General features: G+C 36.1%; 43 protein-coding genes, 1 tRNA gene, 2 pseudogenes and 1 riboswitch. Of the genes and pseudogenes, 17 read left to right on the top strand and 29 right to left on the bottom strand.

The genetic code is table 11. The annotated features are described in order from the left end of the window. Positions 1-274 precede the first annotated feature (274 nt). From SGJ10_02100 to SGJ10_02070, 7 genes are all read right to left on the bottom strand, one after another. Positions 275-808 carry a M23 family metallopeptidase gene (locus SGJ10_02100; GenBank protein ID MDZ4756916.1) on the bottom strand — a complete coding sequence of 178 codons (534 nt, stop codon included), beginning with the start codon at positions 806-808 and terminating at the stop codon, positions 275-277. Between the two features lie 33 nt (positions 809-841). Continuing rightward, positions 842-1,321: a hypothetical protein gene (locus SGJ10_02095; GenBank protein MDZ4756915.1), complete on the bottom strand. Its 480-nt coding sequence runs from the start codon at positions 1,319-1,321 to the stop codon at positions 842-844. Positions 1,322-1,444: 123 nt separating this feature from the next. Beyond that, positions 1,445-1,687 (bottom strand): hypothetical protein, encoded by a 243-nt coding sequence (locus SGJ10_02090; GenBank protein ID MDZ4756914.1) that lies wholly within the window; start codon positions 1,685-1,687, stop codon positions 1,445-1,447. 25 nt (positions 1,688-1,712) lie between these two features. Next, positions 1,713-2,954, bottom strand: a complete 1,242-nt coding sequence (locus SGJ10_02085) for a homoserine dehydrogenase (protein MDZ4756913.1) — start codon at positions 2,952-2,954, stop codon at positions 1,713-1,715. Between the two features lie 276 nt (positions 2,955-3,230). Beyond that, positions 3,231-4,403 (bottom strand): PLP-dependent aspartate aminotransferase family protein, encoded by a 1,173-nt coding sequence (locus SGJ10_02080; protein ID MDZ4756912.1) that lies wholly within the window; start codon positions 4,401-4,403, stop codon positions 3,231-3,233. 280 nt (positions 4,404-4,683) lie between these two features. Next, positions 4,684-4,797: riboswitch (SAM riboswitch) on the bottom strand. A gap of 5 nt (positions 4,798-4,802) precedes the next feature. Further along, entirely contained in the window at positions 4,803-5,510 is a 708-nt protein-coding gene (locus SGJ10_02075; protein ID MDZ4756911.1) for a copper homeostasis protein CutC, read from the bottom strand. Positions 5,511-5,594: 84 nt separating this feature from the next. After that, positions 5,595-6,569, bottom strand: coding sequence for a N(4)-(beta-N-acetylglucosaminyl)-L-asparaginase (locus SGJ10_02070; GenBank protein MDZ4756910.1), 975 nt, complete (start codon positions 6,567-6,569; stop codon positions 5,595-5,597). Positions 6,570-6,860: 291 nt separating this feature from the next. On the opposite strand from SGJ10_02070, the gene SGJ10_02065 reads away from it, so the two are divergent. Continuing rightward, positions 6,861-11,726, top strand: a complete 4,866-nt coding sequence (locus SGJ10_02065; GenBank protein MDZ4756909.1) for a PKD domain-containing protein — start codon at positions 6,861-6,863, stop codon at positions 11,724-11,726. 384 nt (positions 11,727-12,110) lie between these two features. Here SGJ10_02065 and SGJ10_02060 read toward each other — a convergent pair whose 3' ends face one another. Both SGJ10_02060 and SGJ10_02055 read right to left on the bottom strand, forming a co-directional pair. Beyond that, complete coding sequence (locus SGJ10_02060; protein ID MDZ4756908.1) at positions 12,111-12,542, bottom strand: hypothetical protein; 432 nt, start codon at positions 12,540-12,542, stop codon at positions 12,111-12,113. A 75-nt stretch (positions 12,543-12,617) separates the two neighbouring features. After that, on the bottom strand, positions 12,618-13,397 hold the full coding sequence (locus tag SGJ10_02055; protein ID MDZ4756907.1) for a DUF2520 domain-containing protein: 780 nt from the start codon (positions 13,395-13,397) through the stop codon (positions 12,618-12,620). Positions 13,398-13,459: 62 nt separating this feature from the next. On the opposite strand from SGJ10_02055, the gene SGJ10_02050 reads away from it, so the two are divergent. Beyond that, positions 13,460-14,827: a dipeptidase gene (locus SGJ10_02050; GenBank protein MDZ4756906.1), complete on the top strand. Its 1,368-nt coding sequence runs from the start codon at positions 13,460-13,462 to the stop codon at positions 14,825-14,827. Between the two features lie 258 nt (positions 14,828-15,085). On the opposite strand, the gene SGJ10_02045 is transcribed toward SGJ10_02050, so the two are convergent. Continuing rightward, positions 15,086-16,252: an ATP-binding protein gene (locus SGJ10_02045; GenBank protein MDZ4756905.1), complete on the bottom strand. Its 1,167-nt coding sequence runs from the start codon at positions 16,250-16,252 to the stop codon at positions 15,086-15,088. A gap of 279 nt (positions 16,253-16,531) precedes the next feature. On the opposite strand from SGJ10_02045, the gene SGJ10_02040 reads away from it, so the two are divergent. Beyond that, positions 16,532-17,311, top strand: coding sequence for a hypothetical protein (locus SGJ10_02040; GenBank protein ID MDZ4756904.1), 780 nt, complete (start codon positions 16,532-16,534; stop codon positions 17,309-17,311). Between the two features lie 396 nt (positions 17,312-17,707). Here SGJ10_02040 and SGJ10_02035 read toward each other — a convergent pair. From SGJ10_02035 to SGJ10_01985, 11 genes are all read right to left on the bottom strand, one after another. After that, positions 17,708-17,795: transfer RNA gene (locus tag SGJ10_02035), tRNA-Ser, on the bottom strand. A 69-nt stretch (positions 17,796-17,864) separates the two neighbouring features. Then, complete coding sequence (lipB, locus tag SGJ10_02030) at positions 17,865-18,575, bottom strand: lipoyl(octanoyl) transferase LipB (protein ID MDZ4756903.1); 711 nt, start codon at positions 18,573-18,575, stop codon at positions 17,865-17,867. Next, positions 18,559-19,737, bottom strand: coding sequence for a glycosyltransferase family 4 protein (locus SGJ10_02025; protein ID MDZ4756902.1), 1,179 nt, complete (start codon positions 19,735-19,737; stop codon positions 18,559-18,561). The genes lipB and SGJ10_02025 overlap by 17 nt, the downstream gene beginning before the upstream one ends. Beyond that, positions 19,734-20,921 (bottom strand): glycosyltransferase family 4 protein, encoded by a 1,188-nt coding sequence (locus tag SGJ10_02020; GenBank protein MDZ4756901.1) that lies wholly within the window; start codon positions 20,919-20,921, stop codon positions 19,734-19,736. Before SGJ10_02020 ends, SGJ10_02025 begins: the two co-directional genes overlap by 4 nt. Then, positions 20,918-22,117, bottom strand: coding sequence for a glycosyltransferase family 4 protein (locus SGJ10_02015; protein MDZ4756900.1), 1,200 nt, complete (start codon positions 22,115-22,117; stop codon positions 20,918-20,920). The genes SGJ10_02020 and SGJ10_02015 overlap by 4 nt, the downstream gene beginning before the upstream one ends. 6 nt (positions 22,118-22,123) lie before the next feature. Further along, on the bottom strand, positions 22,124-23,308 hold the full coding sequence (locus SGJ10_02010) for a glycosyltransferase family 4 protein (protein ID MDZ4756899.1): 1,185 nt from the start codon (positions 23,306-23,308) through the stop codon (positions 22,124-22,126). A gap of 2 nt (positions 23,309-23,310) precedes the next feature. After that, positions 23,311-24,708, bottom strand: a complete 1,398-nt coding sequence (locus tag SGJ10_02005) for an asparagine synthase-related protein (GenBank protein MDZ4756898.1) — start codon at positions 24,706-24,708, stop codon at positions 23,311-23,313. 4 nt (positions 24,709-24,712) lie between these two features. Then, positions 24,713-25,192, bottom strand: a complete 480-nt coding sequence (locus SGJ10_02000; protein ID MDZ4756897.1) for a DinB family protein — start codon at positions 25,190-25,192, stop codon at positions 24,713-24,715. 4 nt (positions 25,193-25,196) lie between these two features. Further along, positions 25,197-25,940, bottom strand: a complete 744-nt coding sequence (locus SGJ10_01995; GenBank protein ID MDZ4756896.1) for a methyltransferase — start codon at positions 25,938-25,940, stop codon at positions 25,197-25,199. Then, positions 25,918-26,391: a 23S rRNA (pseudouridine(1915)-N(3))-methyltransferase RlmH gene (locus tag SGJ10_01990; protein ID MDZ4756895.1), complete on the bottom strand. Its 474-nt coding sequence runs from the start codon at positions 26,389-26,391 to the stop codon at positions 25,918-25,920. Before SGJ10_01990 ends, SGJ10_01995 begins: the two co-directional genes overlap by 23 nt. 5 nt (positions 26,392-26,396) lie before the next feature. Continuing rightward, on the bottom strand, positions 26,397-28,931 hold the full coding sequence (locus SGJ10_01985) for an ATP-dependent Clp protease ATP-binding subunit (GenBank protein MDZ4756894.1): 2,535 nt from the start codon (positions 28,929-28,931) through the stop codon (positions 26,397-26,399). 405 nt (positions 28,932-29,336) lie between these two features. On the opposite strand from SGJ10_01985, the gene SGJ10_01980 reads away from it, so the two are divergent. The 4 genes from SGJ10_01980 (at position 29,337) to SGJ10_01965 (ending at position 35,966) form a co-directional block, all read left to right on the top strand. Further along, positions 29,337-29,516 carry a hypothetical protein gene (locus SGJ10_01980; protein MDZ4756893.1) on the top strand — a complete coding sequence of 60 codons (180 nt, stop codon included), beginning with the start codon at positions 29,337-29,339 and terminating at the stop codon, positions 29,514-29,516. Positions 29,517-29,531: 15 nt separating this feature from the next. Further along, a complete protein-coding gene (locus tag SGJ10_01975) occupies positions 29,532-30,683 on the top strand; it encodes a glycosyltransferase (GenBank protein ID MDZ4756892.1) in 1,152 nt (383 codons plus the stop codon). Positions 30,684-31,042: 359 nt separating this feature from the next. Continuing rightward, positions 31,043-35,407 carry a gliding motility-associated C-terminal domain-containing protein gene (locus tag SGJ10_01970; GenBank protein MDZ4756891.1) on the top strand — a complete coding sequence of 1,455 codons (4,365 nt, stop codon included), beginning with the start codon at positions 31,043-31,045 and terminating at the stop codon, positions 35,405-35,407. Positions 35,408-35,801: 394 nt separating this feature from the next. Then, positions 35,802-35,966: a hypothetical protein gene (locus tag SGJ10_01965; GenBank protein ID MDZ4756890.1), complete on the top strand. Its 165-nt coding sequence runs from the start codon at positions 35,802-35,804 to the stop codon at positions 35,964-35,966. Positions 35,967-36,162: 196 nt separating this feature from the next. On the opposite strand, the gene SGJ10_01960 is transcribed toward SGJ10_01965, so the two are convergent. Then, positions 36,163-39,030 carry a T9SS type A sorting domain-containing protein gene (locus tag SGJ10_01960; protein ID MDZ4756889.1) on the bottom strand — a complete coding sequence of 956 codons (2,868 nt, stop codon included), beginning with the start codon at positions 39,028-39,030 and terminating at the stop codon, positions 36,163-36,165. 309 nt (positions 39,031-39,339) lie between these two features. Between SGJ10_01960 and SGJ10_01955 the strand changes: the two are divergent. From SGJ10_01955 to SGJ10_01940, 4 genes and pseudogenes are all read left to right on the top strand, one after another. Next, positions 39,340-39,759, top strand: a pseudogene (locus tag SGJ10_01955) (GNAT family N-acetyltransferase). Between the two features lie 690 nt (positions 39,760-40,449). Further along, positions 40,450-42,099 (top strand): NADH-ubiquinone oxidoreductase-F iron-sulfur binding region domain-containing protein, encoded by a 1,650-nt coding sequence (locus SGJ10_01950; protein ID MDZ4756888.1) that lies wholly within the window; start codon positions 40,450-40,452, stop codon positions 42,097-42,099. Between the two features lie 163 nt (positions 42,100-42,262). Next, the gene (gene fdhF, locus SGJ10_01945) at positions 42,263-45,040 is read left to right on the top strand and encodes a formate dehydrogenase subunit alpha (protein MDZ4756887.1); all 2,778 of its coding nucleotides are present in this window, start codon (positions 42,263-42,265) and stop codon (positions 45,038-45,040) included. Positions 45,041-45,516: 476 nt separating this feature from the next. Beyond that, the gene (locus tag SGJ10_01940) at positions 45,517-45,705 is read left to right on the top strand and encodes a hypothetical protein (protein MDZ4756886.1); all 189 of its coding nucleotides are present in this window, start codon (positions 45,517-45,519) and stop codon (positions 45,703-45,705) included. A gap of 74 nt (positions 45,706-45,779) precedes the next feature. On the opposite strand, the gene SGJ10_01935 is transcribed toward SGJ10_01940, so the two are convergent. Then, entirely contained in the window at positions 45,780-46,826 is a 1,047-nt protein-coding gene (locus tag SGJ10_01935) for a T9SS type A sorting domain-containing protein (protein ID MDZ4756885.1), read from the bottom strand. Positions 46,827-47,291: 465 nt separating this feature from the next. Here SGJ10_01935 and SGJ10_01930 point away from each other — a divergent pair, with 465 nt between their 5' ends. Continuing rightward, positions 47,292-48,485: an O-antigen ligase family protein gene (locus SGJ10_01930; protein MDZ4756884.1), complete on the top strand. Its 1,194-nt coding sequence runs from the start codon at positions 47,292-47,294 to the stop codon at positions 48,483-48,485. Between the two features lie 31 nt (positions 48,486-48,516). Continuing rightward, a complete protein-coding gene (locus SGJ10_01925; protein ID MDZ4756883.1) occupies positions 48,517-49,014 on the top strand; it encodes a YdeI/OmpD-associated family protein in 498 nt (165 codons plus the stop codon). A gap of 74 nt (positions 49,015-49,088) precedes the next feature. Here SGJ10_01925 and SGJ10_01920 read toward each other — a convergent pair whose 3' ends face one another. The 6 genes and pseudogenes from SGJ10_01920 to SGJ10_01895 all read right to left on the bottom strand — a co-directional run bounded on the left by SGJ10_01920 (position 49,089) and on the right by SGJ10_01895 (position 54,597). After that, positions 49,089-49,508, bottom strand: coding sequence for a hypothetical protein (locus SGJ10_01920; GenBank protein ID MDZ4756882.1), 420 nt, complete (start codon positions 49,506-49,508; stop codon positions 49,089-49,091). Positions 49,509-49,737: 229 nt separating this feature from the next. Beyond that, complete coding sequence (locus tag SGJ10_01915) at positions 49,738-50,616, bottom strand: pirin family protein (protein MDZ4756881.1); 879 nt, start codon at positions 50,614-50,616, stop codon at positions 49,738-49,740. A gap of 359 nt (positions 50,617-50,975) precedes the next feature. Beyond that, complete coding sequence (locus SGJ10_01910) at positions 50,976-51,806, bottom strand: serine protease (protein MDZ4756880.1); 831 nt, start codon at positions 51,804-51,806, stop codon at positions 50,976-50,978. A 72-nt stretch (positions 51,807-51,878) separates the two neighbouring features. After that, positions 51,879-52,808: a leucine-rich repeat domain-containing protein gene (locus tag SGJ10_01905; GenBank protein ID MDZ4756879.1), complete on the bottom strand. Its 930-nt coding sequence runs from the start codon at positions 52,806-52,808 to the stop codon at positions 51,879-51,881. A gap of 12 nt (positions 52,809-52,820) precedes the next feature. Next, positions 52,821-54,005 carry an SAM-dependent methyltransferase gene (locus SGJ10_01900; protein MDZ4756878.1) on the bottom strand — a complete coding sequence of 395 codons (1,185 nt, stop codon included), beginning with the start codon at positions 54,003-54,005 and terminating at the stop codon, positions 52,821-52,823. 50 nt (positions 54,006-54,055) lie between these two features. Then, positions 54,056-54,597, bottom strand: a pseudogene (locus SGJ10_01895) (pyridoxamine 5'-phosphate oxidase family protein). A 333-nt stretch (positions 54,598-54,930) separates the two neighbouring features. Between SGJ10_01895 and SGJ10_01890 the strand changes: the two are divergent. The 4 genes from SGJ10_01890 to SGJ10_01875 all read left to right on the top strand — a co-directional run bounded on the left by SGJ10_01890 (position 54,931) and on the right by SGJ10_01875 (position 56,539). Continuing rightward, entirely contained in the window at positions 54,931-55,479 is a 549-nt protein-coding gene (locus SGJ10_01890) for an RNA polymerase sigma factor (protein ID MDZ4756877.1), read from the top strand. 12 nt (positions 55,480-55,491) lie between these two features. Beyond that, positions 55,492-55,800, top strand: a complete 309-nt coding sequence (locus tag SGJ10_01885) for a hypothetical protein (GenBank protein MDZ4756876.1) — start codon at positions 55,492-55,494, stop codon at positions 55,798-55,800. A gap of 128 nt (positions 55,801-55,928) precedes the next feature. Then, positions 55,929-56,141, top strand: coding sequence for a hypothetical protein (locus SGJ10_01880; protein ID MDZ4756875.1), 213 nt, complete (start codon positions 55,929-55,931; stop codon positions 56,139-56,141). 50 nt (positions 56,142-56,191) lie between these two features. Then, positions 56,192-56,539, top strand: a complete 348-nt coding sequence (locus tag SGJ10_01875; GenBank protein MDZ4756874.1) for an Imm5 family immunity protein — start codon at positions 56,192-56,194, stop codon at positions 56,537-56,539. The last annotated feature ends 183 nt before the right edge of the window (positions 56,540-56,722 follow it).

Below are 56,722 nucleotides of genomic sequence, written 5' to 3'. Positions count from 1 at the left end.
TATAATAGTCCAAAAGAAAGGGACTAATCCCGAATGCTTTCGGGATGTAGTTCGGCATTACCATTCTACAAACCAATCCGCCACAGGCGGAGAACTATTTTAGTTTAAGAATTGGTATTAAATCCCTAGCATCATCCGGCCAATCGCCGTTCCAGCCATGTATGCCAATACCTCCACCAAGCCCCGTATTTTGTGGTGGACAAGTTTTGTTCTTCCAAGCGTAAGCAATACGTGCAAATGTTTTGGCATCGATAATTTTATTACTTAAAGCTTTCTAACTTCCACTGCCATCGCCAATAGTTCCAATCAATTGACGTTTGTTTAGGAGATCATTTTCCTTCACCGATATCGTTGCCAAATGCATATACACAGAGTATATTGTATCCACCTTATTATTCTCAATAAAACGGTGCTCGATAACTATAATATTACCCCATGGTACACCAAAATCTTGAGCTGCTTTTACTAATCCTTTTCCTGTAGTACACACAACCTGCCCTAAATCGGTATTGCCACCGCCTTTGCCATTCCAGTCTTCGCCCGTATGCACACCTAATGCGTATACTTCAGTAGTTTTGGTAGCGATATACCAACCGCTGTGTTTTAATCCTGTCGCTTTGTCTATATAATCTCCGCCGCCATTTCCATCTCCAAAGGGATAATCAAATCCATCGGCCAAGGTCGAGTCCATATATAAATCATGTATTTTGGGAGTAGAGGCATTTGCTTTAGTAGGCTTCGGAATTGGCGAAGAGCCGCAATGCATCGGCACCAAACATGTACAAAAACTGAGGAGAATTTTACCCATATGAGATAAACGAAAAAAGTACCAATTTATTGTCTATTCTATAATCCACTTTTCATCTTCTTTTTTAGTAATATAATATTCATGATGATCTATATAATTTTCTATTGTTACAAACCATTCTAAAACCGCCTCATGTTTAAGCAACTTTGATTTAGCTTCTATAATAGTTTGATAAGAACTATAGGGATATTTTCTAAAATCATTCGCAATTCCGTGCAGTTGCGGATTACAATGAATATAAGCAATTATCCTAGTAAAATAGGATTCAGAATCAATCATCTTCCTTCTGAAAGGTTTCTGGAACAAACTTCCAACTCGATTCTCTTGGAGGTTGATACTTTTGGCGTAGGAATTAAAAAAATTACCAAATTTTTGGCTGACTATTCCTGCAGCAGCAGCCCCCGCAGACCCGAAAAATCTTTCAGACCTTTCGCGTCTGCGGCTTAACCTGTCGGCCTCCAAAACCTCACCCTCATCTTTAATTTTAACCAACATGTGGAAATGATTCGGCATCAAGGAATACGCGTATAAATCAATATAATCTCTGAGAAACCAGTCATACTTCGTCATGAAATATTTATAATTCTTATCCAAATAAAATAAATTTTCTCGGTTATTACCTCGATTATATATATGTTAAAATTTACCGGCCAATAGAGTTGGCAAATAGTCATCAATATCAGTAGGTTTTTGAAAAATTTCTGATACTGGCGGTGGTAAAGGAGAACACCAATCACAATCCTCCCCCGTATCCGTGTAACCACGGCCTTCGCATTTGGGACATATATAACCGCACGAGGTCATTCTTTTATTATCAAGTATAAAGTCGCAAGTATAAAGTACTTGATACTTGATACTAGCTACTTGATACTCCTCCACAAACTTACTACAAAAAAACTATTCCTCAATTAAAAACACTCAATTCTTCCACTGTGAAGATTGGCTCACTCACTTCAGCATTGTCGAAAGAAATAACTGAAACATCTTTATTATTAAACCATGTAGCATCTTGTAATTTTTGTAAAGATATAATACCTACAAAGTATTTACGTGAATAACTTGTATAGGACTCTTCTATTTTTTCAAAATCATTTTTGTCAACTTCTCCGTCTTTTACAAAACTAACATATACCTTTATATAATCATTTTTTGTGAGTTGATAATCGATTCCGCGTTCTGCTTTTTTATATTCATAACGATAATCATAACGCAAAGCTGCAATATCACTCAACACCGCTGATGACGTAGGATAACGACCAGCTCCTTTTCCATATAGAAATTGTTGATCGGCTAATTTGCTTCCAATCAATACGCCATTAAATTCATTCCGTATATTATATAACTGACTTTGATTATTTACAAAAGTAGGCAATACAAAAGCTACAATATGAGTGTCGTCAATGCGTTTGGCTGTGGCAACCAATTTTATATTATGACCTTTTTCACTGGCATATTGGGTATCGCTGCCATGCAAAAAAGTAATTCCTTTATGCAAAATTTCTGTTGGCTTTACCGTAACTCCATAAGCATGTTGTAATACAATAGCAAGTTTGTTAACAGCGTCTTTCCCTTCCACATCAAGGGCGGGGTTACTTTCTGCAAAACCTAATTCTTGTGCTTGTTTCAGTGCTTTTTCATAACTCAAACCTTCTTCATTCATTTTGGTGAGTATATAATTTGTCGAGCCATTTACAATTCCCGAAAATGAATTGAGCAAATCATTGTCATAATACTCCTCCAAATTTCTGATGACTGGAATACTTCCACAGACTGCAGCTTCATATAAAAAAGAAACGTCATTTTGTTTTTGCAATAACAACAATTCTTCTAAGTTTTCTGCAATCATTTTTTTGTTTGCACTCACTACAGATTTTTTATTATTCAATGCTGTAGTAACTATATAATAAGCCGATTCTGCATCGTCAATTAATTCAACTATTACATTAATAGTTTGGTCATATAATAACTCGTCAGCATTAGTAGTGAAAAGGCTTGCAGGTGCTTCACGTTTTTTATCAGGATGTTTGATACATACTTTTTTTATCTCTGCATTAAGTGTAGGCGTATCTTGCAAAACTTTATATATTCCCTCTCCTACTACACCAAATCCGAAGAGTCCTATGGTTAATTTTTTATTTTGTGACATATAAATAATTGTTAATGGTTAATGATACCCGCCGCATCGGGGTTAATGATAAATGTGCTACGCAAACAATTTAATGGTTAATGGCTTTTTAGCCCCTCTATTCGCCGCGGCGAATCCCTGAGGGGAGACTGAATAGTACAAACTATAGTATGAAGTTGTAGCAATTGTAGGTTTGTATTTTTAGTATAGTCTTTAAGCAAAGTTTTCCTGTAGTATATAGTTTTAATCTATATACTTTAGACTTTAGACTATATATTTGCTACTAGCGACTTGATACTATATACTTTCTACCTTATACTTTACACCAATCTTCTCAAATACTTCCTGCAAGTCTTCTATCAAATCTGCGGCTTCTTCTATACCACATGATAGGCGTATCAAGGAGTCTACAACGCCCGATTGTAAGCGTTTTTCACGAGGCACCGATTTATGTGTCATTTGTGCGGGATGACAAATCAAACTTTTTACACCACCCAAACTTTCTGCTAATTTGAAATATTTTGTGGATGTTACAAATTCAATTGCGGCTGCTTCTGTATCATCTTTTAGTGAGAAAGAAACCACACCACCATATAATCCATTTTGTTGTTGTTTGGCAATTTCATGATTGAGATGTGTAGGCAAACCAGGATAATATACTTCTGCAACTTCATCACAAGTTTGTAAAAACTCCGCCACCTTCAAAGCCGTGCTGCACTGGCGTTCCACTCGAAGTGTTATAGTTTCAATTCCACGAATGAGTAACCAACAATCTTGTGGTCCTAATATTCCGCCCGAGGCATTTTGTATAAATTTAATTTGCTCAGCAAGTTCTTTAGTTTTAACAACTACAAGACCTGCAACCAAATCGGAATGACCACCCAAATATTTGGTACCACTATGTATTATAATATCTGCACCTAATAAAATAGGTTGTTGTGCAATAGGCGAAGCAAAAGTATTATCTACCACAACCAAACTATTATTGGCATGAGCGATATCACAAATCTTTTTAATATCGCTCACCTTAAGTGTAGGATTGGTAGGCGATTCGACCCATATCAACTTTGTTTTCGGATTGATATAATCTATAATATTATCGGCATTTGTGGTATCAACATAATGTATTTTAATACCGAACTTTTGATATATATGTGTGAACAATCTGTATGCTCCACCATATATATCATCGACGGCAATAATTTCATCGCCTGCACGCAATAATTTCAAAACCGCATCAATAGCAGCGAGACCCGTGGCAAAGGCAAAACCTGCTTCACCTTTTTCGAGTTTGGCTACAATATCTTCTAATACTTTGCGTGTGGGATTATTGCTGCGTGCGTAGTCGAAACCCTTGTTAACACCGGGTGCTTCCTGCACGTATGTAGCAGTTTGGTAGATTGGAACGGAGATGGAACCTGTAAGTTCGTCAACAGGAACAGAGTGAATAATGCTAGTTGTTTTTTGCATGATAAATGATATTTAAATTGTTAGAATTTAATCTTACCCAAAGCAATCGATAGAAAATCCTATAAAAATTAATTTATTTCTATCGGTTAGAATTGAGAATCCCGCAAGCATTTAATCTATAAAAAATAATTACATTTCAAATGCGTGGTTCGGGATAAAATCACTTATCTAAAAAGACAAACGGGAAGAGCAATGCCGATAACTATCGACATAAAAAAAGCTCTCCTGTTTAGTCAGAAGAGCTTATATATCTTGTACACAAATATGTTTCACTGTTTCTAACTTATCTATCTCACTGTTACATGAGTTGGAGTTGGCACCTTGTTCTAAAATAAATTAGAACAGGTTGTCAAGGCGTCGCAGGGCCATTTCCCTCTGCCTTTCTTGATAAGATGATTTTTAAGAACTGGCTACAAAGATAAGGGCGTAAAACAATACCGTGCAAATTATTTTTTTATTTTTTCTAATATTTATAATCCCACCATCCGAACTATGAATTTCAGAACATTTAGTTTCATTCACAATTTGCAAAACATTGTGTAGCCTTATTCCCCCGCCTGGTATAATAATGATTCTATCATTTGCATAAGCGACCAATTCCTTCAAAACATTTATATATTTTTCTGCGTTGCCCACTCCGCCCGAAGTGAGTATACGTTTAAATCCCAAACTATATAATATATCCATAGCTTCCAATTTGTTTTCTATGGTATCAAAAGCACGATGAAAAGTACAAGGAAATCCATCTGATGCATCAATTAGTTTTTTGCAATTTATAATATCAATTTTATTTTCATCATTTAAAGTTCCGAATACAAAACCGCTTACTCCATGGTGGACAGCCCATTTCATTTCGTCACACATCCAATTAATTTCCTCTTGAGTATATATAAAGTTTCCACCGCGAGGTCGGACAATTATATAAACTGGAATCGTAATTTGGTTTAAAACTTCTATAATACTTTCTCTACTTGGAGAAATACCATCGAGTTCTTTGGCTGTGCAAAATTCAATTCTATCAGCTTCTCCTCGTTGGGCAAGCAAAGCTTCTGAAAGGCTGTAACAACAAAGCTCTACATTTAATGATTTAATGATATTTGATTGCATGATATAATAAATGTAAAAATACTTTTATTTAAAAAACAAAAGATATTTTTTTTGATAGGTTCAGAAAATACATAATATTATTTTTTACTCCATCAAAAACTTCCCTTGGTATATTTCATCAATGGTATCAGTTTTTACAGCATACGTAAATCCTTTATGGATTCCAAAAGCACCCACCTCACCTTCTAAATTGATAGCAATAAACCCGACTTGTATATTTTTGATATTATCTTTTTTTCGTTTATATATTCTTTCAACTGCAGTTTTGCAAGCCTTTTCAGGATGCATTCCATTACGCATAAGTTCAGCTACCAAATGACTTCCCGCAATTCTAATCACCTCTTCGCCAACACCAGTTGCAGTTACTGCACCAGCATCTTCATCCACAAATAATCCAGCTCCTATAATAGGCGAATCTCCTACCCTACCATGCATTTTAAAAGCCAAGCCACTCGTAGTGCAAGCACCTGCCAGTAGCCCATTTGCATCCATTGCTATCATACCAATGGTATCGTGATTTTCTATATTAATGATAGGTTTATATTCCGACTTTTTGAGCCACTCTTGATATGCGTCTTGCGATTTGGGATTGATTACTGTTTCTATTTTCATACCCAAAGTATTGATGGCAAATTGTTGAGCCCCTTCTCCAGCCAAAATTATATGTGGCGTTTTTTCCATCACTCCTCGTGCCACACTTATCGGATGCATGATATGTTCTAAAAAAACAACGGAACCACAATCACCATTTCCCTTCATAATACATGCATCAAGCGTGGGATGTCCATCACGGTCGGGCAAGGCGGCCAAACCCACAGACATTTGTGTAGGATCAGATTCAACAAACATGACCCCTTTTTCAACGGCATCTACAGCAGAACCTTTTTCTGATAATATTTTCCACGCTTCCTGATTGGCAACTTTCCCAAAATCCCAAGTGCTTACCACTATGGGCTTGCCTTTTATTTTTGAATTACCTTTTGATTCAGCTAAACTCAAAAAGGGCATAGAACCTATTACCAATGCTGTGTTCTTTATAAAATTTCTTCTGTTTGTCATATTAATTTTACAGGTTATATGTAGTATGTTTATTTAAGTACACCTCTTGTAAAGGCTACATAATTTATCTCTTTTTTGATGGGCGAAATATAGTACATATGTCAACACTGTATTGAAAAAATGTTCAAAATTAAATCACCTATGAACGACCACGCCATTGTGATACTCCCAACCTGTCTATAAATATAGTTTCCGAATGGCAATTTATATACAAGCTAGGATAAGTTGTTCAATTCTTTTTAAAAATATGTTCTACTTTCGCAGCTCACAAATTATTTATATCCCTAAAATATGAAAAATAAAATTACAAAAATCAAACTCATTGGTTTGCTTTTGGGTCTTATGGTAACGTCATTTACCAGTGCTCAGATTACAAACAACACCGTTTCGTCCCCACAAAGTATTTGTGAAGGAAGTAAACCTGCATTATTTTCAGGCTCTATGCCTTCGGGTGGTGGCGGAAGCTACAATTACCAATGGCAATGGAGCCAGTCGTCGGACACGGATGGATTTGCTGATATCGCATCAGCAACTACCCAAGATTTTCAATCAGTATCTTTGTCAGTAACTACCTGGTTCCGTCGCATAGCAGATGATAGTTCGATTGGCGACACCAGTAATGCAATTGAAGTAACTGTTAACCCAATGCCAATTGCTGATGCTTTTGTAGCAAACGATAACCAATGCGTAAAAGACAACAACTTCACGTTTCTAGACTTTTCTAGTATAGCTTCGGGTAGCTATTCTATTATGTGGGATTTTGGCGATGGCAATTCAGATACGACCAACGCCCCATCCCATTCGTACAGTGCTGATGGTTCATATACCACAATGCTCACTATTACCAGCGACATGGGTTGTATTGATACCGCAAGCATAAATATAACGGCCAACCCAATGCCTGTTTCAGTAGCATGGGTAAACATTGAAACTCAATGTTTTCGTGGAAATAGTTTTTCTTACTTAGACTTCTCTTCACTGTCGTCAGGTACCTACACAGTTCTCTGGAATTTTGGCGACGGTAATTCTGATACGGTATCAAGCCCAACACATAATTATGCTTCTGCAGGAAGCTATATAACTCATCTTGTATTAACCAGCGATATGGGATGCGTCGATACCAGTGCATTAGGCATTTTGGTAAATCCATCTGCAACAGTTTCATTCTCTGTAAACAAAAATTTTGACTGTCTCACTGGCAACAGTTTCACTTTTGCCGATTCGTCTACAGTTAATTCTGGTGCTTATACACGTGTGCTGAATTATGGAGATGGCAGTTCTGATACCGCAGCTATGCCTACCTACACCTATTCCAATGTGGGTTTTTATACCGCAAGTCTTATAATATCTACCGACTCAGGTTGTATGGATACTGGCACTGTAAATATAAGTGTAAACCCAATGCCTGAAGCGATTGCCTCGGTAAATGATACAACCCAATGTTTCGCTGGCAATAACTTTATGCATAACGATTCTTCCACACTTGCCTCCGGTTCATATACTATTTTTTGGGATTTTGGAGATGGTAGTTTTGATACCACTGCTAACCCTTCTCACAGTTATAGTTCCGCAGGTTCTTTTAATGCAAGTCTTACAATTGTAAGCGATATGGGATGCAAGGATATGGTTACTTGGGTGAATACAGTTTACCCCTCACCAATTGCAAAAGTTTGGGTAAACGACAATTCACAATGTTTAGCCGGCAACCAGTTTATGTATATAGATTCTTCTTCGATTTCATCGGGCACCTATACACGTGAATGGGATTTCGGTGACGGAAATACCGACTCTATAGCTACCCCTACGCATACCTACTCCGCCATCGGTACTTATAGTTCTAGTTTGAAAATTACCAGCGATATGGGTTGCACTAGTTCGGTTGCATGGGCTGCCACTGTAAACCCATTACCAGTTTCAAACGCAGCAGTTAATAATGCGACACAATGCATTAAAAACAATTCTTTCGACTTTACTTCTAATCCTACCCCTGGAAGCACTATTAGCTGGGACTTTGGTGATGGCAGTAGTGATACATCTTTAAATCCTTCCCATACCTATAATGTAGTAGGGAACTATGCAGTGAGCGTAACTGTAACTAGCAACCAAGGATGTGTGTTCGTGAATAATTTCTCAGTTAAAGTTTTAGCATTACCAAATGTAATAGCAACTGTTGACAACAGTAATCAATGTTTAAATAATAATAACTTTAACTTTATGGATTCATCCAATTTGGCTCTGGGAAGCTTTACACGTGTATGGGATTTTGGTGATGGAAACACAGATACTGCTGCAAACCCTTCGCATACCTATGCTTCTGATGGTAGCTTTACGGCAAGCCTCAAAATTACGAATAGCAGTGGGTGCTTTGACAGTGCAAATGTAGTGGTTACTGTAAACCCTGTACCCGATGCTGTTGCATGGGTAGATAATGAAAAGCAATGTTACTTTGGAAACAATTTTTCATATTTAGATTTTTCTAGTATTTCATCAGGTTCTTATACTTTATTATGGGATTTTGGGGATGGAGCTACAGACACAACTTCGAGTCCTTCACATAGTTATTTAACAGTAGGTTCGTATACAACTAGCCTAATATTAACTAGCGATTTAGGCTGTATGGATACGAGTAAATTAGCTATTTTAGTTAATCCTTCTGCATCTGTTTCAATGTATGTAAGCAGTACTTCTGAATGTCTAAATGGAAATAGCTTTACGTTTGCCGATTCTTCTACACTCAGTTCTGGAAGCTACTCACGCATGTGGGAATTTGGCGATGGAGGTTCTGATACCGCAGCTATGCCGACTTATAATTATACTAGTGCTGGTGAGTATGTCGCAAACTTGATTCTAACCACAGACTCTGGCTGTATGGATACCGCTATAGTAAAATTAAATGTGAACCCTGAACCTGCTGGTTCTATAAGCGTAAATATGATGACTGCGTGTTTGAGCGGCAACAATTTTACATTTACCGATTCATCTACAATTGCATCGGGTTCATATACCCGCACTTGGCATTTTGGTGATGGAAATACAGATACTGCGTCTATGCCTAGTCACACCTACACGAGTGATGGAAATTATACAGTTTCGCTCACCCTTGTATCTGATAAGGGATGCACTGATAGTGTAACAATTGATATTACAGTAAACCCAATGCCCATTATTAATTGGTCGGCAAATGCTATTTCACAATGTTTAACAGGCAACAACTTTATGTTTGTCGATTCTTCAACTTTATCTAGCGGTAATTATACCCGTGTGTGGGACTTTGGTGATGGAAATTCTGATACCTCAGCAAATCCCTCCTATACTTATACTAATGACGGTGGATATACTGCAAGTCTTAAAATTACAACCGATGAAGGTTGCTTCGACAGCGTTGCCTTTAATATTTTCGTAAACCCAATGCCTAATTCTGTTGCTTGGGTAAATACAAATAGCCTATGTTTAACTAACAATGATTTTTCATATTTAGATTTCTCTAGCATCACTGCAGGTTCATATACACTATTGTGGGATTTCGGTGATGGAACAACTGATACAACATCTAGCCCTTCACATTCTTATAATAATGCAGGCAAGTATACAACTTCACTCATCATAGCTAGTGATATGGGCTGTATGGATACAAGTTCAGTGGATGTCTCAGTAATGCCTTCGGTAAACAAAACAATGTATATCAGTAATACTTCAGCATGCTTTAATGGCAACAGTTTTATGTTTGCTGATTCTTCTACACTTTCTTCTGGAAGCTATTCTCGTATGTGGGATTTTGGCGACGGAAATACCGATACAGCAGCAATGCCAACTCACAGCTATGCAAATGCTGGCATATATACCGCCAATCTAATCCTTACTACCGACTCAGGTTGTGTAGATACTGCTTCGGTAAAAATAAATGTGAACCCCGAGCCTTCTGCCAAATTTGGAATTAATATGAATACTTCATGCTTTAACGGTAATGGTTTTGTGTTTATAGATTCATCAAGCATTGCATCAGGTTCATATAGTTTATTATGGAACTTTGGTGACGGAAAAACAGATACAATTGGAAATACCACACATAGCTATACCGCCGCTGGAACATATAATGTATCATTAAAAATAACTTCCGATATGGGATGTACGGCCAGTGTGGCAGCAAATGTTACTATATATTCGCAACTCACTGCAAAAATTGGAGTAAATAATTCTTCCCAATGTATTATAGGAAATAATTTTAAATTTACTGATTCAAGCACTATTGCAAGTGGTTCTTATACCCGACTTTGGAATTTCGGAAACGGTATAACCGATACTGCAGCAAGCCCAAGCATTATATATGCTACTGCTGGCGTGTATAATGTTTCACTTACCATTATTTCAGATAAAGGTTGTACAGAAATCACTACGGTAACCATTCGACTTAATCCCAATCCAACTGTTGTTGCTTCAGCTAATGGCCCTACCACATTTTGTACAGGTGGAACTATTATGCTCACGGTTACAACAGGTTTAGGTAATAGTTATCAGTGGAAACGCAACGGAACCGTTATTTCCGGTGGAATCGATACGATGCTCATCGTAAATACTTCTGGTTCATATACAGTTACAGCTACAAATTCATCAGGTTGCAGTTCCACAAGTAATACTATTACAGTTAGTGTAACAACTAAACAAAGCTTAGGCAGCATCACAGGAAACACCACAGTAAACGTTCCAAATGTAGAAACATACTCAGTGGCATTTGTATCAGGCAGCAGCTACACTTGGGTAGTTAGCGGCGGTAATATAATAAGTGGACAAGGTAGTAATGCCATACAGGTACAATGGAGCAAAATAGGAACTGGTTTTGTGAAAGTAGTTGCCCCTTGTTATGATACTGCTATTCTTAATATATCTATCCCCACAGGTATTGCAATGGTTAGTACTTCAGGCAATGTTGAGGTATTCCCTAACCCTACCAATGGCTTAGTTACTATTAAACTACCTGAAGGAAATGTATATAATACTATTCGTGTATATGACCTTGCAGGCAAATTGGTTTTAACCCATAACCTCAATGGAGAAAAACAGTTGAACATAAATCTTGAAGCTTTTACTCAAGGTGTATATATGATAGAAATGATCGGCAATGACATCATCTCGAAAGAGAAAATTATTGTTGCACACTAATTAGTATTATAATTCTAAATATAAAAATCCCGGCCAGCTATGGTCGGGATTTTTTGTTATATACCGTTATATTCAACTAGTCCGATATTGGCTGAGCCTCATCGGGCTATTTGAATGCATCTGCGTTTCCATCGTAATATCATTCTAATACCATTCTAAAAACCCCGCTTAATCCCGATAATTATCGGGATGCGGGGGGATTAGTCCACCTTTTTTTAGACTATAATATATTTAGTTTCGGTATGATTCGTAAAGTGATACTTGATACTTCCCGCCGCGGCGGGCTTTATACCTATTACTTTATACTAATAAAAAAAAAGCCCCGTTAGAATAAATCCTAACAGGGCTTTTAAAGCTAAACCTAATTACAAGGTATTTTAAATATTAATTCAACAACTCATCTTCTATATCTTTTTCTACGCCGCCAGCTTTACCTTTCTTTTCACCTTTTTTTGCTTTTTTCAACTCATGCTTTTCTTTCAACTTGGCAGTAAGTGTTTCAAATTGTTCTGGAGTAAGTATTGCTTTTATTTGATCTACCGCAGATTTTTTAACTTGCCTTGCTTGCACTTTTGCTGCATCTTTGGCTATTGAAGTATCTCTTTTAATAGCTACCAACTTTTTAAAGGATTCCAATTGTGCATTATATACTTTGGTGTACTGATCAGGAGCTAATTTTACTTGCTCATTAATCCAGTCGGCCGATTTTTTTGCACGGGCTTCTATGCCTTTGCCATTGTGAGCCTTTTTAGGCCCTTGTGCTACTGCTCCCATCGCCACCAGCAATGTAAAAGCAACGATAATCATTTTTTTCATATTATTATATATTATTTGGTTATAATGGGTGTGATACAACAAGCCCGCCAAGGTTTAATTATACAACCTATAATATTACAAGTCCTTGATTTTGAAATCAAAATTCTTGTACGCTAAAATACTATTAGTTAAAAAAGCATAGATATTTTTCATCTCAGTTTCGGTTTCTAAAGTTTCTATATGTTTCTTAAGCGTTAACTTATCGCCTCGTGATGCTGGCCCAGTTAAATTATTGGGATTGTTCTCGAAAAAAGTCCCCATGGCTTGCTTCAGCATCGGTTTATATATATCAATAGGAATATTATGTAGCTCGCAATATTCACGCAATCTCAATATAATATAAGTAGTAAAATTATTGGCAAACACCGCAGCAGTGTGCATTTGCAAACGTTTGAAACTATCACATTCAAATATATTTTGTATGCCTATCATCTCAGAAAAAGATATAATACTTTGCAAATTATCTTTACTATTTGCTTCCACACAAGCCGCAAATTCAGATATATCAGCGGTAATCATTTGCACCGATGCTGGCGGCCACCACACACCACTATTTTTAAATTTATATAATACATCCATGCTCGTTGCCCCCGAAGTATGTATCACCAAACAATCTCTGTTGCCAAGTTTATTTGCAACTTCTTCAATGGCTGAATCGGCAACTGCGAGTATAATTACATCACTTTCTAGTCCTGCCACTTCCAAATTCTCAATAATTTGAATAGGCAAACTCCCAAATAATGATTTCACTTTTTGTATATCTCTGCCCCATAGCTCAATGTTCACCGACTTCTGCAAAAGTTTTTGCACTAGCATGTTTGCCATTTTCCCGTTGCCTAATAAGGTGATTTTCATTTGGGGCAAATGTATTTAAAAATTAGCGATACATGTACTAATATTGCACAAAAAATAATATTATGCAAACCACCCAATATTTAGAAACCAACAAACAACGTTTCCTCGACGAACTTTTTGAAATACTTCGTATCCCATCCATCAGTGCTGACGCAGCATACAGTGACGATGTGCACAAGACTGCTGAATTTGTAAAAGATAAACTATTAGCCGCCGGTGCCGATAAAGTTGAAGTTTGTCAAACCGCTGGTTACCCCATTGTGTACGGTGAAAAAATGATAGACCCATCTTTGCCTACTGTATTAGTTTATGGTCATTATGATGTGCAACCAGCCGTTCCTTTGGAGCTTTGGGAAACACCTCCTTTCGAACCTACCATACGAAACGAACGCATTTATGCCCGCGGTGCCTGCGACGACAAAGGACAAATGTATATGCATATAAAAGCTTTTGAAGCCATGATGCAAACCAATACGATGGCATGCAATATGAAATTTATGATAGAAGGCGAAGAAGAAGTAGGCAGTGCAAACTTGGGAATATTTTGTATCGCAAATAAAGAAAGATTGAAAGCTGATGTAGTATTAATATCTGATACTTCTATGCTAGGCAACGATACCCCAAGTATTGATGTAGGCCTACGCGGACTAAGCTATGTAGAAGTAGAAGTAACAGGGCCTAACAAAGATTTGCATAGTGGTGTATATGGTGGTGCTGTTGCAAATCCAATTAATATATTGGCCAAAATGATTGCAGGTATGCACGATGAAAATAACCATATAACTATTCCCGGATTTTATGATGATGTATTAGAAGTTTCTGCAGAAGACAGGGCAGAATTAAATAAAGCTCCTTTCGATTTGGAAGCATATAAAAAAGAGTTGGGTATTGCTGAAGTATGGGGCGAAAAAGGATATACAACGATGGAACGCACTGGCACACGTCCTACTTTAGACTGTAATGGAATATGGGGTGGCTATATCGGTGAAGGTTCAAAAACTGTATTACCAGGAAAAGCATTCGCAAAAATTTCGATGCGTTTAGTTCCCAAACAAAGCAGTGAAAAAACTACCGAAATGTTTACCAAATATTTTGAAAGTATCGCTCCCAAAGGTGTTACCGTACAAGTTCGTCCACACCATGGTGGCGAGCCTGTCCTCACCCCTACCGACTCTATAGAATTTAACGCAGCAGCCAAAGCTATGGAAACTACCTTCGGCAAAAAACCTATACCAACTCGTGGTGGTGGTTCTATACCTATTGTAGCTTTGTTCGAAAAAGAATTGGGCGTAAAATCTGTATTGATGGGATTTGGTTTGGATATAGATGCATTGCACAGCCCCAACGAAAGTTATGGCTTGTTCAATTTCTATAAAGGTATTGAAACCATTCCTTATTTCTATAAGTATTATAGTGAGATGAAGAAGTAATACCGACACTCAATATATAATAGTCCAAAAGAAAGGGACTACTCCTCCCGCATCCCGCTAATTATCGGGATTAAGCGGGGCTTTCGGGAGTAGTTCGGTATTACCATTCTAAAAACTAAATCCGCCACAGGCGGAGAACTATTTTAGTTTAAGAATTGGTATAATAAAACAGTCTAAAGTAAAAAGATTTATTATATACTTTTGTCTTTATACCATAAATGGACAAATCCGCAATCAAATTGCAGATTTGTCCATTTTCTATTTCAATAAGGATTCGTAAGTGGCAAACGGGACAAAGGTTCCCGCTGAAGTTGTCACTTTTTTAGCCCCTGCATATATCACCGAATTTGTTGGTATTTTTACGTCAGAAACTTTATTCCAATAGGCAAAATTTGCAAAATAATCATTCGTTCTTGTTTCCCCAGATTTGATTTCAATAGGTATAGCTTTTCTATTTCCTTTGTCGATAATTATATCTATTTCTTTATGTGTTTTATCTTTCCAATAATATAATGGTGATTGCTTTCCTATATTATAATAGTGTTTCAAAGCATCAGCAATTACAAGGTTTTCGAACAAACCACCACGCAAAAAATGAGTAGCCACTTGGTCGGCTTTATCTAATCCCAATAAATAACAAACCAAGCCCGTATCATAAAAATATATCTTGGGACTTTTCATTAATCTTTTGCTAAAATTATTATGATAAGGCTGCAATAAATGTATAATAAAACCTGTTTCCAAAATCGATAACCAAGCTTTGGCAGTATTGGGCGAGATGCCGCAATCATTGGCCAAGCTATGTAAATTCAAAACACTGCCTACACGAGCTGCACACATTTTTAAAAACTTCACAAACAAACTATGGTCAGTAATATTTTTAATTTGCCGTACATCTCTTTCCAAATAAGTACGCACATATCCCGAATAAAAATCATGTGGGTCAATTTGCTTATCATATATACGAGGATAAAAACCAGTATATATAAGTTCATTAATGTCCTTTGTAGGTATTTTAGCTTTCTGCAATTCGCTTTTGCTTAATGGTAATAATTGACAAATTGCGGTACGACCTGCCAAACTTTGCGTGATATTTTCCATCAACAAAAAATTTTGAGAACCACTTAATACAAACATCCCTGCCTTGTTTTTTTCGTCTACAATTCCTTGTATATAAGAAAACAATTGTGGCACATGTTGTACTTCGTCTAGTATAGCTCCTTTGGGGTAGTTGTTCAAAAAACCTCTGGGATCGTTTGTAGCTAACAAACGCACGTCAGGGTCTTCTAGCGTAGCATAAGGGAGCTTTGAGAATAGCTTTTTTACCAACGTACTCTTACCTGATTGCCTAGGCCCAGTCACCGTAATAACAGGAAACTTGGTAGCTAACTGCTTGATTTTATTACTTATCTTACGATTTATCATACCACAAATTTAAAACAATTATTGGACAAATCCGCAATCAAATTGCATATTTGTCCACTATTTTTTTACAATATAATAGTTATCAATATTTTACAATTTTAATTTTTCGTAAAATTGAAGAGAAAAAAGGGAAGAATACCATTCAAATCAAAAACTACATATCCATATATAATCACTACATAATTCCAAAACAATGGGATTACTGCGTGACCCCTGAGGGCAATGTCATTAAGTTAAGGGAATTGTATAAAAAATAGGACTGCAACATCTAGTTTTGAGGTGCGAAACTTAAAACACAGCCGCAACCCTATTATGTTTGATGCAAATATAAAAATTATTAGTGAACTAAAAAAAATTGTTTCTTTGGTAACTGATAACCGAGAAATCCTAGACAAATTCTGTAGGTCGGAGAAAGATTTCACCAAAGAGAGAAAACTTTCTTTTGACAAATTGACCTTGTTGATTGCTCGTCTCTGCAAGAAAACGTTGAGTGTTGAGATAGAGAATTTTTTTGATGAACTGAATGTGCCGATGCCCTGTTCTGTCAGTGCTTTTACACAGCAGCGAATAAAGCTCGAACCTTTGTTTTTTTACTATTGGAACATGGTTCTATGCAGAAGTTATTATATATATAGCACTGATATAAAACGTTGGAAAGGATATAGGTTGGTTGCTGGGGATGGCTCATCGGTGAGTCTGGTCAATACCCCTGCACTCAGCGATTATTTTGGGGGGCAGAGCAACCAGGAGAAATCATTTGTGTTGGCAAAAACGTTTTATTGTTATGATGTACTTAACAAAATCATATTGTCCTCTCAAATAAAGCCATACAGATATGGTGAAATGAAGATGGCACATAATATCACTAATATTATAGAAGAAGATATGGTGATGATATATGATAGGAATTTTAGCAACTATAAAATGGCGGCTTTACACCAATGGCAGGAAATAGAAAGGAAATATATTATAAGAGCGAAAGAGTCGACCAATATAATCAAATCGTTTATAGAGAGCGAGCAAACATCTGCCATTATATATATGAAACCCACGGCATGAACATTTTATAAGATATACATTGCCCGTAAGAAAAGGGAGATCTTTTGCAAGAGTTCGAAAGAACATACAATCCAATAGCAAACACAAGACCTTTACTAACTTTAAACCAGCCTTTTAAATGCTTAACTTAATGACATTGCCCTGAGGGGGTGGCTTCAAACGTTTTTTCCTATTCACTGCGTGAATAGGATTTTTTGTTTAAAAAAATTTGCTAAAGCAAGCTTTGCAAAAATACATATAGAATGGGATTACTGCGTGATCCCTGAGGGGGTGGCTTCAAACATTTTTTCCTATTCACTGCGTGAATAGGATTTTTTGTTTAAAAAAATTTGCTAAAGCAAGCTTTGCAATTTTTTTTAAACAAAAAATCCCGCACTTTCGTGCGGGAAAAATGTTTGGCGGAGAGAGAGGGATTCGAACCCCCGGACCTGTGACAGTCAACAGTTTTCAAGACTGCCGCATTCGACCGCTCTGCCATCTCTCCGAGTGCAAAATTAGGTTAAGCAGCCGTTATGACAAAAGAAATTTTAAATTTGAGTTATCCCTTTGGTTATCAGCCAACCTTGCTATCAAACACTTCTTCGAAATACTTAATGATGAGAGCCTGCACCTCTTTTTCATCCACACTTTTTTTCGTTTCTTTTTCAATAGAGGTTACGCCTTTATCGGTAATGCCGCAAGGAACTATGTGATTGAAGAAACTTAAATCGGTGTTTACATTTAATGCAAAACCATGCATCGTAATCCAGCGACTTGCCCTAATTCCCATCGCACATATTTTTCTTGGGTTATCCGAATCTATATCAAGCCACACGCCAGTCAACCCCGGTATTCGAGCTCCTATTATATTATAATGTGCAATAGTTCTAATAATAATTTCTTCCAAATCACGCAAGTACCGACCAATATCGGTATAATACTGATCGAGGTCTAAAATTGGATAGCCCACTATTTGTCCTGGCCCATGATAAGTAATATCGCCACCTCTGTTGGTATTAAAAAATTCTATATCATATTGTTTTAGCGTTTCATTATTCAATAATAAATGTTTCATCAGCCCGCTTTTACCCAATGTATATACATGTGGATGTGTACAAAGTATTAAGTCGTGCGAAATAGGCTCTAGTATTGCAGCAGTGCGGTTATGTATTTTTGACTGTACTTTATTATTGAACAAATCCTCTTGTATTTTCCATGCATCGCTGTAGGGAATATGATCGTAAGTTGATAATGCTATATATTGTTTATCAGGCAAAGAATTCATCAAATAATTTGTTTTGTAAAGAAATATCAAAATCTGTTTTTACCCGTTCAGATGCATGAATAGCAATCTGTTTGCGGATTTCAGCGGGTAACATTATAATCTCATTGAGTTGCTTATATAATCCTTTGAAATCTCTTCGTTTCACAATCCAACCTGTTTCGTTATGTATAATATTTTCTTGCAATCCTTCAGCGTCAGAAGCAACTACTAATAAACCGCATGATTGTGCCTCAAGTACTGCATTGCTGAAACCTTCCTGTACACTGAACTGTATAAAAATATCCGATTGCTTTAAATAAGTAGGTATTTGAGAATGTTGAATTTCGCCTACAAAGTTTATTTCATTTTGTAATTCGAGTAGATTAGCTATATATATTAATTCTTCTTTGGCCTTACCAGCTCCGATAATGGTATAGTCAAACTCTATATGATTATTCTTCAATTCTTTTAAGGCCAAAAGTGTATAATTATATCCTTTTTTCCAATGCAACCTGCCCACCGAGACAATTTTAAGTGGGTTACTAATGCTACCGATATTCTTTTTCAGTGAAAAAGAATGCGTATCAATTGCTGGATAAATTTTATTTACTTGCATATTATGAGGCATTCCTTGCTGGTAAGCTAAATGGGTAATATCATCAGAAATCGAATGAACTTTATCGGTGAATTTCCAAACCTGTGAGTGTACTTTACTATTTTTTAATGGCGATATCGCAATATCATACCCTCTAATACTCAAGCTCATTTTGCACCCAATAGCTTTGGCCACATATTCTCTATTATATGCCAATCCTGAAAATTCAAAATGTAACCAATCTATTTTTTGCGTTAATATATGATAGTTTGATATTAAATATTTCCCAGTTTTTCTCCATGAATTACCTTCTCCCCGGCTTATTCTATAATATCGAAATAATATGGGCAAAAACCACAGGCCTCTTAAGATATTATATAGTAAACTCTTCAATATTGACAATATAGGTTGTGAACTTAAGGCATATACAATCTTATATTCTTTTTGGTGCGGAATATGTGCGTTTGATAATACCGTTACTTGATATCCCGATTGCAACAACCCACTAATTTTGTCTTTCAAAAATTGCTCTGAATAAACGGGCGGTTTGGTTACCACTATGCCGATATGTTTCTTTTTTATCTTCAAGATTGTATTACATTTTGATATAATATCTCCATTTCGTTCAATTGTGTATTGAGGGTATGCTTTGCTACAATGGTTTCATAGGCATTCGTAATCATTTTTACGCTTTCATCTTCATTTAACTGATATACTTTTAGTAGTGACTCCGCAAGCTGCTCTGCATATCCACTCTTTGTTATATAACCATTTACACCTTCTTTTATTACTTCAAGCATACCTCCACAATCGCTTGATACCACTATGGTGCCTACTGCCATAGCCTCAAGTACCACATTGGCAACACCTTCTTCAAGGCTAGGTAACAAAAACACATCCGATTTCTGTACTTTTTCCAATACTTTATCGTGCGATAATCCTCCCGTTATTATAATACAATCCTGAATTTCCAGTTCTTTTATTTGATGCAATAACCGTTCATCAAGTGTGCCTTGAGCCACAATGGTATACTCCACTGGAATATTATTGTCTTTTAAAATCTTGATCGCATCAAATGCATAGGTGTATCCTTTCTTCCAATGGTGCCTCCCTATAGATACTACTTTAAAAACACCTTCATTTCGTTTTTTTGCAATCGTGAACTTGCTTAAGGTAGAATCAGTTACTGCCGGGTAGGCAACATGTGCCCGCTCCTCAACAGTAGCATCGTACTTTTTTGCTTCGTTAATAATGGCATGCGATACTGCATGAAAACCATCTATTTTAGGAAATAACCTAACATAACTTTGTTTGCATTCTTCTTGGTATAGTGGTGTTACATTTAGATGTGTCCCTCTTAAACTAACAACAGTTTTTGCTAATTTATTTTCTATCAATGTATCAATATATACAATAGAATTAACCCATTGGATGTGAAAAATAGCTACCTCCAAGTGAACAATAGTAGCATATAAGTTAAAACGATAAATCCATGATAAATATGTTTTGTCTTTGCTTGTTTTTAAAAGATAAATCAGTGTTTTAGGAGCTGTAAACAAAAACTTAAATATATATTTCAAGGCATAAAATACCATTTGTATTTTCGAAATGGGTTCCTTTAAAATATGGATATTCCGATGTTTTTCATAGTGAGGATTCTTTTTATATTTGCCATAAACATAAATCTCATGACCTCTTTCTGCCAAACCTTTTATCAAGTTCTCTATAAATACTGTAGACGGTATTTCATTAGCATATATAGCAATTTTCATATCGTTTCTTTCCAATTGTTCAGTACAGAATCATATAACTTTTCAATATTATTTAACTGCATTTCTTGCAAATGATTTACATTTAGCTGCTCTCTGGCTTTCAAAATCATTTGCTCTCGTTCGCTGGGTGTGAGATTATACACCTTTGTTAAGCCCTGGGCAATTGAAGAAGGAGTGCAAACCTTCGTAATAATACCATTTACACCATTTTCAATTACTTCAACAATACCGCTACAATCAGTTGATACTACCGGTGTACCAACTGCCATGGCTTCAATAATTACATTGGGAATGCCTTCGTCTATACTTGACAATAGCAATACATCCGCATTTTGTATTGCTGCCAATACTTCATCGTGGGGCAAGCTAGGTATGATGCGTATATGGTTATGTAAATCTAAGTCTTCTATTTGAAATAATAATTGTTCGGGCAATGTGCCGAAAGCAACGAGGGTATAATAAACTGGGATGCCTTCGTCTATCAATATCTTAAGTGCATCCAGTGCATACATAAATCCTTTAATATGATGAAACCTACCAACCGAAATTATGTTAAAATTTATTGCTGAAGGTTGGGAAATATTAAATAAATTATATGTTTCTTTTGATATTGAAGGATAGGCCACTATACTTCTATTGGGCAAGTTATGATAATACTTCTGAGATTCACTAATTATTGCATACGAAACTCCATGAAACCCATTTATGAACGGGAACAATTTTTCAAATTCGTTTTTTATTTTCTCATTCACAATGGGAGAAACATTTATATGGGTTCCTCGCAGACTTAATACTGTTTTTATTTTTCCATCTTTTATCAATTCATCGAGTATAGTAACAGACTTAGCCCATTGTATATGGATTATATCCAAATTCCAATCATACAAAGTAATATACATATTAAACTTTTGCATCCACCTTATAAAGGAATTTACTTTTGATATTTTAATAATATGAATTAATAATTTGGGCTTGGTAAATATCAATTTAAAAAAATACTTCAGGGCATAAAGTATCTTTTTTATTTGCGTTTTAGGTTTATGAACTATATGGATATTGGGGTAATTATCGTAATGTGGGTTTTTTATATACTTGCCATAAATAAAAACTTCATGGCCTCGACTTGCAAGTGCTGTTATCAAATCTTCTATGAAAACTGTAGCGGGTATTTCGTTGGCAAAAATGGAAATTCTCATGCTAAATCAAGTTGCAATATTAAAAAATTCTCTGAACAAATCCTGCTGCTTCCTTATATCAAAATTTTGAGAAACATGTAATATCGCATTCTTAGAGAATTCTTTTTTCTTATCTTCGGGCATATCATATAATTCCTTTATCTTAGCTGCCAAAGCAACTGGATTTCTCTTTGCAACCACCCAACCGGTTTTGTTATTCACGACATTCTCTGGCAAGCCACCAGCGTCGGACACTATGGTAAGTAAGCCTTTGGCCTGTGCTTCTAATGTAGCGTTGCAAAAACCTTCTTGCACACTGTACTGCAAGTATATATGGGTTTTATCCAAAATAGCATTCAGCTCTTCACGTCCCATTTTATCATGAAATATAATATAATCTGCCAATTGGTAATAATGAGCTAAAAAAATGAACTCTTCTTTTTCTGGTTCTTCAAACCCTCCAATAATATGATATATAAAATCAATATTTTCTTTCTTCAGCAAAGTTAAAGCGGCAAACACATATTGGTAGCCTTTCTTCCACGATACTCGTCCCGTTGTAGTAATATTTAATACATTTCCCCAAGTAATATTGGTGGGTGCAAAGTTCGTCAAATCAATAGCTGGTTCAATTTTGGTAACCGGTGTATTAGGGTTCAAACCGTGTTTAAGAGCACGTTTTACCAAATCATTGCTAATGGTATGAACACCGTCAACATTTTTCCAAACAGTTGCAAAAGAACCTTTGTTTTTAAGTAAGGAAATACTTACATCATATCCCCTGAAACTCACGGTCATCTTAGCTTGCATTGCTTTTGCCACATATTCACGCCCTACTGCTAATACTGAAAATTCAAAATGTATATGGTTAACAGGATTGAATAATATATGCAAATTGGAAAATATATTTTTGAATTGAGCCATAGTTGATGGATAAAGCTCTTTTATATATTTTTTATATCGCACAATGGTGTTGAAATTCTGTATAATTTTTAAAGCGATATAGGGTACTTTATACAATAATTGAAATAACCGCAACTCAGTATAAGAGCTATATAGTGGAGCATTTGTATTATTCTTACGGTTTAAATTAGAAAAAATAATTACTGTAAAACCATCGTCAATAAGGTTTTGTATTTTGCTTAACAGAAACGTTTCTGTATAGATAGGTGGTTGAGCAACCACAAGTCCTATAGTTTTTTTCTTTTGCAAATTTAACTTTCTTTTAACTTGGTAAATAAGGAAAGCGTTAAAAGCATACTTAATGCATGCGAATATTTAATAGGTTCGTGGTGGAATAAAGCTTCGAATTTTTTGACCACATTTTCGTTGACTAATGGCTGAAGTGATTTATAATATATATATTCATGCAATTTAGCTTCATTTTTATCGCCTACAAATTGCAATTCCCAATTCCTTAAAATTTTAGGCTTTTGAATTATATTGCAAACTTTATTATAAGCCCTATTGGGTATGTTACTCCAATGATAGAAACGCTTATAACTGTACAAATTCAAATCGTAAGCTTGCCATTTTATTTTAGCCAATTCTGGTGCATATTTTTTGAGATATTCGATTTGCACTTGCCTTCCACATAAAATGTCCTCGGGGATTCCACAAATAAACTCGCACATTCTGTCATTATAATAGGGCAATATATTTTCGCTATTGCGGGAGAATATTTGCAAATTGGTACTTGTCCATCTCGGTGCCCAATGTGTAGATTTAAATGCACGTATTCTTGCGTTTGAATTGTCAATCTTTATTTTATCTAAAGCTGAATTGAGTCTTTCTTTTAAATACGTATCGAAATCTCCTTCCAATTCCCACAAACGCCAAAGTTCCATTCCCAATTCCCTTCCACCTTTTTTCAATACTTTTTTGTATAAGATAGATACCTGTTCATCGAAACTCAAATTATCAGGAACACCCATGCCATCAAACAATACATCACCCCAATGCCCTAGCACAAATGCATCGCCGCGTTTACTCACATCATCAATCACAGCCATCTGTCGTGCATGGGTAAACTCACTCATACAGCCATTTATCACAGCCAATTTCTCTATCGAGTTCCATAAATATCCTTCCTCTATTTCATAAGCTTTAAAGGCAAATTTTTCGGCATTTGCAATTTTATTGCTATACTGTGTTTCTTTTATTCCCCCTTTAAATCCGTAGGAATAACTCCAAAGATGCGGGTGGTTTTTCAATCCCGCTGCCAAAGTTCTGCTATCCAATCCCCCTGACAAAGGAAGTATGATTTTTTTATTTTTTGTGCTTGTATTTAATATATCGTGAAACAGTTCAGTAAACTCTTCCACAGCTTGGCCCAAAGTGATATCTCGTGGTTTATAATACCACTCGAAATAGGGTTTATCTTCTATGGTTATAAGGCCATCATTTATCGAATATTTAGAAGCAGGCTTTACATACTTAATATCGGTATAGTATGTATCATCATCCATAAAAAAACCACAAGCAGCATAAATGCATATAGCTCTATAATCATAAGGCCCATTATGTTTAGGCAAATCTTTGGTATATAATACTGTTTTATTTTGGATATTATAAAACAAGGGATTTGAAGGTATGATTCCGTTTTTTTGCAAAATACTATTTTCTATAATATGCGATTAAATCTGTAGCCGGAATCTGTGTTACACCAGCTTGTCTCAGCATCGTAACAAGTTGTCCCCTATGAAAGGTACTGTGATTAACCACATGCGATAATATTTCAAAAAAACTACTAGAGAACTCAATTCCTTTTAAATTCTTATAGGTAATCCTATTCGATAAATCTGCTTGTTCGATAAATTGTATGTAAGTGTTTTCTTGTTCTTTTATATATGTGAACGATTCTGCAAAAGTACCTGTATAATTTGCAGTGGCGGGCCACGGGGTCAATGGCTTATCCATTAGCCGTTCAAGCCATACTGTTTCCGCATCCCACAAGTGGTAAACAGTTTTTCGTATACTGCTAAAACTGCTATTAATTTCCACATCAGCAAGCTCCAAAGGAATTGCACCAAACAACTTTTCATTGGCCCATTGGTTATATAAGCACATGTTTTTGATATGTTCTTTTAGTTCCATTTTATTACAAATAATAGTCTCCTACCAAGCTTTCGTAAGCGGAAGTTTTGATAATGTTTTGATGGTACAAAATTAATTGGTCTTGGTCGAATTGGACCTCATCTTTTCCAAATTTACATAAAACCCTGCTCACTCCTTTGTTTTCAATCGTTTTCACAAATGTATAATACTGTTTGTGGAGCTTTTTATTCTTAAAGCAAGTTTCAATTTCTTGTAAAAACAGCATCGGGATAATCAAAAAAAAACTCCCCTTCGCGTTTAATAAACTACTCGCATCAGCCAAAGTTTCAAAAGGAAGTGAATCATGAAAACGGGCTTTAGCCCTATGTGCATCAGGCCATTGCGTATTATTAATTTTACTTAAATTAATAGGTTCGAAATAGGGCGGGTTGGAAATAATGATATCATACTTTTGATGCGTTGTTTCCTTAAATTCTGCAAAATCTAGATGATATAATCGCATAGTGCTTTCATTTTGTTGAAAGTTAAATGCTGCGTCTTTACAGGCTTCTGAATCAATTTCTACTGCATCAATCTCCAAATTATGATTTTTCTGCAACATCATCAACGACAACAATCCTGTGCCTGTTCCAATATCCAATAACTTCCGCTCCTCACCCTCCATCATATTTGCAGCCCAAGCACCTAGCAATACAGAATCGGTATTTACCTTCATGGCAGCATAATTTTGCCTTATGCTAAATTGTTTAAAACTAAATGATTGATCAGGCATGATGATAGGGTTCATTCTTCAAAATAGAACAGGCCCTATACAATTGCTCAAACAATATCAACCTGAAAATTTGATGGTTAAAAGTAAGTTTGGAAAAAGATATTTTCGCTTTGGCAATTTTATATAATTCATCATCAAAACCAAAGGCTCCTCCAATACAAAAAACTAAATTCCCCGGCGTGTGGTTTGTTTGTACTTGGATATAATTTGCAAATGCCACCGAGTCGAATTGTTGCCCTTTATCATCCAGTAGAATAAGCGTATCGCCTGCGTTTATATGTTTTCCAAATAAAACAAATTCATTTTTTTTAACTTGAGCAGCATCTTCAGTTTGTTTGTTTTTAGGTACCTTCAGTTCCACCAGCTCAAAGCGTCCATAATGTTTTAGCTTTTGTATATAATAAGAAACCCCTTCGCCCAAGTATTTGTGCGAAAGGGTTCCTATACAAAGTACTTTAATTTTCAAAAGTATTAATCGTTTTTGGGCGACTCTTTCTTTTTCTTTTTGCGGTTGATGGTAATGGTCAACTCATCAGCCCCAGCTATATAATCAGCTTCTATTATTTCGCCTTCTTTTATTTCAGCCTTAAGCATTTCTTCTGCTACGGGATCCTCAAGAAATTTCTGAATTGCTCGTCCCAAAGGCCTTGCACCGTAATCGCTATCATATCCTTTTTCGCACAAGAATTCTTTTGCTGCATCGGTAACGGTAATTTTCAATCCCATAGGCTCAATACGCTTGAACAATTTTTTCAAATTGATTTCCAAAATAGCAAGCATGTGCTCCTTCTCCAATTGGTTAAAAATAATCACATCATCAATACGGTTCAAAAACTCAGGAGAGAAATAACGCTTCAAGGCTGTTTCTATTACACTCTTGGTATGCGATTCTGTATTATCTGTTTTGGCAGATGTATTAAAACCAACACCGCTGCCAAAGTCTTTCAATTGACGTGAACCAATATTGGAAGTCATTATGATAATCGTATTTCTAAAGTCGATTTTGCGACCCATACTATCCGTCAAATATCCTTCATCTAAAACTTGCAACAATAAGTTAAACACGTCGGGATGGTCTTTTTCTATCTCGTCCAATAATATTACCGAGTATGGCTTGCGACGAATTTTCTCTGTCAACTGACCGCCTTCTTCATAACCCACATATCCTGGAGGAGCTCCTACTAAACGCGACACGGCGAATTTCTCCATATACTCACTCATATCGATGCGGATCATTGCGTCATCAGTGTCGAACAAGTATTGCGACAACGCTTTTGCAAGCTCTGTTTTGCCCACACCTGTTGGTCCCAAGAATATAAATGAGCCGATGGGTTTATTGGGATTTTTCAATCCTGCACGAGTACGTTGAATTGCTTTGGCCAATTTCAATATTGCTCCTTCTTGTCCTATTACACGGGCTTTCAAATCGTCACCCATTTTCAACAAACGGTTGCTTTCGCTCTGTGCAATTTTCTTTACAGGAATACCCGTCATCATGGCTATAACGTCGGCCACATCATCTTCAAGCACATTGAATTTTTGGTTCTTAGTTTCCTCTTCCCATTTGGCTTTTTCGATATCCAAACTTTCCAACAGATTCTTTTCACGGTCACGTAATTTGGCAGCCTCCTCATACTTTTGGCTTTTCACTACTTGGTTTTTCAGAACCTTAATTTCTTCAATTTGTTTTTCGAGGTCTAATACATTTTGAGGTACATGTATATTGTTCAAATGCACTCTTGCCCCTACCTCGTCCAATACGTCAATTGCTTTGTCTGGCAAAAATCTATCTGCCATATAACGGGTACTTAATTTTACACAAGCTATAATACTTTCGGGGGTATAAGAAACCGAGTGATGTTCTTCGTATTTATCACGAATGTTTTGCAATATCTCAATACTTTCTTCCTCGGTGGCTGGCTCCACTAAAACCATTTGGAAACGACGTTCCAAGGCTCCATCTTTTTCTATATACTGGCGATATTCATCTAAAGTAGTAGCTCCAATACATTGTATCTCACCGCGGCTCAATGCGGGCTTAAACATATTGGAAGCATCTAAGGAACCACTTGCTCCACCAGCACCAACAATGGTATGTATTTCATCGATAAACAAAATCACATCGGGCGATTTTTCAAGCTCGTTCATCACTGCTTTCATGCGTTCCTCAAACTGTCCGCGGTATTTGGTACCTGCTACTAATGATGCTAAATCTAAAGTAACTACACGTTTATTAAATAATACTCTTGAAACTTTGCGTTGCGATATTCTTAAAGCTAAACCTTCGGCGATAGCAGTTTTACCAACACCAGGCTCACCTATTAATACAGGATTGTTCTTTTTACGGCGTGATAATATTTGCGATACACGTTCAATTTCTTTTTCTCTTCCTACTATGGGGTCTAATTTTCCGTCTTCGGCTGCACGGGTTAGGTCACGACCAAAGTTATCGAGCACAGGAGTCTTTGATTTAATATCCGTGGGTTTACTAGGCTTATTGGGCTCATTGGGCTTACGCTCCTGGTAATAATCATCGGGCGAATCTGTTGGCAATTCCGATTTGATATCGGCGATATTATTTTCCAAAGCAGCTCTAAAAATTTCATAATTAACTGCAAACTGACCCAAAACTTGTGAGGCCATATTGTCTTCGTCGCGAAGGATAGAGAGCAGCAAATGCTCCGTACCTATCACATCGGTTTTAAAAATTCGAGCTTCGAGATAGGTGATCTTCAAAACCTTCTCGGCTTGTTTGGTTAAAGGTATATTGGCCAGATTACTGATGCGGCCGGTGGCCATGTGGCGAATATTATCTTCAATATTTTTGCGAACGCGAACAATGTCCACATCCAATGCCTGCATGGTTCGTAAGGCTTTGCTATCACCCTCTCTCAAAAGTCCCAACAGCAAATGCTCACATCCAATAAAATCGTGACCCAACCTGATGGCTTCTTCTCTACTGAAGGATATGACATCTTTAACACGGGGCGAAAACTTAGCTTCCATAAATCTTAATTTTTTTTACAAATATATACGTAATTCCACTGAATTAGTTTCGGGCTTCAATATTACAAAGATAATTCCTATTTTCAGAAACTGTTCTTTTACACAAAAAAATATTTTGTATGCTTTGCAATACAGGCCGCTCCACAAGTGTTTGACTGTTAGAAAAGTTTACACAGAAGAAGTTCAAAAACAAAACTGCAATTAATTTTGACACAGTAAGCGAACAATTTAATAACAGGTCAAAATGGCGGAGAGATTGGGAATTTATTCATTTTGTTTAAATATTAAAATACTCAGTGATTGGCCGCGGCGAATCACCGTTAGGGTTTTCGATGATTTATACCGACACTCAATATATAAAAGTCCAAAAGAAAGGGACTAAATGTATTGTAGTTCGGCATTACCATGCTACAAACCAAATCCGCCACAGGCGGAGAACTATTTTTGATTAAGAATTGGTATTATATATCCAAGATTGACAATTATTATGATGCTTTGCTCAAAGGATTTATTCCTATTCAATGCCCCTATATAAAAGTGAACCGTTATATAACTTTATTTTTTATATCGCCTACTGCCCCATAATTTTGCATGATACAAATGCCCAAAAAAGAACATCTATTAATTATAAGCGACTCACCGATGTGCCACGATGGACAAGGTGTACGCATTTTTGAAGCCACCCTGCGTGAAGTAGAGCATTTAACTGAAATTTTTGAAAATATTACTTGGATTGGTTTCAATAGAACTGATATGTTACTGGGAGGGAGCCGTTATGATAGTACTGGGAAAATTACAGCTATTCCTTTAAAATTATCTGGTGGAAATGGATTAGTTAATAAATTGAAGCAGCTTTTTGCACTCCCGTCCTATTGGCTCACGATATGGAAACATTTGAAGCATGCCAAATATGTGCATACCCGTGCTCCATCTATTCCTTCCTTATTAGTACTTTTATATAATTTTATAGACCATAAACGACATTATTGGCACAAATTCGCAGGCAACTGGGCCAGTGAAAATCCACCAAAATCATACGACATCCAAAAACGTTTCATGCTGCGTCTCAAGCACAGTAAAGTAACTATAAATGGGAAATGGCCTGACCAGCGGCCACATGTTTTGGCTTTTGAAAATCCTTGTTTTTCGGAACAGGAATTAGTGAAAGCAAACAAAGCAGCCGAATCAAAAAAATTTAATGACAAACTTAATATACTATTTGTTGGACGTATAGAAATACCAAAAGGAGTGGGTCGCTTAATTGAAGGTTTACTTTTGCTAGATGATAAATATTGGGAACAAATTGGTTGGGTGAAATTAGCAGGAAATGGTCTCGATTTTGAAAAGATAAAAAAACATATTTCAATCTTAGAAAAAAAAATAGAACTTACGGGAAGTTTAGGGCGTGAACAATTAAATATATTATATAGTGCCGCTCATTTATTATTGTTACCTACCGAATGTAGCGAAGGATTCCCCAAAGTAGTTTCGGAAGCGGCTGCACATGGTTGCATACCGATTGTTACTGATGTATCCTCACTTACGCAATATATTAAACATTTGCAAAACGGATTGGTATTGCAAAACTTATCTCCTGAAGAAATAAAAAATAATGTTCAATTACTTTTGGATAACAGAACACTATCGGAAAGCATTTCAAAAGAAGCTACCAAGCAAGGCCCACTTTTCACTTACGAAAGATATAATAAAAGGATAGTTGAGGAAGTGTTTGGAATTGTAGATAGTATATAGTAGAAAGTATAAAAGACTAAAACAAATACAATTAAATAGATAGTGGAGGATTTATTCCTTTTTTTAACATTTTTTCTATCCTTCCATTCTGGGTTTTTCGGATATGATTGGGACAAATATTACGCTGAGTGCCTATAATCTCATTCTTCGCTGTAGGTGTCCTACACCGCAGGATATCTATCGGCCTTAACTACGCAGGCTAAATATCAAAAGAATTTATTCATTTTTTAGACTAGTTTCACACAGTTAGGCAACCTAATGCACAGACCAACAGTCATAGTGTTTTAAAACAAATTTTGTTAAATCGTTTTTTAATTGTTTATTTGAAGTTAAATTATTGTGAATATTAAGGTTTCTTGATGAAGAAAAATTTACTTGTATTACTCTTTTTCATTTGTATAATCCAATGCAGAGAAACTAAGGCCACCCACATGATGGGGGCTGACATTGAGTATACATGTCGCGGCAAAGACACTTTCGATTTTATTATTCGGGTTTTTAAAGACTGTAAAGGTTCGCAACTTAGCCCCATACAAATGACTATAGATGGAATTGGATGTTCGTATACCTCCAGTTATACCATGACCCAAATATCCTGCAAGGATATTACCCCAGTTTGTAAAACCAGTTGCTCTAAATGCGACCACAATAATTGCAATGCCGATGGGAAACCTAATGGTACCAATGCTGCTTGTTCGTTTGCTTATGGAATTGAAAAAGTAATATTCACACAAACGGTAGTTTTTACAGGCACCAATTGTTGTAAATTTCGGGTATCATACTCTCAGGCTAACCGCAATGCAGCCATTAATACTTGTTGTGCATTGGAAGTCTTTTTTTCGTATGCTGAACTTAATCGTTGTATAACTCCCTGCAATAATTCTCCTACACTAACCAATGACCCAGTAGCTATGTATTGTGTGGGCAATTGTATATGTTTCAATAATGGAGCACGCGATACTTCCAACTTTGATTCTATATCCTATCACATGGCTCCTGCATATAATGCCTTGAATTCTAAATGCACCTATGTAGGTTCATATACTTACCAATATCCTTTATACTATGATGGTTTCCCCACCACAAAAAAATACAATGACAAAACCTGCAAAGGATGGTTATTAGATTCAATAAATGGTGACTTATGTTTTAAACCTATGCAACAACAATCGGCAGTTGTGGTGATAGATTTGAAAGAATGGCGAAAAGACTCCAATGGGAAGATGGTGCAAATAGGACTGACTCGGCGAGACATGCAATTAATTATTGTGGCCAACTGCACCAATAAGGCACCTAGCTTGCCCTCCGCATCGCAGGTAGGGTGTGCAGGCGATCTCATCTGTTTCAGTGGAATAAAATCGAGCGACCCAGATTCGAAAGACACCGTGCGGCTCACTTGGAATTATGGCATACCCAAAGGCACCTTTACTTCAAAATTCAATGGCAGCAAAAAACAGGAGTTCGATTTCTGTTGGCAAACAGTAGATAAAGATGCAAGCAATACGCCCTACTTTTTTACTGTGAAAGCAATAGACGATGCTTGTCCACTTAGTGGTCAATTCTCGCGTAGCTATTCTATCTTGGTTAAGAAAAATCCCAAAGCATCTAGAAAATATACTAACTTGGCATGCGGTCTTTTAAGAATGGAAGCCACGCCACTAAATCTCAATAAAGCGAAAGAAATTTTCACTTACCAATGGACTGTACCTTTTCCTGGCGGCTCCAAATATAATGTACAAGATACAGTTCACCAGTTTCATACAAGTGGGCAACATATTATACGATGTGAGGTAACAGTAAATGGCTGCACCATGGCGTATGATGATACCATAGATATACCTCCTTTTGTATCGGTCGATATTGGCCCCGATTCTATCTTATGTGCTGGTAAAACCCTTTCATTAAAAGCAAAAGTAACGGACGGTATTAAACCTTTCAGATACCTTTGGTCACCTGGAGCAGCGGGTGATACATTATCAACTTTCGCTATAGACACTTTCAATTCTACTTATATTGCTTGTATGGTAAAAGACAGTTTCGATTGTGTTTCGTATGATACTATGATATTGACTATTATGCCGCCACCGCCTGTATACTTAGGCCCCGACAAAAGAGTATGTAAAGGCGATAGTATTACTTTCGATGCGGGCGATAACAATGGCACGGGTAATGTGAAAGCTTATATATGGACTGACATGGCCACCAATACTACTATTGGCACTAATAGATATATAACTGTGTGGGACTCTATCACCTTGGTCGCTACCGTTTATGATTCAACGGGCTGCGTGGGTAGAGATACAGTTTGTGCATTCTTTAATCCCAAAGTAAAATTAAATGCGGGCCCCGACAAATACCAATGCTATGGTGACTATACAGATATTAAACCCACTGGTGCCGATTCTATTATTTGGTATGACCTTGCTACTGGCAACTTAATACATATTGGTGATTCATTACGTATGTCTTTTACCGCAACAACCCAATTGGTTTTGCACGGAATTAATACTTATGATAATGTATCATGCGAAAATTGGGACACGGTGCAAATTGATTTAAAAAGTCCACCCAAATTGGATTTGGAAATACTTCAGGGCTGTGTTGACAAAGGATATAATACAAAACTAACTTTAAAAAATGCCTATGACTCCATAACAGGACAAAGTATCAAGAGCATTTGCACTTGGCAATGGTCGGCTACTGATTCTTTATTAAAATCATGTATGGATACAGTGAAAAATGAAGTTGATATCAAAAAATTAGGAGCAACCTATGCATGGGGCACCAAACAAAATGGGCCCTATTGTATTATAACTTGCTTTACAAATTATGGTTGCAAAAAAGTTGATTCCATTAAATTAATCGTTGACCCACTGCCCCCGATAAAAATCAAACCGTTGAGTATTTGTATCAATCAAGATTCTGTGAAACTTGACAATCGAGCCTACCCCAATGCAGGAGGCAATCCTGTTTCAACACTTGGTCAAAAATGGAGTGGTAATGGTATTGTGCAGACTGGTACAAGTTGGTATTTCAAACCTAAATTAGCAGGATTAGGCCAACATATTATCACCTATGAGTATGTAGATATTAACTCATGTAAAGCATCTGATACACTTTCATTTTTTGTAAAACCAATTCCTGTTGTTGCACGAATAATTCCTAGTCCTTTATGCTGCACCGATGGTATTCAGGATTTATGGAAACTTACCAAGGCAAGCCCCATCACAGGTACTTGGCATGGCACAGGAGTTTTAGATTCTATATTAGGTACCTTCGACCCTGCACTTGTTTTAAGTCCTAACAATGTTGGAGCTTCGCCTGTTGCTTCCAATCTTATATTTTATGTAGATGGATTTGGTTGCCCCGTTTCTGATACCTTCCAAATTACAATTAACCCAGTTCCATTAGTTGATATCCAACCTGACCGTGATATATGCTTTGACAGTATACCTTGGAATTTACCAATGTATAATAATCCTGGGGTGGTATGGATGATAGACACTATCATAGCTCCATATAGTACATTTAGTCCAGGCACCTGGGGTATCGGTCCACATAAACTTACTTTCTTATATACTAACCCAAATACGGGTTGTAAAAACAAGGACTCTATGACGCTTAATGTGATAGAACCACCAATTGTCAAAATTAAACCCGTTAATGCACTTTGTGCAGGTGAAAGTTTTACCGTAGGCTGCACTTTTAAAAATGCTAGTGGGGTTGCTTGGCTTAGTTCAGGCGGAGGTGTATTTATTGCACCAAATGACACAATAACGGGTTATATACCTTCAGCTACTGATATAACCAATGGCTTCTTTTTATTAGAAGTGAGAACTACTGGCAATGGAGTCTGCAATTTGGCAATTGATACTTATACCGTATTTATTTTTCCAGTTCCAGTTCCTACACCTTTGGTTTTGCAAAAGAGCTGTTCCCCATTAGATGCGGTTTTTGCAGCCAGTTCACAAATCCCCAATTGTATATATACTTGGGATTTTGGCGACCCAGCAAGTGGTACTTTAAATAATGCAACTACCGCCGACAAAGACTCTGTAAAACATTTATATATTAATAAAACCAATCAAGTAATTAAATTTACTGTAACATTAACAGTTACATCGCCACAAGGTTGCGATAGCACTATGGTATGGAATAATATAGTAGAAGTTTATCCAAACCCCATTGCCGACTTCGAACCCAAACCTAGAAAAGCTACCATTGCATTGCCCCGAATTAGATTTGCTAATTTAAGTAAATTTGTAACTGACAGTACCAAATGGGAATGGAAATTCGGTGACCCATTAAATGGAACCTCTACCGATAAAAATCCAACCTATTGGTATGCAAATACCGATACAGGAACTTATATAGTTTTTATGAAAGCCACCACCGAATATGGCTGCGTGGACTCAACCGAACAGACTGTGCGTATAGGGCCTGAGATGCTCGTATTTATACCCAATGCGTTTACGCCCGATCCATTTGGCCCCATTAAGAACAACCGTTTTTGGGTTGAGGCAAGTAATTATAGTGAGTTTGAAATATATATTTTTAATCGTTGGGGCGAAAATGTTTTCTACTCAAAAGACCGCTTACCTGGATGGGATGGAAAATTTAAAGATGAGGAATGCCAAGTAGATGTATATGTATACCAAGTGAATATCAGAAACTTTGAAGGTAAATGGTTTCATTATAATGGTACGGTGCATTTGATAAGGTAGTGGATTTGGTTCGACGCTGAGAATGGGGGACACTTACGGCTATAAAAGTACAAAGCGGTAGGAAGTTAAAAGTGCTGACGCGTACTTTATACCTGGAAGTTAGAAGTTAGTTCGCCGCGACGAATAGCAGTTATGAGCAGCGTACCTTTGGTATTATTAAAAGTCATCTGATCCTTTTAAGAATCTTTGAAAAAAGTATTATATATAATACCTCTTGTCCTTATGGGTTCAAATTTATACCGAAACTCAATATATAATAGTCCAAAAGAAAGGGACTAATCCCGAATGCTTTCGGGATTAGTTCGGCATTACCATTCTTAAACTAAAATAGTCCAAAGACTATTTTAGTTTAAGAATGGTATAATTATATATTGATACTGGCGACATTCGAAATATGGCAACTGTTATTTTAATTCCAATTTATCATTATCATTGTTTCGAAATTGAAAAACAGATTGAAGACAAAAATATAGAAGCTAACAAAAATAGAAAAGAAGGTGACCTTAGAATTCAAATTGAAATTAATGGAAACAATAGTGGTATGGACGGATTTATATAAATTGAAAAGGGAACAAAAAAGGTTCTTCATTGTGGTATATCGTTACAAAGTTAAGGCATCATAGCTGTATGGAGCAGAATGCTATTGTGCAGTTTCGGGTGTTTTCCACTCGACACAACTTCGCCGATTCGCACAAAAAAAGCCAGACATAAATGCCTGACTTTTTCCAATTAATTATTTATTATTCGCTGCCTTCTTAGTCCTTTTGCAAGAATATCTTTTTGCTTATGTTTGCATCGGCTGTTTTTACTTGTAAAATATATAAGCCTGTTGGGTATGCTGATAAATCAAGCGTTTGAGCCCCATTGGTTAAGTTGCCTGTTGATAAACTTTGCCCCGCAACATTATATATTACATAAGAGCTATTACCTTTATTCCACTCAAGTTTAACGATACCTTGTGTAGGATTAGGATATATTTTTATTCCCTCTGTTTGGTCTATATAGTTGAGTCCATTAAAGCAATTAATGGTACGTGAAGTACATATGGTAGTATCGCAATTATTGCAAGTATCAGTCACCTTCACACATATTTTATAAGTGCCATTATTAAAAATTGCATATTTCAGTATATAACCATTGCCTGCACTGTTTCCATTTACAGTCCACTGGTATTTGTAACATCCATTTACTTTAAACGACACATAGGCATTCACAGAAGATATACTTGATTTACAACTATCCCACACATATACATGAGGTGTTTTACTGGCCCAATTACATTTGTTACTGTTTCCTAAACAAGTGACAACAAGTGAACTGCAGAAAGTGGTATCGCAGTTATTACAGGTATCGGTTACTTTCACGCAAATATTATAAGTGCCATTTTGTGTAACTGAATAATTAAAGTAAGCTATATTAGTACCTTTATCATAACCATTCACTGACCATTGATATTTAAAACACTTGGCTAAATTACTATTGAATGAAATATTTCCTATCAAACTAGCAGAGCCATTTTTACACGTATCTTTAAAATAAGTATAGGGGTAGCGAGATGCCCAGTTACAGGTAGTATTATTGGTAAAGCAGGTTACCACATGCGAAACACAAATAACGGTGTCACAATTATTGCAGGTATCGGTTACCTTCACACATACTATATATGTCCCGTTTTTGGTTATAGCATACTGCATTAAATAGTCATTACCTGCACTGTTTCCTGCAACTTTCCATTGATATTTAAAACATCCTTTCGCTTTAAATGAAACATAGGCATTGATTGTATTTGATTTAGAATTACAACTATCCCAAATATATACATAAGGGTATTTACTGGCCCAATTGCAAGTAGAGCTACTTCCGAAACAAGTAATTGAGCGTTTGCTGCAAATAGTGGTATCACAATTATTACAAGTATCCGTAATTTTTAAACATACATTATAATAACCGTTTTGACTTATTGGATAATTAAATTTAAGCCCCTTGCCCACAACATTTCCATTTACTGTCCACAAATATTTGAAACAACTGCTACCACTGTTTTGGAATGATACATATCCATTGAGCGACTGGGTGGTATTATTACAAGTATCCCAGAAATATGTATATACTTTTTGACTTGCCCAATCGCATTTCGAGCTGCTACCGATACAGGTAATGTTGCGTTTGCTGCAAATGGTGGTATCACAATTATTGCAGGTGTCCATTACTTTTATGCACACATTATAATAACCATTTTGGCTGATAGGATAATTAAATTTATATCCAGTCCCGACCTTATTCCCATTCACCGTCCACAAATATTTGAAGCAACTGCTGCTACTGCTTTGGAAAGATACATAACCATTTAGCGACTGGGTTGTATTATTACAGGTATCCCAGAAATAGGTATATGTATACTTACTAGCCCAATTACAGTTAGAATTGTTACCAAAACAACTGAAAGTGCGTTTGCTGCATATAGTGGTATCGCATTTATTGCAAGTATCCGTTATTTTAATACATACTTCATAAGTACCATTTTGTTTGATTGAATAATTAATATAATTCGAATTGGTGCCGGCACTATTCCCATTTACAGTCCATTGATATTTAAAACAACTTGTACTATATTTAAAAGCTACATAAGCATTAAGCGATTGCACCGTGCTGGTACAGGTATCAAAGTGATTTAAATATGGATATCTACTTGCCCAATTGCAAGTTGAGTTATTACCAAAACAGGTAATGGTGCGTTTGCTGCAAATGGTGGTATCACAATTATTACAGGTATCAATTATTTTTACACATAATTCGTAGGTACCATTTTGTGTAATTTGATAGTTGAAAATATATTTATTACTATCTACTAAAGTTCCGTTAACGCTCCATTTATATTTGAAACAACTGGTGCTGTAATTTTTAAATACTATATATGCATTCAACGATTGGGCACCGCTTGTGCAACTGTCCCAAAAAGTTGCATAAGGATTTCGTGTTGCCCAGTTACAAGTTTTATTACTGATACAACTAATAACACGGCTACTACAAAATGTTGTATCACAATTATTACAGGTGTCGGTTACTTTACAGCAAAGGTTATAAGTTCCGTTTTGTGTAACATTATATAAAATATATAATGAATTTGTGCCAATGCTATTCCCATTTAGTGTCCATGCATACTTAAAACATTTACTTAAATTGCTATTAAAAGAAACATATCCTGTCAACCTTCCAGTGTCACTATAACAAGTGTCTTTAAAATAAGTATTGGGATAACGGGCAGCCCAGTTGCAAGTTGAGTTAAAACAGGTAATCGTGCGTTTGCTGCAAATGGTGGTATCACAATTATTACAGGTATCTTTTATTTTGATACAAACATTGTAAGAACCATTTTGGGTAATATTATAATGCAGCAGATAGTTACTATCCACCACATTTCCGTTTACTGTCCATTCATATTTAAAACAGCTTGTGCTTACTTTGAAATAGATATAAGCGTTGAGTGATGCTTTATTATTGGAACAACTGTCCCAAAAAGTTGCATAAGGGATTGCCTTTGCCCAACAAACTTGTGCTTTTGCTTTTTGAAAGGTAGTGAGAGAAACGAAACAAATTAGGATTGCGTAAATGAGTTTTTTCATGTTTTAGTAATTGCTTAAGTTTAATAGACAATTTTTTTTACAAAGGGTTGCTTCAATATTTTAAAGTAATTGAAACTATGTCAGATAAGGGGCATAAATATATTGTGGCCATTCAGTTTCCTGTGTCAAATTAAAATCCAGATGCATTGTCATTTTCTGCTTGGGTTGTGGTTGGCGGCCCCGCAAGCTTGCAGGGTGACTCGGACATCTTAGTTCATAATATGTTCTGAGCATATATATGTTTCATTTTCTCCTAAAGTTCTAAGTAATCCCGACATTTGCGGGCATTGAGTTACTGAACGATTAAGTATCGAGGCTTTGCAGGCAGATGACAGCCAATTTATTTTCGAACTTCTGAACAGTCCTACTTGGCTTAAATATATTGGCGACAGGGATATTAAGAATTTGGATGATGCCCAAAATTATATTATCAATGGCCCAATAAAAAGCTATGAAATTCATGGCTTTGGATTATACAAAGTGGCATTGAAAAATAATGATACCCCAATTGGGATTTGTGGTTTGCTGAAAAGAGAGGGGTTGGAGGATAATGATATCGGCTTTGCTTTTTTGCCAGAATATGAAGAAAAAGGATATGCGTATGAATCGGCAAAAGCAATTTTGGATGATGCTTTTTAAAATTTGAAAAATGAAAGAATTGTTGCTATTACAATGAAGGAAAACAAACAATCTCCTAAGCTACTTGAAAAATTAGGATTGCGATTTTAAAAAAATATTTCGCTACCGAATGATAACGAAGAATTGGTATTATTCGCAAATGTGGGTATGGAAAATCATTGCAAAAATTATGAATAGAATAATCCGGATGTGCATAATCTAGTTGCTGCTAGCTAATTGCAGTTCAATAAAAATTGTTAAAAAATATATAGCCAGGCATGAACAAATTGATAGTTGAACAAACTAATACATCTGCACCAAATTCAGTTTAAGCAATTGAAATTGGATTCATATCATATTGAAAAGACTTATCCATCTAGTTGCATTTTATTACAATTGAATGGGAAAAGGCTAATGGCAAATAATACTGTTGATATAGCTGAAAACCTTAATATAACTGATAGTTTATTAAAGACTCTAAACGCCCCCGATTCAACAAAAAGATTATTTGAAAGGTTCGTTAAGGATCAAATTAAAACATATAACTTTTAGATTTGCCAATGTCTGTTCTATCGCCCACCATATAAGGAGTTATACAACCAGTGTATTGAGTAATGACAGAAACGGTCTACACAAATCTACACCCTGTGCATAACCTTTAAATTCTGCAAAACCAATAGGATTAAAAATCATTAAATTTGCCCAGTAAACAAAAAATAGAAATATTGCAAAAATTGCGTATTTTTGTTTTGAAATATCAATAAATCGCAATCAAAATAAATCCTCTTTTTATTATAAGAAATGTCGAAGAATATAAGTGAATTATCAGGCAGAAAGGGCCTACAGGAAAATCTTTTTGAAGAACTTGGAATACTTGCAAAATCAGAAGGAACGCCGAACAAGCAAGACTTAGAAAAACTAGCCGATGAGTTTCTTATAGGTAAAGCCAATGTATATGGCAGTGCGTCGTTTTACGATTTTACCCGTGAAGCAAACAAAGGCAAAAAGATATATATTTGTAATGGCAGCTCCTGCATGACTGCTGGAACACAGGACAAAGTTCACGAAAAAATAGAGAAACATTTTGCCGCGAATGAAATTGGTGAAATGTGCTGCCTTGGCCGCTGTCACGAAAACAGTTCATTCTATTATGATGGAAAAAATTATTCAGGCGATGCCATCGAACAAATCGAACAAATTACCAAAGGAGAAGCAAAACCAACAGATGAATATCATGTGGAATCATTAGGTACTCCAGTGCTCACAGAAGAATTTCCGGGTATTGATGAATTCTATAAAATATTGGCTGATTGTCTGAAGAAAACCCCCATGGAATTATTGGCTGAACTCAAAACATCGGGTGTGAGAGGCAGAGGTGGTGCAGGTTTCCCCATGTCGTTCAAATTAGAAAGTTGTAAAAATACACCCAGCAATACCAAATTTGTAGTATGCAATGCCGATGAAGGCGACCCTGGTGCTTATAGCGACCGGTACTTGCTCGAGCAAAGGCCACATGCAGTTTTGCTCGGTATGATTATTACTGGTTATATCATTGGTTCAGCTACGGGAGTATTATATATTCGTGGTGAGTATCCCGAAAGTATCGATATTATAGAAGACGAACTTGGAAAACTATTAGAGAAAAACCTGATTGGAGAAAATATATTAGGTTCTGGATTTAGTTATAATTTTAAAGTTATCCGAGCACAAGGTGCATATATATGTGGCGAAGAAACTGCCTTACTTTCCTCTATCGAAGGACAAAGACCCGAAGTGCGTGTACGCCCGCCCTACCCTGCCCAGCAAGGGTTATTCAATAAACCTACTGTAGTAAATAATGTAGAAACACTTGCATGCGTTCCTTGGATTATGCGTGAAGGGGGCGAAAAATTTGCAGCCATCGGAAGAGGAAAATCTACAGGAACGAAATTGGTTTCCTTAGATGGATTTTTCAATCGCCCGGGTATATATGAAGTAGATATGGGTACACCACTTTCAGTTGTGGTAAATGATTTGGGACAAGGATTTAATGCCGAGATTAAAGCTTTGCATATTGGCGGTCCGTTAGGTGGAATGGTTCCCGTAAGCAAAATTAATGAACTCACAGTGGATTTCGAAAGTTTCAATCAAACAGGATTTTTATTGGGACATGCATCCATAGTTTGCTTACCAAATAGTTTTCCTATGATACAATATTTGGAACATTTATTTGAATTCACAGCACACGAAAGTTGTGGCAAATGTTTCCCTTGCCGATTGGGAAGTACACGTGGTCAGGAATTATTAAACAAGGCAAGAACGAGCGATTATAAAATAGACAAAACATTATTGACCGATTTGATAGAGACCATGGAGATTGGCTCTCTGTGTGCTTTAGGCGGGGGCGTTCCACTTCCTATCAGAAATGCACTCATGTATTTTGATGATGAATTAAAACCTTATTTTAAATAATAACTATAATATAAATAATTTAAAAACTATCAATGAATCATCACAGTTTCCACTATATAAGTCTCCTCTGAGGGGAGATATAGAGGGGCTTTAAATATATAATATCATGGGAATTAAAAACGACAGCATAAATACAATTACTGATAAAAATGAAAAAACAGTAATGAAAGAAAAAACTTCACTACCTAATAATGCTGGCAGTGCAGTCGATATCAAAGTAGCATATATAGATAATGTGCCCTATGAAATAAAACCGGGTGAAAGTATATTATCATTTATTAAAAGAAATTTTGGAGAAGAATTAGTTCCTACTTTATGCGATGCCCCCAATCTGGAGCCATTTGGTTCATGCCGTGTATGCAGCGTGGATGTAGCTTTACAGCAAAATGGCCAAGCAAAAGCACAAGCATCGTGTCATACTCCAGTTATGGAAGGTTCTTATATATATCCTTCGAGCGATCGTATACAAAAGTTAAGAAAGAATATTATAGAGTTGGTACTTACCGACCACCCTTTAGATTGCTTGACTTGTGAGGTAAATAATAATTGTGAACTACAAGAAGTTGCTGCCAAAGTTGGAATTCGTGATGTGCGTTATCCCGAAGGAAAAAACCATCTGGATAGAAAAAAAGATTTGAGTCATCCTTATATGACTTCCGATATGAGCAAATGTATAAATTGCTTCCGTTGTGTGCGTGCATGCGATGAAGTACAAGGACAATTTGTATTAAGTATGGCAGGTCGTGGATTTGATAGTCATATAGTAAAAGGATCGGAAGTTACGTTTAATGAAAGTGATTGCGTAAGCTGCGGAGCCTGTGCTCAGGCTTGTCCTACTTCTGCTATCAGTGATATATTCGAATCGAAATCTATAGCCAAAGCAGAAACAACAAGAACTATATGTACCTATTGTGGTGTGGGTTGTAACTTAGAAGTTGCTACGGTAAATGGAAAAGTAAAAAGTATACAAGCACCATTTGATGCCGATGTAAACAAAGGCCATACATGTTTGAAAGGGCGTTTTGCATTTTCGTTTTATAATCATCCTGAACGTTTGCGTACACCTTTAATTCGTAAAAATGGAGAACTTGTTCCAGCAACTTGGGATGAAGCATATACCTATATAGCTGATGAATTAACAAGAATTAAAAATGATTTCGGGCCTGATCAAATAGGCGGAATTTCTTCTGCACGTTGTACCAATGAAGAGAATTATTTAATGCAGAAATTTATTAGAAAAACTATTGGAACTAATAATATAGATAGTTGTGCTCGTGTTTGCCACTCTCCTACTGCTCTTGGTATGCAGCGTACTTTTGGAACAGGTGCTGCTACCAATTCTGTAATAGATTTGAACTTTACAAATTGTATAATGGTGATAGGTGCAAACCCTACCGATGCACACCCAGTAACTGGTGCAAAATTGAAACAGTTTGCCATGAAAGGACCTAGTATTGTAATAGATCCTCGTAGAACAGAAATGGCGAAATATGCTACTTATCATTTGCAATTAAAACCTGGGACCAATGTAGCGATGATGAATATGTTATTATATTATATCATCAGCGAAGGCTTGGAGGACAAGGATTTCATCGAAACACGTACCGAGGGGTATGATGATTTCAAAAAACAAATTCTTGCAAATAATATAGATGACCTTTCTACTATAACAGGAGTTGATAAAGAGCTTGCACGCAAAGCAGCTATTGCCTATGCAAGTGCTGAAAATGCAATGTCATTTCATGGTTTGGGTGTTACAGAGCATTCACAAGGCACCTATACAGTTATGCTTATTGCCGACCTTGCTATGATAACAGGAAACATCGGACGACGTGGTGTAGGAGTAAATCCATTGCGTGGACAAAACAACGTGCAAGGTGCAGCAGATATGGGTTGCCAGCCACACCAAGGTGCAGGTTATTATGATGTAACCAATCCTGAATATCATAAAATGTATGAAGATTTTTATGATGCAAAATTGCCTATGTATGTAGGTAAAAAAATCCCACAGATGTATGATGCTTGTTTGAATAATGAAATGAAAGCTATGTGGCTAATGGGAGAAGATAATGTGCAAACAGATCCTAATACCAATCATGTAAAAGCTGCTTTGGGAAAATTGGATTTGCTTGTAGTACAAGAAATATTTATGACCGAAACTGCGAAGATTGCCCATGTAGTTTTGCCTGCTGCTTCTTTCTTAGAAAAGAGTGGAACATTTACAAACGGCGAACGCAGAATTCAACGTGTAAATCAGGTAGTCGAACCCATTGAAGGGACAAAACCTGATGGACAAATTATTATAGACATCATGAACAAAATGGGTGCTAACGAACCTGATTATGATGCCGAAACTGTATTAAAAGAAATTGCACAAATAGTTCCTTTCTTTGCAGGAGTTAAATGGAATGAACTAGGCGACCAAGGCAAGCAATGGCCTGTATTGCCCGATGGTTCCGATACTGAAATTTTGCATATAGACACTTTCAAACGCGGCAAAGGAAAATTCCAAAATGCCGATTGGAAAGAGAGCCAAGAATTGGTCATCAACAAAAAAGAATTTCCTTATATTATAACAACCAATCGTGAATTGGAACATTATAATTGTGGTACCATGACACGCAGAACCAATAATGCAAAAATATTAACCGAAGATACATTAATGATTAATCCTGCTGACGCAGCCAAGCATTTTATTACGGAAGGCGATTGGGTTTGTATAGAAAGTGCCCGTGGCAAAATTGATGTGAAAGCACATATAACCGATGAAGTTTTGCCTGGTATATTATCCTCTACTTTCCATTTCCCCGAAATACGCATGAACGATATCACCAGCAGCGTTGCTGATAGTGAAGCCATGTGCCCCGAATATAAAGTTGTGGCTGTGAATATTAGAAAAAGCAAAGGGAAGTATAAGGCGGAGAAGGAAGCTAGTATATAGTATCAAGTCGCTAGTATCAAGTATTGAGTCGCCAATAGTATACTTTTCTAATAGTTTGTCATGTCGTCCCGCAAGCTTGCGGGAGAGACATCTACGATTTAAAAACCTTACTATACTTTTCAGCAATGTGAGATCCCTCTCCCGAATTCTTTCGGGACTGGGAGGACAAATACTTGGGACATTTTCCAAAAACAAAAATCACGAAAGCGAAATGTAAAAATAAAGTCTACATTTTATCTTGTACCATTTCTTAAACTATAATAGTTCTCCGCCTGTGGCAGATTAGTTTTTAGAATGGTAATGCCGAACTACATCCCGAAAGCATTCGGGATTAGTCCCCCTTTTTTTGGACTATTATATATTGAGTTTCGGCATTAGATTAAACTATCCCAATCTATCCCACTCATAGATTAAAACAAGAAAAAAGTTTGGCAGTGGCCAGCTTACAATAACAATTTATAAATTAAAAAACAATCATGAAAAAGTTAATGATTCTAGCCCTAGTAGCTATGTTCACCTGCTTCAGTGTTGCAGCCAATGCAGGCCCAGGTCCAAAAGCAAAACACCAACATGCCAAACAATGCCACAAAGGCAAGAAAGGCAAATGCCACAAAGGGTCTCATAAAGGCGGCCCGAACAAAGCACCCAAACCTAATAACCAATAATCTGGTGAACAGTTTTGCAAATAAAAAAGCCACTTCAGAATTTTGAAGTGGCTTTTTTGTTGTCTATGTTTTTTTTAATTCTTCACAAACCTACCTTCTATAGCACCACCAGTATTAGTAATTCCACGATAGAAATATATTCCATTTTCTAAATCAGCAATATTTAAAGTATTTATCCCTTTATACAATTTGGTATTGCTTAATACTTGTTTTCCTTCGGCATTATATATATTTATTTGCTGATTTGCATCGCAATTTATATATATTATATTGTTTGCAGGATTAGGATATATATTTGTATTCGTTGCACTGATTACATTGTTTATTCCCAATACAGAACTTGAGCGATAGTCAGCACGCGAAATATTATTATTTGAATCCGCAGAAAGTTCTAATACTTTGTCTCCTTCGCCCTGGGCAAAGAAAAGGTAAGAAGGATTTGTATTTGGACTTGGTGGAGCAAATGGTGCATTTGTCCACGATTTGGTGAATGTATTATGAATTTCTATTTTTATTTTTTGATCATTCCACGTTTTTAATCTTAAACAATTTGTATAAGTTTTATTAGGTAATTTCAATTGCCCCCAAGCATCTACGTCGGTATATGATATAACGTTAACAGAAATTCTTACCGAATCGAGGAATGGGATAGTATCAACTGGAATTGACTGAACAAATTTAAAAGAATCAATAACTTTACCACCGTAAGTCATAGGCATATTGAGGGTGTGAACTTTTAAAACCAAAGCATTTGCAGAAGGATCTAATGGATTACCAAAATAACTCCATACACCTGTTGAATCAATTTTGATAAAACTTTCGCTCTTGTTGCGTGAGCTTACTGAAACTAAATTTGCTTCTGGGAATTGAGCATACTTCGGATGATCACTGGCACGCGAATATTTAAGGGTATCGTAAAGGTCGGCACCAAACACGGCACTATAATCCCATACTTGGTTAGTGCCTCCAGCTCCAATACTCACACCCGATGAAAATGAAGTATCTCGAGCAAGGATGTACTTCTCCCAAGCTTTTGGAAAATCGTTTTGATTAAGCTTAACCTGCGAAAATGCAGATACCGCACATAATAATGTTGTAGTAAATAATAATATTCTTTTCATTTTTGCTTTGTTTTTTATTCTGCGAAAATACGTAACAATGGTTAATTATTAGGGGTTAATGTTGCTTACGCCTATTAATAATGACATTACTAAATCAGTGCATAATAAAGATCCCAATTGGATACCGCCGCACAGCATTAACTGCTAATAATTAACCATTATCCATTACTTTTGTGCCGGGGCTGGAGTATAAGAAAAATTCAACACTATTCATATACCGACTGAACCAAAGTAACAAAACCAGGCTTCGGCCTACTTGTAGGAATGAGCTCGAAAGAGTGTAACGGTAGAAGGTTGCGATACGGCGGAGGTCAAATCCTATTAATTATGGGATTTTTCTACCGGCCCCGTTTTTATTGAATGATTGAATGAATTTTTCTGCCGCGGCGGATAATGATTTATTCCGCTGCGGCAAATTATGATTTAACTTCATTCCTAAATCCTAAATCCCTTATTTTTGCCTGAGTGATTTTATCAAATCCCGCACACATATCAAAAATAAAATTTGTTCAATCCATTGCTGCTTGCTCTGTGGCTGCGGGTTTAGTGTTGGGGCATTTCCCAGGTTTAATGAGTTTAGGTGCTGTATTACTTTTTCTATGCGGTCTATTACTCAACAATGCAAAAGATTGGAAAAACAATATATATATTGCATTTGCACTATATTGGTTTTGGCAACTTATAAGTGGGTTGTGGTGTGATGATATACCTGAATGGCAATTAGAAGTTACCCGCAAAATATCTTTCATACTGATCCCTGCCGGGCTTATAGTGTGTAACGCCCAGTTGGTAAAAAGTGTCCTTACTACTTTTTGCTTGGCTGTATTATTGGTGGCAATTTCTAGCGTGGTAAATTATTTTATACATTATGATGAGATAAATATACAAATAACCAAATCAGTGGGAATGCCCATTGTATCTGGACTATCACATATATACTTTAGCATTTTTAATGGCCTAGTAGTTTTAATTTGTTTCCATCTATGGCGGAACAGTTTGGGGAAACAAAAAATGTGGCTGGCTGCAAGTATTATATTATTAGTTTGCCTTCATATATTATCTTCTCGCACAGGATTAGCTGCTTTTTATATTACTTTATTTTTGTTACTAATACAATTGGTGGTAGTAAAAAAACAATGGAAAACTGCGTTATTGTTAGGTCTTACTGCTATATTAATTCCTATTGGGGGGTATTATACTTCTACAAGTTTTAAGAATAGGATTGATAATACCGTTGAAGATATGGATCACTATTTCAATGGGAAATATCTAAATTATTATTCTATTTCAATGCGTTTTGAAGCATGGAAAATATGCTGGAAAGTATTTGAAGAGCACCCTGTAATTGGAGTGGGCGTTTCTGATTTACCAAACACCATGACTACACATTATGATACAAAGAAAATAGGACCAGAAGTGCGGTTGCAAGAAGCACACAACCAATATCTAGAACAGTTGGCATGTTTGGGTATTATAGGTTTATTATCACTTATCTTTATATTATATACCATCATCAAAGGCAGGGGAAGTTCCTTTTTGGCTTTGTCAGTTATCGGAATATTTGGTTCGGCTTTCTTGTTCGAATCAGTTTTGGAAAGTCATAATGGCATAGCAGCATTTGCCTTGTTTGGAGCACTAGTAGTAGGAAGTAAAAAATAATAATATCTGTTTAAATAATATATAGTTGTCGATGGTATCTTTTACAACACCCTTAAGAAAATTTGCTGATAGAGGAGAAAAATCGGGTTGGACATATATAGGAATATCAGAAGAAATTGCCTCGCAAATCAAGCCCAATACCAAAAAATCTTTTAGGGTAAAAGGGAAATTGGATAATTATACTTTTAAAGGAATGGCCCTGCTACCAATGGGCGATGGTGGTTTTATATTGGCAATGAACGGAGAGGTTAGGAGTAATATTGGCAGGCGACAAGGGGATATGATTAACGTGCAAATGGAGGTCGATAATAGTCCTATTATATATGATCAAGATTTTATGGAATGCCTAGCGACGGAGGAAAATGGATTAAAGTTTTTTAATACTTTGGCAAAATCGCATCAACACTATTTTTCGAAATGGATTGCCTCGGCAAAGACAGATGAAACAAAAGCAAAACGCATTATGAGGGCTATTAATGCACTCAACCGAAATATGGGCTATTCTGAAATGTTGAGAGAGAAAATATAATATATCAATAAACGTCTATCTAAATAGAGATCCTTCTTATTGAAGCAATACTCAGGATGACGATACCATATATATTATAATGCCTGCATCCTATTGTTCTTAGGATTGTGTTCTAACTCTGCCAATCCCAATTCTTCTAACAATGGCGGCAAATACATTCCGAAACGGCCGCGAAGCCCCTTCTTCAAACCATACCATCCACCAACCGGGTTTTTTTCTGAACGGCCCCAAGCTTCTACCGTTCCTTCTGTTACAGGTTTCTGCTCGTCAGCACTGCCAAGGAAAATCCAATTGCCATGTTCTTCTAACATATTATGAAGGTCATTTATACAACGATAATCATAATGTAAAATGGTTTTTCCTACCACACAAACTAATATATCTTTTCCGTCTTTTGCTTCTTTATACATTTCGTATTCTGAGGTGCCCGGAGGAGTTTTTAATTTCCAAGGATTTTCCTTTGTTCCTTTGGAGAGGTTAAATGAATTACTCATGATATTATAATACTTACTTGATTGGTTAGACGGGGCGAAGTTATGGTATTTTTAAATACAAGTCAATAATTTTTATTGTAGAAAAAATATAATAACATCGTTTGGAGTAGCGACTTCATCCTGTTCGCCACGGTTAATATTTTAGTGTATTAGATTCTGAAACAAGTAAAGAATGACGGCAGTGAGTTTTTCCAACTACTTCATACTTTATACTTCTCGCCGCGGCGGGCTAACTATCTTGTACTTCCCCTCCACTACTGGCGGCCAAAAACCCCATCTTGCCCATCTGATAATCTCGCATTGCTTCCATAATTTCTGTTTGTGAAGTCATTACAAAAGGGCCATAAGAAACCAAAGGTTCATCAATAGGTTCACCCGCCATGAGCAAAAGTTTTGCGTCGCTACTTGCTTCGAGCAATATATCGCCATCACCGCTTTCAAATACAATCAAATTATGTTGTTTGGCAACTTGAATATTATTTATTTTCATTTCGCCTTCCAATACATAAAAAACAACATTACTAGTTGCAGGAAAATTAAATGTATAATGACTATTTGCTTTCATTCGTAGCATAGCAGTGAATACATCCGAGTTTGCAGGACCTTCATAATCATTATACTTTCCCGAAACCAAGCGAAATTCCACCCCTTCTTTTTCTATCAAAACTATTTCATTTGAGGTAATAGGTTGGTAAGAAGCGGGCTGCATTTTGAGTGCACGCGGCGTATTCACCCATAATTGTATTCCCTGATAATGCCCTCCCCTTTCGGCAAAATCTTTATCAGCTTTTTCGCTATGTATAATACCACGACCTGCATTAATCCATTGCACTTCATTGTCATGAATTACTTTCTTATTTCCCAACGAATCTTCGTGCTCCACTGCTCCCTCAAACATAAAAGTAATGGGACTAAACCCACGATGTGGATGCGGTGGCACATTGAATTTTGCTTCGCCAGGTAGCATTTCTTTGTCGAAATGATGCAATAATATAAACGGACTAATTTGCTCCAAATCGCCAACTGGCAAGGCTTGTCTTAATTTGATATCACCCATCATTACTTCGGGTGCTAGTAAAATACGTTTTACTTTCCTTGTGTTTTCCATTGTCTTACTTGTTTGAATATATATATAACAATTGTAATTGAAAGATGTTTTTTTTGTCAGTCTGTCCGCTGCGGCGGATATCGAAGACTGTAACGTTTGTATGTTTCGATAAACTCAACATGACAAACGATAAACTCAGACTAACAATCTACACGGCACTTTCACCGTTTTCCAAATCCTTGTTGTAACAGTTACTTTCAATTTATTTTCGAAAAAATTATAGTTCAATTTCGTATTTCTATATCCATTCGGGCAAAACAATTAAATAACTTTATATATTCATTTTTATTGTCTTCTACCCACTTACATTGATACCGCGGAGTATGGCTATATAGGTTTGCATATATTATATAATAGTTTTATTCTGCAGATTGATATTTTATTTGATGTTTGTTGAGCAAAGTTTCTATTGTAAATGGATGCACACCGATTCCCACATTGAAAAACTGATTCTCTTCTATCACTTGTCCGTTTACTTCTATCGTGCCTTTAAAACCTAAAGGCAAGGTAACATTCTGCGATTGTATGGCATATATATTTCCTTCCACATCAAATATAGGTCCGCCGCTTTGTCCTTTCAATCCGGGCGATGAAGTTTCCAAAAATAATACATCCATAGTGCCATCTTTCGATTTCCCCATCTTCATATTTCGAGTATATATTCCTTCGATGGGAAATAAGGGAATGGGCAATAAATTGGGTGGCAAAGTAAAATCTTTGGTACTTGGATTAAATGTCGCTCTCACTTCCACAAACGGGAAACCTAGCTTACACAAGCTAGTTCCGGGACTTATATTGTTTGCTTTTTTGATTTTAGGAAATATAGTTTGTCCATGCAAAATCTGAGGGTCAATCCTTAAAAATGCCAAATCATGTTCTTGATATATATGACTTTCTATAATATTTATTTTCTGTCCACTAAGTAAAATAGCAAAATCTGTAATCCATTTACTGTTAGGAATTAATGAAGTATTTTGATCCTTATTTTGTTCATGTATTTTCATCTCATCCTTATGCTGATTGAATGCAAAAGCAGCACCCAGGTTATGAGCTGCCGTAATAACCCAGCCTTCATTGTTTAATACTACGAATGAGCCCAAACCACTGTCCACAGTATTGTCGTAAAACCGCATGGCTACTATTAGTGGATGCGTATATTTATTGGCAATATTATATGCTTTATTGAACATGATATATAAATTAGATTTCGCCTTTCTCCATATAATTGACCATTCTTAAAATCGTGACATATTGACCAAGTATTATACAAATACAATACAGCCTCTTTCTCTTAAAACTTCAATACAGCTAGGCAATTCCTTGAAATTATTCCACCGTAAATCCAATTTCTCCAAAGTGGAAATATTGGCAATACTACCAGGGAGTGAAGTAAGTTGATTGGCTCTCAAATCCAAATACACTAAGCTTTCCATCATAACTATTGATTCCGGAATTTGCTTTAATTTATTTTTACGTAAATTTAATTCTGTCAATAATTCCAAGTTTGAAATTGTGTTTGGAAGTTCTTCTAAATTATTTTTTTCGCAACTTAATTTTCTTAATTGTTTTAAATTTCCAATACTATCAGGGAGTATACTAATTTGATTATCCATGAAATAACATTCTCTCAAATTTGCAATATTACCAATGCTTTCAGGGATTTTATTCAGCGAATTATTATATAATCTCAATTCTATTAAATTAGTTAAATTTCCTATTGAATCAGGTAAGGAAGTTAATTTGTTTTCTGCAATATTGAGATATAATAATGATTGCAAATCGCCTAAACTTTCTGGAACAATTGTAATACTATTTGTACTGAGATAAAGGAATTGTATATTAGTCAAACCACCAATGGAATTAGGCAGCTCCTCCAAATCATTATGCCCAATATCACACATAGTTAAGTTTGACAAATCTCCAAAACTATTAGGCAATTTTGATATATGATTATTCCCTATATTAAATATCTCAAGATTTTTTAATTGACCTATACTTTCGGGAATTGAAGTTAATTGATTGCTAAATGCATTTAATACTTTAAGATTGCCTAGATTTCCTATATCATTGGGGAGTGCTGTAAGAGAATTTCTATCAAGCAATAATTCTTCTATATCATTAGTTAATTCAGGCAACTCGGTCAAATGCGTGCCAATCAAATCTAAAACTTTATTATCTAAATGTGTGGTCAATTTACTATTATATTATAATCCCAACAATCTTTCTAAATGGTGATAAGTGATTCCAAAATATGCTTTGGCTTCTTGAAATTGCAATAAGATATCTTCATTCTTTTCTACTTGCTTTGTATTTTTGACAGCTACTATCATAACATTCTTGGGGGTATGAGCATCTGAAATAAATTCCATAACTTTGGTTTTATATCCAAAATATTCCAATATCATTGCACGCATACCATCTGTGACCATCTCTGCTTGGCGTTCCAAAAATATTCCATGTTTGGTTAAAAAATCTATATCATTCGATGTGGGGTCTTTCTCCATCTGTCTGCGAATTTGCTTATGGCAACAGGGTGCAACTACTATCAAATCTGCTTCTGAATTGATTCCCTTGTATATGGCATCGTCTGTAGCAGTATCGCAGGCGTGCAGAGCAATTAATATGTTGGTTCCTGCACTATCATATTCTTCGATGGTTCCTTCTACAAAACCAAGTTTATCATATTTCGATTTTTGAGCAATAGTATTACATAATTCTACCAAATCTTTGCGAGTCTCCACCCCTATCACTTCGGTTTGTATCTTTAATACATTCGTCAAATAATCATATAATGCAAAGGTTAGATACCCCTTTCCACAGCCCATGTCCACCACTTTCTTAATTTTTTCTTGCGGCATATCTTTAATCAACGAACTAAGAATCTCTATATAATGATTCATTTGTTTGTATTTATCCTGTGCATTCTTATATACATTACCAGCATCATCTGTTATTTTCAATTCGTGCAGGTAAGCTTTGTCCTGTGCAGTAATAATACGCTTCTTGGCGTGGTCGTGTTCTGTTGAGATAGCAGCAGTTTTAGTTGCTTTGAGCTTTTTTACAACAATTCGTTCATTGTTAAAATTCTCCAATTGCAAATCAAAATCCGCAGTAAATAAAGTAGCAAATCTAAAACCTTCATTCAATGATTTTTGTGTAAGCTCGATTGCTTCTTTTGCATCATAGTTTTTTACAATATCTTTGGTTTTATATCTATAAGTAAAGTTCAATTTCTCTTCGCGTTTGATCAATATTTTTTTGATATATATATTCTTGAGCTGATCTTCGTTCCCTTTATAATTACCTAATGACAGGCTTACAAAAACATTATCTGCAATACTTTGCTCGATACTAGAAGCAAATGATTGTATATTATCTGTGATATTCATCTATATTTTTTAAGGTGCAAATATACCACTATATAATCGATTGATCGGTTTTATATATTTGTGGGCAGTCCGTCCAAACTCACCGAATTCTTTTCTGCGATATAATCTTCAAGTCTCTTCTCACCTTTCTTTTCAGCCCAATGAAAGTGTATGGTCTTTTCACCTTTGTACTCATAATTAGGAACTCCATACCCACATGATGTTTGGATTTTGTATTGTCAGCAACAATTATTTGCCTTGTACTAGGATATATTTTAAAATTTGTTGAAAGTTCTTCCCATCCTGAATCTTTAGGCGAAACAGTATAAGCATTCCCATATAAACGCAATATATTAGGCACTTTGTCGAATGAACAAAACATAAAAGTAATTCGCCTATTTTCAAATATATGTGCAGCCGTTTCGTTTCCGCTACCAATCAAATCCATATAGGCAACTTTTGTTGGAGACAATATACGAAAAGCGTCCAATCCCTTGGGTGACAAATTGATATGTCCTTCGCTAGTTAATGGAGCAGTTGCCACAAAAAAAATATGTTGTTTTGCAATGAATTCTCTAGTGGAATCTTGGATGGTTTCATGAAATTTTCCCATAATTATTATGTTGTAAGGCTACAAATATAATTAAAACATTAAAAATATGTATCCCGTTTTTTGGCATATATATCAAAAGCCAGAACAACCTTTTCTGGTTTTTGTCTTCCCGATCCCGAACGCTTTCGGGAAGGAATCGACGATGCGTGAATTTAACACATGGTTAATGGCAGCAGAAGATGTCTCGCTCGCTCGACAAGACAAATATACCTAGCATTTCCTTCTAACTATTTATATGCCGGCTTTTTTTCATTATCCTTGCACAAAAATTTAAAGTAAAACTCAATCCCATTCGTCTACCAATAAAAAAAAGGAGATGAGGTGGAAATTGCAATGCAACGTAATAGACAAAATATAATACAAACTGTAAATGAATATAGCAAAAAAATGTTGTCATTCATCCGCAGCAAAGTAGCTACCGATGAAGATGCAGAAGATATTTTGCAAGATGTGTGGTACCAGTTTAGCAATATTACTGAGGTAGAAAGTATCGAGAGCATTAGTGGCTGGTTGTGCCGCGTAGCAAAAAATAAAATCACTGATAATTTCAGGAAAAAGAAAACCGAATCAATTGAAGATTTTTGGTTGGTGAGCGATAATGGGGAAGTAAATTTTAAAGAAATTCTTCTCAGTAAGAGTCACAATCCAGAAGATGAATATTTCAAAAAAATATTTTGGGATGAACTAATGAATGCACTGGACGAATTACCCGAAAAACAAAAAACGGTATTTATTCAAAATGAATTAGAAGATATAAGTTTGCAAAAAATTGCAGACCAAAGTGAAGAAAATATCAAAATCATTATATCACGTAAAGGCTATGCTGTAAAGCACCTTCGCGAGCGACTCAACAATTTATACAAAGATTTTTTACAATATTAAAAATATACAATTATGTACAATAAAAGATTTTATCTGTTCCCCATTTTCGCCCTAGGATTTATATTACTTGGTGGATTAGCCGTGATGCTTTTATGGAACAATATTATGCCCGAACTCATCCCCACAGCAGGCACACTCACTTATATAAAAGCCATTGGCTTACTAATCCTTTGCCGCATCTTATTTGGCGGCTTCAAAGGCCGTGGCGGGCGACCACCTATTAAAGATAGTCGGGCCATGAAAGAAAAAATGATGAACATGACTCCTGAAGAACGGGAAAAATTTAAAGCGGAGTGGCGAGATAGGTGTGGTAGGAGGTAATAAAATTGCGTTGAATAAATTAGAAAATCAATACCCTAACAAAGTTAAATATAGAAGGCTATGCATCATAAAACTCATTAAAACACGGTCACGGAAGCTATCAATCAACCTCGTTCAGAAGGTTAGGTATGGATTTCAATTTGGAAGAAAATTTTATAGTTTGCGGTATACAAAAATTTGAAACTGAAGATTTGGAAATAGTAGATGTCTACAGATACGAGGGAGATTCAGACCCGGGTGGCGAGGCAACGGTGTATGGTTTGGAATCTAAATCTAGATTGAAAGGATTTTGGTTACAGGCTACGGTGCGTCATTTGACTCAAAAACAGCAGCCATCTTAAAGAAATTACAAATGAGAGAATAATACCTTATTATAATAGTGTTTGGAGTGATGAAATATAGCGATATAAATATATTAATAAAGGATAAATCATGGCACAAAATATTGACTTTATGGGCGGCTGCTTGTGCTGAACATGTATTACCTTGGGTTGAAGAAAAAGTTCCAAATGATATGAGGCCGAGAAAGGCTATTGAAGCAGCAAAGGAATGGGTAAATGATGAACTCAAAATGCTTGATGCCCGCAAAGCCGCATTTGCTGCCCATGCTGCTGCACGTGAAACTGAAAACAAATCAGCAATAGCTGCAGCGAGGTCTGCGGGTCATGCAGCCGCAACTGCTCACGTTGCAATTCAATATATGCTGCTGACTATGCATGCAAAACTTTCAAACTTTTAGATAAATCAGAATCGTTAATTTCTGCCGAACGAGATTGGCCATTATTATCCTTGCAAGAAATGATAAAGAATCAAAATTCTCCGATAAAAATTAATCATATTAATCTGTGAATTATATAAATTAATTATAAAGATATATAAAACTCTTTCTTATAATCTACTTATTTTTGTCACCTTATTTATC

This window comes from Bacteroidota bacterium, assembly GCA_034439655.1.
Taxonomy (GTDB): Bacteria; Bacteroidota; Bacteroidia; order UKL13-3; family UKL13-3; genus CANJUD01.
Note: the sequence above shows the minus strand (reverse complement) of the source record. Positions and strands in the feature narration are given on the sequence as shown.

Excerpts from the sequence above, each read along its gene's own strand:
- SGJ10_02100 (MDZ4756916.1), bottom strand. The coding sequence starts at position 808 with ATGGGTAAAATTCTCCTCAGTTTTTGTACATGTTTGGTGCCGATGCAT.
- SGJ10_02095 (MDZ4756915.1), bottom strand. The coding sequence starts at position 1,321 with ATGCCGAATCATTTCCACATGTTGGTTAAAATTAAAGATGAGGGTGAG.
- SGJ10_02085 (MDZ4756913.1), bottom strand. The coding sequence starts at position 2,954 with ATGTCACAAAATAAAAAATTAACCATAGGACTCTTCGGATTTGGTGTA.
- SGJ10_02080 (MDZ4756912.1), bottom strand. The coding sequence starts at position 4,403 with ATGCAAAAAACAACTAGCATTATTCACTCTGTTCCTGTTGACGAACTT.
- SGJ10_02075 (MDZ4756911.1), bottom strand. The coding sequence starts at position 5,510 with ATGCAATCAAATATCATTAAATCATTAAATGTAGAGCTTTGTTGTTAC.
- SGJ10_02070 (MDZ4756910.1), bottom strand. The coding sequence starts at position 6,569 with ATGACAAACAGAAGAAATTTTATAAAGAACACAGCATTGGTAATAGGT.
- SGJ10_02065 (MDZ4756909.1), top strand. The coding sequence starts at position 6,861 with ATGAAAAATAAAATTACAAAAATCAAACTCATTGGTTTGCTTTTGGGT.
- SGJ10_02060 (MDZ4756908.1), bottom strand. The coding sequence starts at position 12,542 with ATGAAAAAAATGATTATCGTTGCTTTTACATTGCTGGTGGCGATGGGA.
- SGJ10_02055 (MDZ4756907.1), bottom strand. The coding sequence starts at position 13,397 with ATGAAAATCACCTTATTAGGCAACGGGAAAATGGCAAACATGCTAGTG.
- SGJ10_02050 (MDZ4756906.1), top strand. The coding sequence starts at position 13,460 with ATGCAAACCACCCAATATTTAGAAACCAACAAACAACGTTTCCTCGAC.
- SGJ10_02045 (MDZ4756905.1), bottom strand. The coding sequence starts at position 16,252 with ATGATAAATCGTAAGATAAGTAATAAAATCAAGCAGTTAGCTACCAAG.
- lipB (MDZ4756903.1), bottom strand. The coding sequence starts at position 18,575 with ATGAATTCTTTGCCTGATAAACAATATATAGCATTATCAACTTACGAT.
- SGJ10_02020 (MDZ4756901.1), bottom strand. The coding sequence starts at position 20,921 with ATGAAAATTGCTATATATGCTAATGAAATACCGTCTACAGTATTTATA.
- SGJ10_02015 (MDZ4756900.1), bottom strand. The coding sequence starts at position 22,117 with ATGAGAATTTCCATTTTTGCCAACGAAATACCCGCTACAGTTTTCATA.
- SGJ10_02000 (MDZ4756897.1), bottom strand. The coding sequence starts at position 25,192 with ATGGAACTAAAAGAACATATCAAAAACATGTGCTTATATAACCAATGG.
- SGJ10_01995 (MDZ4756896.1), bottom strand. The coding sequence starts at position 25,940 with ATGAACCCTATCATCATGCCTGATCAATCATTTAGTTTTAAACAATTT.
- SGJ10_01985 (MDZ4756894.1), bottom strand. The coding sequence starts at position 28,931 with ATGGAAGCTAAGTTTTCGCCCCGTGTTAAAGATGTCATATCCTTCAGT.
- SGJ10_01980 (MDZ4756893.1), top strand. The coding sequence starts at position 29,337 with ATGCTACAAACCAAATCCGCCACAGGCGGAGAACTATTTTTGATTAAG.
- SGJ10_01975 (MDZ4756892.1), top strand. The coding sequence starts at position 29,532 with ATGCCCAAAAAAGAACATCTATTAATTATAAGCGACTCACCGATGTGC.
- SGJ10_01970 (MDZ4756891.1), top strand. The coding sequence starts at position 31,043 with ATGAAGAAAAATTTACTTGTATTACTCTTTTTCATTTGTATAATCCAA.
- SGJ10_01965 (MDZ4756890.1), top strand. The coding sequence starts at position 35,802 with ATGGCAACTGTTATTTTAATTCCAATTTATCATTATCATTGTTTCGAA.
- SGJ10_01960 (MDZ4756889.1), bottom strand. The coding sequence starts at position 39,030 with ATGAAAAAACTCATTTACGCAATCCTAATTTGTTTCGTTTCTCTCACT.
- SGJ10_01950 (MDZ4756888.1), top strand. The coding sequence starts at position 40,450 with ATGTCGAAGAATATAAGTGAATTATCAGGCAGAAAGGGCCTACAGGAA.
- fdhF (MDZ4756887.1), top strand. The coding sequence starts at position 42,263 with ATGAAAGAAAAAACTTCACTACCTAATAATGCTGGCAGTGCAGTCGAT.
- SGJ10_01940 (MDZ4756886.1), top strand. The coding sequence starts at position 45,517 with ATGAAAAAGTTAATGATTCTAGCCCTAGTAGCTATGTTCACCTGCTTC.
- SGJ10_01935 (MDZ4756885.1), bottom strand. The coding sequence starts at position 46,826 with ATGAAAAGAATATTATTATTTACTACAACATTATTATGTGCGGTATCT.
- SGJ10_01925 (MDZ4756883.1), top strand. The coding sequence starts at position 48,517 with ATGGTATCTTTTACAACACCCTTAAGAAAATTTGCTGATAGAGGAGAA.
- SGJ10_01920 (MDZ4756882.1), bottom strand. The coding sequence starts at position 49,508 with ATGAGTAATTCATTTAACCTCTCCAAAGGAACAAAGGAAAATCCTTGG.
- SGJ10_01915 (MDZ4756881.1), bottom strand. The coding sequence starts at position 50,616 with ATGGAAAACACAAGGAAAGTAAAACGTATTTTACTAGCACCCGAAGTA.
- SGJ10_01910 (MDZ4756880.1), bottom strand. The coding sequence starts at position 51,806 with ATGTTCAATAAAGCATATAATATTGCCAATAAATATACGCATCCACTA.
- SGJ10_01900 (MDZ4756878.1), bottom strand. The coding sequence starts at position 54,005 with ATGAATATCACAGATAATATACAATCATTTGCTTCTAGTATCGAGCAA.
- SGJ10_01890 (MDZ4756877.1), top strand. The coding sequence starts at position 54,931 with ATGCAACGTAATAGACAAAATATAATACAAACTGTAAATGAATATAGC.
- SGJ10_01885 (MDZ4756876.1), top strand. The coding sequence starts at position 55,492 with ATGTACAATAAAAGATTTTATCTGTTCCCCATTTTCGCCCTAGGATTT.
- SGJ10_01880 (MDZ4756875.1), top strand. The coding sequence starts at position 55,929 with ATGGATTTCAATTTGGAAGAAAATTTTATAGTTTGCGGTATACAAAAA.
- SGJ10_01875 (MDZ4756874.1), top strand. The coding sequence starts at position 56,192 with ATGAAATATAGCGATATAAATATATTAATAAAGGATAAATCATGGCAC.